Origin of the sequence: Bacillus sp. MRMR6, from assembly GCF_001940785.1 — a bacterium.
In the GTDB taxonomy this organism is placed as follows: Bacteria; Bacillota; Bacilli; order Bacillales; family Cytobacillaceae; genus Neobacillus.
The window spans coordinates 1-44,171 of record NZ_MSLS01000039.1; the positions used below are offsets into that span (position 1 = coordinate 1).

The window sequence follows — 44,171 nt, forward strand, 5'->3', positions numbered from 1 at the left end:
TTTTCTTATAAGTTGGCGGACTCATTACACTTTCTGGTATGGGTAACTTTCGCACATCCTCTAGTTTACTTTCCTCAAACTCACGAATGTACTTAGCTACTGTGTTCCTGGATTTTTTTGTAATTTTTGCAATACCCCGTTTACTTTTACCCTCCATGTACATTTTAATTATTTTCTGTTTCTGGTCCAACGTGATCACTCCTGATATCCCCCTAATATGTCATTAGGGTTAATTGTCTATCAAAAGTGGCTCAGTTTTCAATTAATATGGTGGCTCACTTTTACGTTACCAAATACACCCTGCCACATCATAAAAAGCCCCGTATGATGTTACGGGACTTTACGTAACTAAAAAGGTGCTTCTTCTTTACTCTTCAACACATACTCCATAATCTTCATTTGAAGTTCATTAAGGTTTCCTTTTAAGTGAAATCTTTCGGCCTCGTCCTGCATGAGGAACTCCATAAGTTTGTTGTCAATCATATGTGTTATCCCTGCATGCGCATATTTCTCAGCCAGCTGTGTGATTTCTTTATAGGTCCCTACTTCCCCATGATTATTAAAGTATATGGATTTTAGGGAAATCCAATCGTGCTCTGATAATGTAACCGCACGGCACAGTTCCTGCTTCTTTGAGATCTCATTTGCTTGATTAAGCCTGCTGCCTGCAAACACACAAAAGATAAAAAAATCACTGTTTTGAGAAAATAACGTCTTTCCCAGCTCTTGATAAACGGGAAAATGTTTTTCTGCAACATAGATTCGAAGTTGTCCGATTTCACCCATTCCATTTCCTCCTATGCAATTCCGACATATCTACTTCTTCAATTAAGGTTTCACCAGGCCCTTTTGAATTTAATCTATAATACTTTCCAATTCGATTTGTCTGTGCAAAAAGAGCCTTTTCTTCTGCGCCAAATTCACGGTCTGTCACAAGCAAGACCCACTGAGAACAGATCTGTGGTAAATACTCAATTAGTCCTTGCTGATGAATCGATGATAGCCTTCCAAACGGTGTATCCATCAACAGTGACATCTCAAGAGTGGTACTTCCTCCTGCTACTTGGGCCAATGCTGTGATAAAGCTGATTGAGAGGACTTGACGCTGCCCTTGAGAAATGTTTGCCAAGAATGGCTGGTTGAAAGCATTCAGAATTTCTAGTGAATAATCTTGATTAATTTTCACTTTTCTCATCATTGCCTGGCCAGCATCATCTAGTAAGTAATGCAGATTTTGCTGGGTTGCACGCTCCAACTCTTCCATGACTTCCTGTTCAAACGTTTCAATCAAAGCTGAGATTGATGAAATCGAGCTTTTTAGTACATCATGCTTTTGCAGTAGTTGCTCACGAATTCCGGATTTTCGTTTGAGCTCTTTTACATGTACCTCCAAACGCTCCAGCTCTTTTTTCAACTCTTCTTGTTCAATCATATGCTGCTTAGAATCATAATTTAGTTGAGCCAACGTCCGGGTTAGTTGGTTCCGCTCATCATTTAGCGAGTTGATTTCTTGTTCACCGACTGTCTGGAGGCGGAGGTTCAATTCATCCAGCCTCCATCTTACTTCTTCCTGCTGGACATGCAGCTGCTTCAACTCATCGGCAATATAAGAAGTCGTTTCCACCCTGCCTTCCAGGTAAGAAAGCAATTTTTGCAATGATTCATAAAGGTCATAGAGATCTTTATTTTTCTCGTAAGCTTCAACCGATATTTTCAATGCCATCAACTGCTGATGTCCTCGTGTAAGTTCATGTAGATCAGTTCCGCAAATACAGCGCATGTCCCCAAGCAACTGGCTAATTAATGAAGATTGGATCCCGATTTTATCTGTACTATCGATTTCACCACGGAGTCTGGCCAATGTTAGGTGGTAGGTATCTTCACCTAGCAATAGCGGAAGGTATTTGTTCATTTTCTTCAGCTGCTCCATCTTTGAAGCAATCGCGTTATTGATTTGCACTCCTTCTTTTTCAAGCTCTTCCCTCTCTAAAAATAATGCCTTGCTGCTTTCAAACTTCTTCAATTGTTCATCAATTTCAGACAGCCTGTTTTCAGAGTTGATTATTAGATTTTTTAGTTCAGATTGCCGTTCAACCAGCTGGGCTGCTTTCTGCTCTTTCTCTGAGAGCTCAAGAAAGGCCTTTTTATATTCACCCTTTGAGTGTTTTTCAAGATCCTTCTTAACAGAAGTTAATACTTTATTCAGGACCTCTTTTGATTTGATAACATGGTCAATTTTCAAAAGGTTCTTTATCCCGACTGCGATCTCTTCTCGTTGAGAGGCAGCCACGCGGGTGAGGCGTTCAATTCTTTCTCCATCAAAAAAGAAGTAATGTTTAACCCGTTCATCCACCATTTTTCGAATGACCTCCTGAATATCCCTTTCCGTCGACCACGATTCATTTGTAGTTTCATTTACCATTAAGACACTAAATAATTGCTCCTTAATGGCCCCATCCGGAAGTTTCCTGGCAAAACATGTCCGAGTCACTTTATAAGTATGTTTGTTGTGTTGAAAAGAAAGCGTTACTGAACTTTTCAGCCCTTCCGGATGCTCTTCAAGTGCTTTAAGATTGGTCAAAATGATTTCCGCTTCGCCCGAATCCTGCTCAAGCTTGTAATCGCCGAAAATCGCCAACATGATTGCCCGGTAAATACCTGTCTTTCCCCTCCCGTTTTCACCAAGAATGACTGTCACAATTTGTTCTTCATTTGAGGAGGCAAATTGTATCAACTGGCGGCCGTAATATTGGCGGAAATGTTCCATTTCTAGTGAATGTATAATCATTTATCTTCACTTCCCATCTGGATTAGTTTTCGGTCCAGTAGTCTTTCTATTTTTTTCGCATGAGCCTCGACAGATAGCTGATTTTCTTCCACTTGTTTAACGGTTTCGAGGATCAGTTCAAGGACAAGTGGATCTTCTTCTTCTAATAAAGAGGACAATCTCGCCATTAACACACTATCCATAATCACTTGACTCCTTTCATTAAACTTTTTAATATGATTTCATCCCCGTCAAGCACATATCGTGCCTCACCTTTTCGCATCGCATCTTCGGCTGTAAATAACAATTTTCCACTCGAATAGCGAATGTTTGTCAGGAATCGCAGAAATTCATTTAGTTTAGCAGCTCCTTTAAAGTGATGGGAAAGGACATAATCAAGGAAGGCAACTTCATCCGAGATCTTCGAGTCTCCGGATAAGATGATTTCTCCATATGAACCAATGATCGTCCATTTGCCTGACTTTTTAAGAACATCCTCTAATAAATCCGATGACCACTGTATTCCTCCTGCCAGTACTGGAAACAAGGTAGGCTCGAACAACTCACTGACCATTGCATATTCTCTTCCTTTAGCTTTAATTACTTGCTGCAAGCGGGCCTTTATCGTTCCATGTAATTGGTTTTCCTTCATTTCGTCTAAATCGATAACTTGACGATGGATATATTCTCCATATTGGCCTTTAGCGTAATAGAGAATCTCAGGAACTTGTGATAGAGCAATATCTAAAATCCTATCGCCTTCACCAAACAGATTCTCCACCCATTCCACTACCTCTTCCCGGGCCACAATGTCTTCCTGCTCCAAGATAAACTGTTCAATATAGCGGACACCTGATATCGAATCAAGTTTATGGTTCAATGCCACCACATACGGGAAATGAGGGAAAGTAGCTTCGATGCCATCCCTGTTCTTTAAAATCGAATAAAGGATATATTTTGTTTCAATTCCAAGGCTTTTTAAAATCACCTCATAATCAGCAAATACAGAGGCAATTGACATAAATGGAGACCCGTTCAGCTTTTCCTGTATGGCAGATACAACAAATGGAATATCCTTCAATTGAATGTGAGCATAATAAGACAGAAGCGTATAGTTTCCGTGTTTATATTGAAGGAATCGCTCATTGGTAGAAAGTGTGAATTCCAGCGTAAATCTCTTCCAGCCTCTCTTCTTCACAAAAAGCTCGACCAGATCCTTTAGTTCAACATTTCCGCATCTCTCACGAATGAATTGCTCAATATAATCTGCATTCATCTGCTTTTCAGCTCCTTCTGGTTGAACAAATGGGAACTTTGTCATTGCAATCTTGCCGGTAGCATTACGTCTAAGAAGTGTATAGAGAGCATATTCATTCGGCACTTTCCGCTTTTCTGCTTCCTTTTCTACCTCTTCATATAGCTTGCGAACATGGATAAAATCCTGTGTCTCTAACCACTTCTCCGCAATACTTTCTACATGATGAACCCACTCAGCATCTGTGGTTACAAACGATGCGTGGATATACACACCCCTGCCCCATAAAAAAATCCGGTCAGATAAATCATTTCGTGTCGCAATCGCCTGAAAATCGCGCACACCTGTAAATTCACCTGGTATGATGTCATTCGCTTTTTCATTCAGCTCATCTTCCTTTTTGTATACTTCAACTCCCTCAGGATATTGGAGCATAACCATTTCGACGGCATGGAATTTTCTCATTCCTTTTAAAACACCTTGCTCAGCCGACAGCCATTTAATATGACGGTACGCGATGATTTCGATAACCTTAGGATCGACTCCATCCTCTTCCCCTTTTTCCATGCAATAGACTTGAAAGTCCGTTGGGGTAATAACATGCAGATAAAAAGCTTTCTCGATATCGGCTTTAATATTTGCCTGATATTCCTCCATTTCGTCTTTATCAAAATCGGACAGTAAAATTTCATCCTCCATCGGTTCAAGTATAAAATCCGCATATTCCAGAGCTGTTTTTAAAATAAAATGGTTAAAAAGAGCTGGGTCCAACGTAAAAGGAAGTATCATAAAATGGTTATTTTCTTTTAGCTGCTGCTTTAGGAGCGTTATCAGTCCATTCATTCGATTGACAACCCTGGTATCTCCTTTTGCAAGTATCTGCCTAACGCGCTCCCGGGTTACCCCTTCTTGTTCACCTAGCACTTCTAACGTTAAATGCTTACCTTCCGCCAACATCGTTGAGTAGCGTCGGTGGGTAATTTTCAGGTAACGAGCCGATACCTTTTCTGCTTTAAGGAATTCTTTGTCTTGCAATAATTTTGTAAACCAGTTCTCAAATTCGGCAAGCTCATGATTCAGCCTTTCCGCAGGAGACATTTGCTCAAATTCATGTTGCTTCTTGGCGATTTCCAGTAACACCAGAAAACGATAAAAAATCGTTTCAACTTTCTTTTTGCCAACCCCTTCTACTTTACCGATTTCTTCAAATTCGAAAGGCAAATCACCCCATGTTTTAATCCCTGTTGCAATGATATTATTTATTGATTTTTCAGCAAAAGGAAAATCCTCCGCCAGTAACGGTTGGTTGAAAAAGGTGGTAGGAATCGTTACCATTTGATTTTGCAAAATAACCAGTTTATTGCCGAGTTCATCGTATTCTGGTTTGACCTGCGGCAACTCCCTGCCGTTTAGCTCACCCAGCTGCTTCCAAAACTTCTTGACCGTCCCTGCTCCAACACTTCTAAGAAGCATATGAAGTTCATCTAATACTGATGGGAAATCCTTTAGTATCGTTAGTTTTTTGTCCATTAACTGCCGAATCATGTTATCACAGCCATGTATTCCTAACTCGTCAATGGGAAGCTGAGCCAAATCATTGCGAATCTCCATCGATTCCCCTTGGAAAGACAATGGCAGAGGGAATTCCTGACAGGCGGCTACAATCGTTTCCACTTCGATTCGGTCGACAGGTGTGCGTTCCTGAATTGGCTGCTCGCTGTGTTTAGGCTCTGCTTCCTGAATAATCACACTTTTCCCGAGTGTATTAGCCAATTGTTCTACGACAATTTGTACGTCTACTTTCGTCAGCCATCTGATTGATTGACTAAGAGAACCATGCAAATCAATCAACTGATAAATCCCTTTATCCAAAAACCTCTTGGCAATCGGAGCAGGAAGCAAAAGCCTGATTTCTTCCTCACCTTTCCCTTTGACCACTAAACAATGTTCCTGGATCCCAATAGGTAAGGGTTGAAAGGCTGCTAAACGACCATCAAACCGACATCCAAGCCAAAACAAATCTTGTATTACATAATGAAAATCTTCTTGTGAAGACTTATAAATTGAGCGAAGATGTTCTTCGGTCAAGTCACTGWAAGTCTGTATCGATACATAATGGACTAATTTCTTGATTCCGGTTAACGAAGATTTCATTATTGCCTGATCTAATAGAGCGTGTGGAATCAGTAATTGTCCTTCTTTATGCCAAAAATCCGAAGTAACCTCTTTTAAATAAATCGAAGAAACGGTATTCTCTTGGACTAATTTTTCTTCCTCCTGTTTTTTTTCAACAGGTTGATTGGAAGAAATCAAGTCGTTTTCCTCTACTTCAGGATCTTTTAATTGTTTATTTAAAAGAAACCAGGCTGGCTGGTAATCCGTGGCCCGACTCCCTTTTTTCATAAAGCGGAAATAGATTCGTTGTCCCTTTAGTGGCAACAGTTTCTCATTTAATTCCCATCCTCCAAGAATCCATAATGCTCCATTTTTGTCACGCTTATCAATATATGTAATTTCATGTTCCTTCAGATATTTAAGCAAGGAAAATTGAACTGTTTCAGGTTTTTCGTCAGACGTTTCTACCCTTTCAAGAACAAGTTCCTTTGCTTTTTTGATTTTCTCAAGCTCACGCTGAAGCTCTTTACGTAATTCATCCATCTGCTTGAGAGATTGAACTATGAAAGGCTTAATAAGCGTATCTAATTCCTCTTTTGGGACATGGGTGCCTTCCTTTTTAGGGTTTGGCAGCTTATATATTGGCGCTTCAAAATCATAACTTACATAGACTTGCATATACCAAACACTTATTTCAAACAAGTATTTGTGTGCCTTGTATCCATCCTCAAAATCCACAGACGAAACATCATGAGCGGCCTTATTACCTTTTTTCCGAACCCATTCCAGCTTAATATAAATATTTTCTTCTATCGCATTTTGCCGGAACAGTTTATGAATACGCTCTGCATGCTTTAAAGGATAAACATTTTCTATTCCCTCTTCCTTACTGATGGTTTTAACAAGCTGTTCAGTGTATAGTCTCGCTTGCATAAGGACAGTTTGCGGTTGTGTAAATAGTGCCTCTTCTAACTGAATAATCAAATCCAATAATTCTCTTGAAAAATTACCAACAAAACTAAATAATCCATTGTAGTCACTCATCGAATAACCTCCTTTAACAGGAAACTTTTATCTCTAGCATTCTTTCTAATTTTACTACTATTTACTAATGATTAAAAGGGAGCTACCTTCTCTCTACCAAAAGTCTGTGCAGTAAAAAACACCTCTTAAAGTAGTGTTTTTCTACTTATTACTTTGTATCACATTCAAAATCTCGCATTTGATGGTTGACCATTCTTTTCCAGCCGCAATTTGTTTTTATTAGAGTAATATAGTTTATTAATTGGTTAGCAAAGGCTCTCCATCTAAAATGGTAGTCATTCATGTTCACCGGAAACTCGCTACCTGCTATTGTAGTAATCTTCTTCATCATCACTACTGGAAATCCAGCCCTGCATCTTTAAAAAATACTCGATTACTTCCTTATATGAGCATATTAATAGAAATAAAAAGTTGTTTTATGTAGGGAAGAAGAAATAAAACAAGCAGCACTTATCATGTTACTGCTTGTTTTCCGTAAATCAAACGTACTATTCGTTTCTCAACTTTAGTTTATCAAATTGAGAGACAAGCTCAACAACTCCGTCGCTTATCTTTACTTTTAATACATCAGATTTTCCATCATGCTGGTCCACTAGAAATAGATATTCAAACACACTTGCTTGTATCAAAGCTACACTTCCGGTTGTGACATAATTATTATAATAGTTTTGAACTGCTATTAATGCACCGGCATATTCACCTAGAAAATTGCTATCGTCATCTGATATAAATTCGCTGCTATAAGGGAAAATTGGTTTTTCTATCATAAAAATTCACCTCCTTTTGGTTCGTCTATCGCAAAATCGGCACACCCTATGAGTTCAAGTCCATCATTTTTCTTGCTTCTTCTTTCATCTGCTCCACCAGTGAGGCTGGGGAGAGAATTTTGGCTTTACTCCCCCACCCACGAAGCCAATTGAAGAAGCCTTCGCCATTGACTTTGGTTCTTAAGATAAAGGTGTTTTGTAACCTCTTGAATACCGGCTTCCAGGCCGAATTTATCGATAATCTGATTGATGAGGCCTTTGTCTTTAAATTCAATTTCCACCCAGGTATCACGGCCGGCGAACATATTGAACGTACGATGCAAATAATCATACAAATGATATTCTTTGCGTTTAAAGTGCTGTGGGTGTAATCTCTACCTCCCGTAATCGATCAACCCGGTTGCTGCTTAAACCTTCCTTATTTTCCTTTTGGCCAATCAGGTAATAAAACCCTTGTTCCCAGACAAGGGCATATGGATGGTATACATATTCTTGGCTTTTACGATTTAACTCAAACTGCCGGTCGATTGTAAACTTCCCGTATTTGAAGGTAATTACTTTTCTTTCTTCAATCGCATGATGAATTTTATCAATATAAACCTTTGTTAGCCCAAATATATGGTCCATTGATTTATTATATTTAATGGGACTGGAAAGAGCTTTCGCAAAATGATAACTCGTAAGTTTCTTAAGCTTGTTAATGAGTTTTGTTGCTTGTTCTTCGGTAACAAATCGTGCGGATAGAATGGCATCCACCAACATCCTCAATTTATAGGTTTCAAATAATCGGTCTTGATGGCTTACCATTCTTCCGGATTCAAAGGGTCAGTCCCGCAGCTCTGTAAAACTTTACAGTACCGGGGGACTGACCCGAATTGCTCTATAGTTATGATACATTCTTGCGGATAGTAAAAACCATTATCCAAATTAATGGATAATGGTTTGTTTGCCTTTCCTCTCAAAATGATAATGAAGGCGGTATTCACATATTTCTTTCGTCCAGTGATACATAATTTCTTCATCCGGACCAGCAACATGATCATCCTTCTTTACAAACACAAATCGGAATAATATATCTAACAAACTATCAGGGAGTAAAACTTCTTCCCATAAATAATGTGTACGGTAATTATTATAAACAGTCGGATTTCCTTTGCCGCCGTTATTCCCTTTATTGAAGGGTAAGAAGTATGTATTGGATTTCTTCAGCTCAGTCGCCAAAATACTTGATCTGGATCAACGGCAAAGTAAACAATGACACGCTCGTTAAACCTAAAAAGCTACTCTTTTGGATCACGGTCTTTTTTGAACTGATTCATAGCGTGCTCAACTGTTTGTCCTGTGAATTGATTTTTCAATTCCATCACAATAAGAGGTAATCCGTTAATAAAAACAACCATATCCAGGCTTTTCGTATGCTTGTCGCTATATATACCTGACGACTCACCGTGAAGATATTCTTTTGATACCGCTCGTTCATTAGCTGATTCATCGTTGTTGGTGACTTGTTGTAAACAAGACTTTCCTCATAACTTACTGATGCTAGTTGGCCGAGAAAACTACCTCATAGTAATACTTGATTTCTTTAATTCCCGTCCCAAATAAGAGGTTGTCAACATCACTAACCTTTATTAAAATGCATCGCAAGAACTGTCCCCCTGTTTCCTAACCAAATACCAAAGCCACCTGTATATATATTTGGGAAATGAGGTAGAGCAATGTGCAAAATACATAGTTGCTTTTTATGCTTAGAGTAAATTTTCCGACATGGCCGTTTGTGCTTAGCATAATGACGGAAACACCAATTGGTGACATCATTGTACTGATTGCGCTGCCTACTGTGAGTGAAAGAACGAGTAGTTCTGGGGTGAACGGAATAGGAAGGTTTAATAGCAAACCGCCGACTAGAATCATTGAGGTTAATGGCCCTAACCCTGCGAATCCTAATAGTAGCATTAAGAATGGTAGTAGCATGTATAAATTTATCCAGGGCAATGAAGTTATTAGATTCAGAAGGTCGACAATATACACACCTATATCTGACACCCGAACGGCAAAGATAAATATACTGACAGAAAAATATATGCTAAGTTCTTCACTTTTATTCAAAATGTCTTTAAAAAAGTATTGTTTGCTATGATTTTTCAATTTAGGTAGCGATTTTTTTAGAAGAAAGTATGCTAGGACACAAATAATTGTGACCTGAGGAACAACGACTAATAAATCCCAACCTACATACATATGTAGTGTGATTGAGATAACCAAAAAAGAGAGAAATAATATGAAAAACTCTTTTATACATTTATTCATGTAGCCCTTATCTACCTGATGATCAATACCCATGATTTTATCTTGGATTAATGCTGTTGCGTCTGCCCATCCTGATTTATCCCGATAATAGAAGAGAAGTAATGATAGGATGATTGCAATGGTTGATACGATGAATCCCTGTACCATAACACTGATTAATGATGCACCGGAAGCCTTTACTGAATACGAAAAACTTGGAATAGTTACCACCCATAGTGTTCCTAAAGCAAATCCCCTTAAAATACTCAGGTTTTTTAAATACTCAATACCATTGGAAGAACCTTTTATATTATCATTAACAAATTGATAAATGAGTGGGATTGATCCAATTAACAAAAAGTGTGACAGTACTTGGGTAAACACCATAACCCCAGTAAAGTACTGTACACTTGATTTTAAGAAAATCCTCGCCTTCAAAAAAATGGAGTCAATATAATTTTCGTGTTGGATGACCCAGCCTATTAATGGGACAATAAGGATTAGGACAATTATATCAGCTAATTCCAACGTACCTTTCCAAAATATATCCAACACAGTTACTTGATTTGTAAACATGCAGATAGTACTTGCCAAAATCAATAATAGAATTGGGAAGATTTTTGCCATATTTTTTAATAAAAATATAGAAAAGCAGAACAAAAACAAGCTTATAAATGATTCTAGGTTCTGAAATTGCATCCCTAGAATATGTCCAATTATATTCAAGGATAAAAACAGTATGATAAAGAGATAAAAAATAATTGGAAAGTAAGCAATCATAACGGAGCCTTTCATCGATTGTCTGTCCTTTACTAAAGGCGCTTTAATAATAATCACCAACTTTTCTTGAAAAAAGAATAATGGAAAGACTCACGTATTTTCTTAAAACTACCCACATCTAAATGTGGGTAGTTTAACTATAGTAAACTAGGATTGTTTTACATATAAAAAATGATAGTCTTTTCTTGCTTTTTCGATACTTGTTGCTCCAGAAAGGATATCGTTTGCTATGAACTGATTGCTTCGTTCTAATGGATCCATATACCCGCCACCACCCGCTGTTTGCAACAACAAGGTATCACCCTTTTTAACTTTAATGGTCGCCTTTGGTGGGAGTTCAATTGTTTCACCTGTTTCCCCATTAGTTAACAGACATTTTGAGGGTTTTCCATTTTTGCCACCAAACAATCCCCAAGGTGATAAACGCTTTCTTTCTGTCCGTAGGGAAAGTGTTGCTTCCTCACATTCTATAACAATTTCTCGGATAATTCCCATACCACCACGGTATTTACCACTTCCACCACTGTCTTCAGCTAATCCATACCTTTTTATAAAAATCGGATATGATTGCTCAATCACTTCGATAGGGGTGTTTCTTGTATTTGTCATATTTGTATGTGCACCATCCGCGCCATCCATACCAAGAAGACCCCCTTGCCCACCGCCAGTTGTTTCTACATAAGAGAAATATTGATTACTTTCATAATCAAATCCGCCAATCGTTAATCCATTCATCGAGCCTGTACATGCAGCCATTGATTTTTCAGGTAAGGCTTGAGCTAACGCGCCAAATATCGTGTCAACAATCCGTTGTGATGTATTTGCATTTCCATTTGATACAGGGGCAGGAAACTTTGGATTTACTAGTGTTCCTTCTGGTGCGATTACATGTATCGGTCTAAATGTACCTGCATTACTTGGAATGTCTGCATCAAATAATGCCTTAATGGTATAATATGCACAAGCTTTTGTTACCCCAATGGTTGAATTAATCGAACCTCTAGCTTGTTGGTCTGTACCAGTAAAATCTAGATAAACTTCTTCATCTTTAATTGATACTTTCACCATAATTTTGAAAAGCTCATCACTAAGTCCGTCCCCTTCAAGATAATCCTCAAACGAATATTCACCATTTGGTACTCGTTTAATTGCAGCTTTCATACGTCTTTCCGAATAATCCATAATCTCATTCATACAATCCTCAAGAAAATCAGCTTGATAACGGGCAAATAGTTCCTTTAAACGAGTTTCTGCGATATTATTTGCCGCTATTTGAGCGTATAAATCACCATACGTTTCTTGAGAACGAACATTTGCTTGAAACAATCTTAATATATCATCATTAATAACGCCTTCGTTTCTAATTTTCACCGACGGGATACGTAACCCTTCTTGGAAAATCTCAGTCGCAGTTGTGGATGCACTCCCAGGTGTCATCCCTCCAACATCAACGTGGTGTGCAATGTTCCCTGCAATCGCAACTATTTTTCCATCCACAAATACTGGTGAGATCAAAAAGATATCTGGAAGATGGGACCCACTTATATAGGGGTCATTAATTAAAATCGCATCTCCTTCTTTTAGCTTCTCTGGTGGATAAGTTTTCAAAACCTTTTCCACAACTGATGGCATTAATCCTAAATGTAACGGAATGTGTTCTGCTTGTGAGATTAATTTTCCTTCCTTCGTGTAAATGGCTGATGAACAGTCCATTCTATCCTTAATATTAGGGGATAATGCTGTTCTGATTAGGGTTACCCCCATCTCCTCAGCGATTGATTGTAATGCATTTCTCATAACCTCAATTGTAACTCCATCAATTGCCGTCTTCAAAATGGAGACCGCCTCCCTGCTATAATTGAATGACTAAATTTCCGTAAGTATCACAAACAGCTTCTTGTTTAGGATAAACCACTATTGTGGAATCTAATTGTTCAATAACCGCTGGACCGTGGATTCTTGAGCCTTCTGTAAATGAATTACGATTATAAATATTCGACTCTATGAATTCACCATGAAAGTACACCTTTCGTCTCTGAATAGGCTGTGGCATCACACCTTTTTGCTGTTGCACGTATGAAAAATCAATGTTTTCTACATGCCCAATGGCGATTAATCGAAGGTTCACGACTTCAAGCGGATTTTCTTCTTGACTATACCCATATAATTTTTGATATTGCTTATGGAATTCCTTAACAGTCTGGTTTATTTGTCCCTGATTAAGTTCATGGTTGCCTATCGATACTGTTAGTTCATAAGACTGTCCTTTGTAGCGTAGGTCCATGCTTTTTACTATCGTAACCTTGTCACCAACTAATCCTTCCTTTTCCATCTGTTCACTTGCTTTTTCTTCAAGTCTACGATAGATAGTTTTCATATCCTCGACATTTAATTTTCCTACATCAAATAAGAAAGTTTGCACATAATCTTGTTTGATATTCGAGCTTAGCATGCCGATAGCACATGTAATACCTGGATATTTTGGAACGATGATTTCAGGGCAGCCTAATTCCATCCCGAGATCAATAGCATTTACAGGTCCTGCTCCACCAAATGCGACCAAGGAGAAATCACGAGGATCGTGACCTTTTTCAACAGAAACTACATGAATCCCACGAACCATATTTGCATTCACAACTCGGATGATTCCTTCTGCTGCTTTTTCAACACTCATTCCTAATGGTTTTGCAATTTTTTCATAGACTACTTGCCTGGCCGCCTCAACATCCATTTTCATTTCCCCACCAAGAATGTAATCCGGGTTCAATCTACCAAGGATTACATTAGCATCCGTAACAGTCGGTTCAATTCCACCGCGGCCATAACAGACAGGTCCTGGGAAGGCACCCGCACTATGAGGTCCAACACACAAAGCACCACCTGCATCAATCCAAGCAATACTTCCGCCACCTGAACCAATGGTATGCATTTCTACCATTGGTAATTTAATTGGCATACTCCCAATCTCACTCATTGTCGTAAAATGTGGCTGACCCTTTTCAATTAAGCATGTATCTAAACTCGTACCGCCCATGTCAATTGTGATTAGGTTTTCTCTTCCTGTCATTTGGGAAATTGTAATTCCCGCCATAGCTCCTCCAGCTGGACCAGAAAGAACGGTGCGTGCAGGTACTTCTGTAGCGGTTTCTGTACTAATGATGCCCCCATTTGATTGCATAATATATAAATCAGATGAGACATCCCGCTTTTTTAGCTCTTGATGTAACTGATTCAAGTATTTTTTCATTTTCGGCATAACATAAGAATTAATCACGGTTGTACTTGTTCGTTCAAATTCACGATATTCAGATAACACTTCGCTAGACAATGATACGTATACATGTGGTAATTTTTCTTCTATAATTTTTTTAACTATACGTTCGTGTGTATCATTAATATAGGAATTCAGTAGACAAACCGAGATGGCTTCTACACCTTGCCGTTTTAACTCGTCTAACACTTGCTCCAACTGACTGACTTGAATAGGTGTAATAATCTCACCGTTTGATCGAATTCTTTCTGCTGCCTCAACACGTAAGTGCCTCGGGATTAACGGACTAGGCTTTCTTGCTCTAAAATCGTATAATTTTGGTCTAGTCTGTCTCCCAATTTCAAGGACATCTTTAAACCCTTCTGTGGTTATTAACGCAGTAATGGCTCCTTTTTGCTCAAGAAGAGCATTTGTAGCTACCGTGGTACCATGAATAAAAAAGCTGATTTCACTTTCCTTTACTCCCGTTTCACTTAAAATCTTCTCCATCCCTTGTATAATTGCTTCTGATGGATTATGAGGTGTAGAGGGTACTTTGGCTGCATAAAGTTGACCGTTATTCTCATTTATTAAAGCTACATCCGTAAATGTACCTCCAGTATCTATACCAATACGAAATCCCATCTTCTATTAAGCCCCTCTCTTCATACTAGTAAGTCGACCGAATTTTATAATATTCTTTAAATTCGGTGCGAGTAAAATTATTAAAATCAATAGACCTATTAAACTGATTATACCGTTAGGGATTATTAAACAAATACTTAAAGCAAACGCAATCAGCCTTTTAATGACAACAAACCTTCCTTTTAACGGATACCCTTGTAATGCAATTGCGATTGCAAACGTACCGATCAAAGAGGTAATAATATCAAATCCAAGCTCTAACAAACTACCATCTAATGTCAGCAGAGAAGGTTGCATGATGAAAATAAATGGAAAAATATAGGCAGCTGCTGCAAGTTTCACTGCTGTAAATCCTGTTTTCATCGGGTCAGCCTTCGCAATCCCTCCTGCAGCATACGCTGCTAATGCGATTGGAGGAGTAATCGAAGATAAAACCCCAAAATAGAAGATAAAGAAGTGTGCTGATATAACACTAACCCCGAGTTCAACTAAAGACGGTGCAACTAAGACAGATAGTACTAAATAAACTCCAACTGCTGGGAGACCCATTCCCAACACAATTGATGCTAATGCTGCAAGCACAAGTAACAGGAACAAATGTCCTCCAGAGATGGAAACTAAAATGGTGGAGAACTTTAAACCCAATCCTGTTAAATTTAATACTCCAATAATAATACCCGCTGTTGCACATGCACTAACAACCTCCATCAGATTTTCACCGCCAGAAATAAGGGCGTCTTTTATCATTTTCCAGTTCATTCTTGTTGCTCGTTGGAAGAACGAAAAAACAATAACAGAGACGATGGACCAAAAAGCTGCACTCATTGGAGTCATCTTTGCAACTACTAAAATGTAGATTAGAACAGCAATTGGAAGCAGTAAATTCCAACCACTCATCATTACGTTTTTAAATCTTGGTAGTTCTTCCTTCTTAAGTCCTTTGAGACCATGTTTTCCTGCTTCAAAATCAACCATAATAAAAATGGCGAAATAAAACACAAGCGCCGGTATGATAGATGCCTTCACAATTTCCAAGTACGGAATGGCAGTTACTTCTGCCATTAAGAAGGCTGCTGCTCCTAACACAGGCGGAACAAGTTGCCCTCCGGTTGACGAGGTTGCTTCAATCGCAGCTGCGACATGTGGTTTATATCCGTTTTTGATCATAAGTGGGATGGAAAGCGTGCCAGTACTTACTACATTCGCAACTGGGCTACCAGATACCATTCCAAAAAAACTACTTGAAACAACTGACATTTTCGCAGGACCCCCCCGGACTTTTCCAAACAAACTAAAGGCAATATCGACGAAAATATTACCTGCACCTGAATGTAATAGGAAGGAACCAAAAATAACGAATATCGCTACAAACGTTGCTGTTGCAGCAATTGGAGGACCATAGATTCCTTCGCCTCCCATATACAATGTACTGACAAGCCGCTCAACAGAGTATCCCCGATGAGCGAATAAGCTTGGTAAATGTGGTCCCAAAAATGCATAAGCAAGAGCAATGATAGCAAGTAAAGGAAGGACCCATCCCATTAAAAAACGGGTCGCTTCTAGAATCGCAATGATACTCAATATACCTAGAAAAATTTCTAACGCACTAGGGTTACTCGCATTATAGAAAAGCTGTTGGTCCGTTATCACGATATAACTGGAAAACCATGCAACTGCTATAACACCTAGCAAGCCAATGGATGCTCGAATCCAGTTTGTTTTTTCTGCTTGTAATGATTTGTGAATCATAGTGAGGTATACTAGCACAAGGACCAACCCTAAATGTGTACCCCTTAGCTGATATTGTGTTAGTAATCCATTACTAGCAACCCAAAGCTGGAATAATGAGAGGGCAATTGCTAGTATATAAATTATTTTTATTGCAAAACGCTCGGCACTCATTCAATCTCGATTCCTTTTTCTTTGTAATACTTAATCGCACCAGGATGAGCAGGGATATGGAATCCTTTTGCAGCCTCTGGTAGCGTCCAATATTTTGCAGCAGAGTGAATATTTGAGAATTCACCTGGATACTCTAATACAGATTTCGTAACCTTGTATACCAAGTCTTCTGAAACCTCTTCGTTTGTTAGTAGGAATGCTGATATTTTTAATGTTGGGATTTCAGTATCTTGCCCTTGATAGGTTCCAGCCTCAACAACACTAGTTTCGAAGTAGCTATATTTATCTGTTACCTTCTTTTGCTCCTCTTTCGAAACTGGGAGGATTTTAATATCATGTGTCGCCGAAATATCTGAAATAGATGCTACAGGTTTACCTGATAAAAATGTAATCGCATCAATATGACCATCCTTCATGGCTGAAATAGCATCATTAAAAGGAAGTATTTCTGACTTGTAATCTTTATCTCTTACTAAACCATCCGCTGTTTCTAATATTTCCGCTGTTAAATCAGGTAGACCATAAGCCAGTGACACTCGCTTACCACGTAAATCACTCATCGAGTTAATTCCTGAATCCTCCAACACAACGATTTGCAGGTCATTGGGATGTCCCTTCATTATAATTCGTAAATTGTCTTGTGCTTTCCCTTCATATTCACTAAGTCCATTTTGAGCTCGGTATGCAACATCAGCGAGGATTATTCCGAAATTTACTGAGTCACTCCCTAACAATCCAATATTTTCAGCAGTACCGTTTGTAACTTCTGAGTTTGCAGTAATATTTGATTCATACTTATTTAGCTGGCTTACAATACCTGAACCTATTAAGTAATACGTCCCCCCGGACGATCCTGCTGCAATTGTGACAAATTCTTTTTTACCTGTATTTTTACTTGTCCCTTCATCAGTAGAACCTGATCCCGTTTCACTACCACAAGCAGCTAAAAGTACTAACATTAGGACCAAAAATATAGGAAAGAGAATTCCCTTTTTCATATTTACACCCACCCGCCTCTTTTTAGTTTAATGAATTACCATTAAATCGAAAGCAATTGAAGTTCTACCAAAAGGTCTATACTGTATATTTGTCTATCATTGCTTCATTTACATCTAGGCCAAGACCTGGCTTGTTGATTGCGTGCACATATCCTTCTTTGTCAATCCAAACTTTATCCTCAATAATGCCGCCAAGCTGTTGATAGGTTTCAATTGTACGTGTTGGTGGCTCATACATCATTTCTAACCACATGTAACCAGGAGTTGAGCAACATAAATGGACAACTCCAGCTAATCCGAAACCGCTTAAACCATGATGGGGAACAAAGTGTAATTTGTTCATCTCTGTCATAGCAGCAATTTTTCTTAATTGAGAAATTCCTTCAGACATTGTGATGTCGGGCTGGATAATGTCATATACTCCTTTTTCAATTAACCAGCGGAATTCGTGTAATCCAAGATTCTTTTCACCTCCTGCGATATGTATCGAGGTATTTTCACGTAACCGGATTAAATTTGGAAAATCATAACGTGATAGTGGCTCTTCTAGCCAAACGACATTTCGATCCTCTAGTTCTTTAGCTGTGGCTAACGCTCGACGATAATCCCAGACGACTCCTTGGGAAGGAGATGGTAATGATGTTGCTTGATTGGCATCCACCATGAATTCTAAATCAGGCGCTGCATTCATCACACTGTCGATTAATGCTAAATCATCCTTCATTTCTTCATGATGAAGACGAATTTTCATTGCTTTAAAGCCCTCTTCTTTATACCTTGCCGCTAATTCTGCTCTATTTTCTGGAGTTCCTAATTCTGCTGTACTTGCATATGCCTTTACCTTATCCCTTGTATAACCCCAAAGCTTATACAGCGGTAAGTTTGCAGCTTTCCCAATAATGTCCCAAAAAGCTAAATCAATGAACCACATAACACCTGCGTTACGTAGTACTCTTGCATGCTGTTCTGTCGCAAAGACATCTTTTCCTATTAAATAAGGCTTTACCTTTGTCTCAATGGTGTGGGCGTGGTAACCGTCTGTTCCACTGTATCCAACTATTCCATCCTCTGTGTAAACTCTTACAAGAGTAAAATCACGTGATTTTCTGACTAACCCTGGTTGCCAGGCTGGACGGTACTCAACATCATAGGGTATTTCCAGATTTGTAGCTTTAATATCTACTATTTTCATTTTTGATCGGCCTCCTCAAAATTTTTAAAAAATCTTTTTTCATATCTTCACTAGTCTAGTAATGCAAGTTGTGTGCCAAGTCTGAATAATCTGTAAATTTAAGATGGAGATATACTTATATCAATCTTGAAATCTAATATACAATTTTTAAAAATAGTTAAAATCGAATCCATGTTGTCCTAATTTCGAAACAGTTGTCGCTAATTATATACGATATATATACATCTCAATTGTTAGTGAGGTGTTTACATAATTTACGCAAAGTATGGTTTTTCCCACAAATTCAGGATTTGCCCAATATTTTGCTTTCTAGCTTCTTTGTAAAGAGTATAAGCCCATGCAATATCTTCTACAGGCATTCCTCCAGCATAAAAAACAATTCTTTCTTTATCATCTACACGACCGACTGTATTTCCGTTTACAATGTCTCCTAAATTTAATATGGCATCCTCTTCAAGTTTCTTTTCCTTATACATTCGATATACTTGGCCAGCAATCCCATAATAGGTGTCTTCATTTAATGCTTTCAAACCACTTTGATTATATTCCCATTTGAACCAATCATCGCCAGTACATTTATGCATGTTCCAATTATCTAACACAATCTTATTTTGTGTAAGAAAGTGATCAGAGACCTTTCCCCCATTTGTAAATGCCAGTAAACACCCGGCTTTCATCCACTCATCCTCAATAACAGGCATGTCTTTACCGGAAGTAGCTACTGTTATGATATCTGATTCTCTCACACACTCTTCAATAGAATTCGTTTGAACAGCGACGATATTCCATTCCTTCTCAACCCTTTCACAAAACGATTGAGAAGCCTGACTGAAGATATCATATACCTTCACCGTTTTAATCGCTTTTTGTGTCTCTAAAATAGCACGAACACATGCCCAATTAATAACGCCAGCACCAATCACAGCAAGTGTATCTGCTTTTGAAGAAGCTAAGTACTTTACAGCAACTCCTGGTATAGCTCCAGTTCTTGTGGAACTAATCAAGTTTCCTGACATAAAGGAAATCGGTTGGCCTGTTTCTACATCATTTAAGGTGATTGTCAATATTGACCGAGGTATGCCCTTCTCTTTATTTTTTGTATTTGATCCATACCATTTATCACCGCAAATATTGAAATCTCCCCCCAAATACGAAATCATCGACATAAAACGCCGGTCAGGTCCTGCTACAGGCATTTTTTCTGTTCTTTGTCCTCTTGGAAACCAAATTTTTATACCATGCTCATTTTCCGCAGGTCCTCCCATGAGGTAATCCCCTTTTCCAACGAGCTCAAACATTTCATCCATACACTCGATACATTTCTTCATGTCTAATACTCCGACTTCCAATAAGTCTTTCTCAGACAAATATAAAAGGTCAATTCTACTATTAATTTCTTGAGAAGACATTCTATTCCACTCCATTCATTTTTATCTAGTACCCTAGATTTTTTTCTACAAGATTATCAAGCTTCTCTCCATTCAAAAACTTATTAAGATTACTTCTAAATATCTCATATTGTCTTTCTTGTATAGCAGGTGAGATACCTGATACATGTGGACTAACAAACACATTGTCCATCTGATATAGCTTTGATGTAGGAGGTAATGGCTCTACTTCAAATACATCTAACGCTGCAGAATTTGTTGGATGATTTGATAAAAAATCAATGAGCTCGTGTTCGGCGATGACACTCCCCCGGCCAATATTAATGAGAAGTGCATTTTCTTTCATTGCCTGTAGTACCCTCTTTCCAAATAAACTTATGGTTTCTGAGGTTGCGGGTAACGAAAGGATAATATAATCTGCCCCATTTATCGCATCCTCCAACTCGTTAAAGGAATACATCTTGTCTACATACTTATTTTCCTTTCTTGGATTCCTCCTAACACCCCATACCTTCATTCCGAATGCCTTAGCTCTCTTGGCAACTTCTTTGCCAATATTCCCAACACCGACTAACAGCATTGTTTTTTTATATAGTTCCGTAAATTCATGATATAGCTCATTCTTTATCCAGCTATTTTGTTTTTGCGCTTCTGTTAGCCCCTTTAGCCTTCTCGTATGAAATAAAAGCATCGCAAATACATGCTCAGCCATAGGTATAGAGTGTACCTGGCTAGCATTGGTTAATAGGACATCCGATGCTTTTAATTCTGGAAATAAATAGCTGTCCACACCATGGCCATGCAGTTGTAACCACTTAAGCTTTTTCGCTCGTATAAAATGCTCCCGCTGGAGTTTTCCTGCAAACATAATATCTGTATCCTCCACATATAAGAACATTTCAGTAGGGTCTACACAACGTACAAAATGAAGATTCAGGAATTCATCCTTTAATTTTTGCATGTATTCGTCTTTAATGGGCCACGAAATTAAAACAGAATAAGAGTTGTTAATTATCCTTTCCCCCAATCATTTTCTTTTTAATAAAACCCATCCATCTAACATGCAATAAGCATGCCAAACTATTAAAAGTGGATCATAATATAAAATGTAAAGCCCCATCTTGATAAATAGGGCTTGATTATTATGAAGAAAAAATCTATTTATTGTATTATTTTTTATACATGTGTATTAAAATTACTACATTCCATACCTATACTAATTCATTCGTCATAATAAATCTTCAAGGTTCAGTTCATTTAACTTTCTGTATAATGTCGACCTAGTTACACCCATCAGCTTAGCAAGCTTTGTCTTATTACCGTTCGACGCTTCATGATAAGCTCTCACCAAAGCACGTTCAGCTTCTTTCAATGCTTCTTTGTATGGTTCATTTGCTGGAAAAACCGGTATTAGGATACCTGCTATATCTTCCTCTCCTTGAGTAAAATCAATATGACGTAGTAACAAATCTTTTAAATAGCTTAAATCAGATACTTTTGTAATATCGCAAAGAAGGGTGAACCTTTCAAGGATGTTCAGTAATTCTCTAACATTCCCTGGAAACCCGTATTGGGAGAGCTCGTCCGCAATAATCGGTATGTACGACGAAATTTGTCTATAGAAATGCAAATCCTTACTAAAGTATTGAGCAATTAACATAGGTAAATCCTCAAGTCGAAACCTCAATGGTGGTATATTAATTTCCAGGACATTTAGCCTGTAATACAAATCAGACCTAAACTTTTCCGTTTTAACTAAATCTAGGAGATTTCCGTTTGCAGCTGCAATAATTCGAATATCCACCTTTACTACCTTATCACTTCCAATTGGAACAATCTCTTTCTCTTGGAGGACCCGTAAGAGTTTGACCTGAAAGCTAGTTGAAGTTGAATTAATCTCATCCAAGAAGATTGTACCCTTATGTGCAATTTCAAATAATCCCTTTCTTCCTTTCTGTGAGGCACCTGTGAATGCTCCAGTCTTATGTCCAAAGAGCTCACTCTCTAATAAGGAATCTGGTAGAGCTGCGCAGTTAATAGCCACAAATGGAAATAGTTTTCGAGAACTATGATTATGAATGCTTTGTGCGAACATTTCCTTTCCAGTTCCTGTTTCACCCTTGATTAGAATGGTTGAGTCTGTTTGTGAAAAACGTTTTGCTTCTTCTACTACCCGTTTCATTAAGGCACTATGATTAATAATATCGTCAAACGTTACCTTCGCTTTCCAAGTGCTTTCCCTATTTTGAATCCGGAATTTATTATCAATTTCCTGAACATCTGTAATGTCATTGAAGGTATACACATTTCCAACTTCATAGTCTTTTACGTAGATAGGCGTTCGTGATAAAGCAACTGTCGTATTCCCAATATTCACAAGTGAATGCTTGTCCAAATGATCCTTGATGAATTCATGATAAATACGAGGTGGTAAAAGTTCTTCAAGTTTTCTTCGCTGGGGGATATCGTTAGCCAGCTTTAATAAATTTGTAGCTGAGCTATTCATCAGAGTGACTTCACCTTGATTATTTGTCGTTAAAATACCATCATTCACAGAATTCATAATTGCTTTAAACTCTGTGTTAAATTTTTCTTCTTTTCGCTTAAAATACACAATCTCTGTGGCGCGTTGAATCGATTCTTCAATTGTACTTTCGAGGGAATACACTAAATGCCCTATTAGTCCATACTCACGTGCAATACTAACAGATAAGCTTGAGCCAATCACGACCCCTTCTTCTCGTGAAAACTCCTTAATAGATTCTCGGAGATCTAGTTCATTTTCAAAAGAAATCATTTTTAATTCAATATTTAAAAGTTCAGATAACAAAGTGTAGTCATAGAGGTCTTGAATGGACGGAATGGTTATTGCAATCCGCTTTGTAGAGTTGATTGTTTTTTTGATAGACGACAAAATATCATATGGAGTTATACGGAAGGCAATAACAGGAATATTACAAATACTCTCGAAAATCTCTTTATTTATATTCCCGGTTATTATAATATCTATTTTTTTTTCAATTAATTTTGGTAATAACGATATACATTCATCCTTATAACAGGAATGAATAAACATTTCGTAAGAATCATTATTCTCTTTCACAATGTTTGAAGCCAATTCAATAAATTCCTTATAACCTAGCATTGCTATTTTAGGTTTCAGCATTTTCTCTAATTCACCTTTCAATTCAGCAAAGCTTTGCACAAATCTTCACCTCTTCCCATCTGGCACCTTAATACATCTTATTTTTAAATTTTATACGATTATTGAAATGTTAACAATATTCTATATATTATTCCCTTTAACATATTAAGAGAGATTGAGGCTAAGAATAAGGGCTAACTTTGCAATATTAGGGTTTTGTAGAATAGTAAATTAAACTATAGTAGTTCTTTATAACCATTAGAGGAAATAATCAACAGCACACGATCTTCTTCTTTGATTTCTTTGCTTTTCACTAATTTTCGTAAAGCCTCATAAACTAAGGCAGATGAACGTTCAGCATATATTCCATGCATGCCTAATTCAAGCTGCGCGCTTTCAGCTTGCTCGCTGAGAATAGTTACTACCTTTCCACTCGAATTTTGAATCGCCTGGAGTGCCTGGTAGGTCACCGTATTCCCTGAAACGGATGGTGTCTGTGTAGATGTACCATTAAATACATTCGTATACAGCTCTCCTTGAAATACTCTTTCTAACCTAGGAAGTGGCTCAACCGCCACTAACCTTGGGATTGAATCAATAATACCCGCAGACATGCATTCTTCAAAGCCTTTCCATATCCCCCATAACATATCTCCTCTGGCAGTGGGAACAAAAATATAGTGTGGTAATTGGGGAAAGTCTTCGATAATTTCATACGCAATCGTTTTATAGCCCTGAATTCCAAATGGATTACTACCAACAGGAGGAAGAAGGTAATTGGTTGCCGGGTACCATTCCTTTTTTCTAACCATTTCCTTCATTTCACTCCATCTAGCTAGTGCATCTTGTTTATAGATTAATTTTGCTCCTGTTTTTTCAATCGCCTGCTTCCAAATCGCTGAAATTGTAGGAGTCGTTAAGACTACACATGCAAGGTCCTCTGAAGCAGCATACGTTGCTATCGAAACACCTGCATTCCCACTAGATGCAACAGCTACGGTTTTCATTCCGAGCGATTTTGCCCGAGCAATAATAAATGGACTCATCCGATCCTTATGCGAACCAGTTGGATTTTGCCCTTCATGTTTTATCCATAAATTCTTCAAACCCATTTTTCGGCTCAACTTTTCAAGCTTAATATGAGGAATATCTCCTTCACCAAGCGTAGGAAAGGTTTCAAACGGTAGCATATCACTATACCGAAATAGTCGTTTCCCGTTACCCTTTATGCACACATGTTTGTATGCAATAGAGACACTTGCAGGCTCTCCCTTTTCTAAACAAACCGGACATCCCTCAACATAATCTCTATCAAAGTCACGATAAATTCCCTTGCACTTAATACACTGAAAACACGCAAAGTTTCGATTAAGGGGATACATATAATTCAACTCCTTTTTTTAAATATGGTTTCACTTGTGACAATGCAAGAAATGTGCCAAGTATCTAAGTTTAAAAAATTCCACTACTGCATAAGCAATTTTTACTCCTAGTCATTCCACAACACTTGCTACTTGCGTTAAATTTGATTCAGTTGTTGCAAGTAAACCAAGGTTAACCCCAGCATTCGCAAGCAATGGCAGTCGCTTTTCCAATTCCTCTTCCAGCACCTGTAATAAAAGCTACCTTTCCTGTTAAAGATCTAACCAAAACAAACAGCTCCTTCCAGTATATATAAAAAAAGGCGCCTGACCCCCAGCGCTGTTTTTGGGGAAATGTGAAGGTTTTGTGGCGGAATGAATCTGGGGTACAGATTACTCCATTGGTAAGCTGCAAAAGGAAGTTTATCATTTAAACCTTTTACTACAGAAAAAAATCACCCACAAACATTTATTGGGAAAACGTTTGTGGGTGTTTTATAGTTTTTAGATATTTGAGTAGGAGCAAATGTACACTGTAAACCCGTATATATGAGTGCTAATATTAATGGAGCTATAGTAGGGACTGACCTTCCAAGTTATACCCATTTTCAAGCTGTTAGGATACCAGATTAAGTTAAGCCAGTTATCCTCATAAAAATACCCTATTTAATCTGAAGAAAAAAGCGCCTACTCGATTGTGAGATGTGCATGTCTTGAATTTTAGAATGAATAAAAAAAATGGCTTCCCCTTCGTTCAACCAGCTTAGGTCATTTTCATCCTCTCGATCCCACCAATCATTTTCTAATTCAAGCAGTTCAGGTTCTAATAGATTAGACATCCTGGTCATTGTTAGCTCTCCTCATTCCATTGAATCTGTCTGTTTTTCTCGAAAAACAGTAGGTAACCCCGATTCAAAAGAAGAATTTATTATTATAGATATTAAAATAAAAATACTACCTAACATCATAATATTACCCCCTTGACTATCTCTCTTGGGTTTAAGGGGATTACCATTGTTTATTAGCTAATACGTCTTCCCAGAACTCGAATTTGCGATAATCAGCACCGGGTCCATCTGTTGTCTGTATCTCAACTATTGATTGAAAAAATCTTTCCATCTATGTTCCAATCACTATTCTGATGTTGAGAATCTACTTTAATTTTTATAAATTGAAAGGCATCATCTTCCGGGTTCCATTTCACTCCATTTCTATATGGTTGAATGAGGTTTCTAGGTCCTAATATAGTTTTGCTGCTATCTAGTAATAAGTGTTCGATTTCTTTTGTAGGTAGATTGATATAATGATTCAATCTATTTACAACTTCGTCTATATCTGATGAGTCATGGTGATGAAAGGCACTTATGATTCCATCTAGAAGTGGTTTAATAACAGAAACTAAGTTTAATTGAGTATGTATAGGGGGTTTAATTGTTACTTCCAACCCATAATAATTACTATTTATTCTTTCTTGAATTTTTAAAGATCCAGTTTTCATTGCATACCAGATTGAATGTGGTTTTATCTCACTAGATAATTTAGGTATAGCGACGTTCTCCCATGTTGCTAATGTCTTTTCCTTCATCCAATTCGCTGACATGTGTTCATCTTGTTCTATAATTTTATATGACTGATAGTGTTTATAATGTTGCTCTTCATTTACGATAGAAGGTTGTTCAAAGGCCCTTTCAAATAGAAGGGTTTTTATGTTTAAGTGACTAAAGGCAGAAGGACCAACGTTGTAAAATAAAACGTTTTCAACATCAAAGAAACTCTGATCCATTGATTTATACAGAGCATGTAAAAATACACCTTCACATCTCAAGAATTTCAGATGACTTCTAATCTTACTTCGTAATTCCAATTGCCAGCCTTTTGGTTCGTATGGAAGCCTTTTTGATGTATATACTTCAAGGATATTATCATTCGATAAACTGAAGAAATAATTTGAATGATATACTGATTGTTGATTATCTTCGTTATAGATTTCTTGGATACATTCTTTTATGTCGCTGTTAACGATTCTCGAGTCTTCTCTATTACTATTGTTGTTTATAAGACAGTACTTACCTCTTGATACTTTTTTTAAGACACGATATTTTACATCAAGTTGTGATGAGCCACTCCCTCCGTGTGAAACAGATACCATATCTGCCATACATGTTCCTATGTCCTTCCATCTATCCCCGAATCTAGCTTCAATCCAATCTTTAATCTCTCTAATACTACGTTCTCCACCTAGTGCAGCAAATGCAGAAATAATTGCTTGTGGCAGTATAGGCATATATTACTTTCCACCTTTTATGTAGGAATCGATCTTAATGTAAATATGAATATATTTTATTTCTACCTTTAGGAACTATTACCCTTTAATTTCCAAATAAATAAGTATAAGGCACCAACAAAAAACAGAACCTCTGATAAAATAAAGCCTCACCTACTATGCTTAGGTTAGGCCKGATAAAATATGAACTTTGGCTTTTTCCCCAAAGTTTTTATTGAAAACAAACTTTACCCTATCTTTAAGTTTCCCTATCACAGAAATAAATATAGACCCCATTCCGTTCTTCAAACTGAACCGCATAAAGATAGGTCCAGTCCCGCAGTTTATTTAGAGGTGACTTCCCCTACTAACCAGTGACTACAGTGCCAAATTCAACTTCATTCATTTTTAATAGATATTTTTTAACCACAAAACTGGTTTATTTATACCGTCTGAACTTAAAAAGGGATACTATTTGCAGATATATGCTGCTTTGGTATCCTTTTTGTTATAAATCCTTAATTAACTTCAATAATAAAGGGTTCATCCCCTTTATTATCCTCTTCTATAAAGATTTTTCGTGCTACATCTCCTATTATATTGGTTGTAATCCCATCAACAGTACCGCCAATAATTCCCCCTACAAGAGGGACTGCTTTGCCAAGGTTAATGGCACCTTTTTCGCCAAATTTGGTTAGTAGTCGAAATCCAACTGCCTGGTTGATTTTTGTAATAACTGCAGAAGGGATTTTCTTGATTCCGCTCATAGCAAGCTTTTGACCAATAACAATGCCTGTATTTTTTGCTATTTCCTTGGCTCCATTACCTGCCAAACATAGATAAACATATGATTTTACTTCATCATCTTTTAGGTTATTTCCGCCCATATGAGCAATAGCGGCAACCATTCTAATCTGTACAAGTAAAACACTAGCAATATTAGCAGGAATGGCAACTGGTAATGTTATGATTCCACCTAATCCAGTTAAAAAACCACTAGTAACACTCTTAGTATTTTGCCAACGAATCAAACTATTAACCTGCTCTTCTAGACTCCCCTTCTTTTTTAGATAGTTGTCTGCAAGTTCGACTGCAGTATCCATCCCAGGTATACCACCATTTATGGCCGTATCATACGACCAATCTAGAGCATTCATTATTGCATCATGAGTTAAAGTCTTTACTTGTTTGATCATCTTAGGCACCATCCAAATATATTTATGGTAAAATTATACTTTAGTAGGAACATAATAGGAAGTTTTCATTTTAGTAGGACAATAATAGGAGATGATTATTTGGCGACCTATAAGGAAATACAAGATTACATAAAACAAAAACATGGCTATTCAGTTAAGACCTGCTGGATTGCCCACATGAAGGAAGTATTTGGGCTTAAGCCTAAAATATCGCCTAATAGGCATTCCACGGATTCCAGGGTACATCCTTGTCCTCTTGGAAAACAGGATGACCTTAGGCAAGCTTTTCAACATTTCGAAATGCGATGACAATTGGGCCAATAACCTCAAGAAGGTAAAGCCGGTTTTAGCTCTATTACGGATGTAATTCCACAAGAATACTTTGATTTCTAAGTGTGGTATTTTCTATATTCATATTATCAAATATCGATTCAATTAAGGGATCAGTATCCCACTTCTGTAAACCTTACAGTGCCGGGGACTGACCCTGCTAACAACGAAAAAAGGCCAGTCCCCCACCGGTTTAAAGCACTACCGGCTGGACGACTGACCCTTATCTAAGACTTATTATCTTTCCAAATTGAGTAACCAAGCCAATCTTGCATTAAAAAATCACCTCACTTCTAAGAACTCCTAGAGGGTGAGATGATTTAATCCATCAATACATAATTCCCTTCTTTGATTTGATTCTTTTCAAACCATCCAAGATTGACTTCAAGTGCATAATCATAAAATAGTTCCGGATCATAAGTAGGACAGTAATCCTCTTTACACGGCAGCATATCTAAAATTTTTAGAATTTTTCCATCTGAATCAAGGAATGCAACAGATAGAGGAATTAAGGTGTTTTTCATCCAAAAACCGCCATATGTTTTCCCTGAAAACACAAATAGCATCCCTTCATTTACAGACAATTTTTCAACAAACATTAAGCCTTTGTCTCTTTTTTCGGGAGTATCTGCAACTTGAACGGTTAAATTGAATGTCTTTTCTCCATTTGTTAATTTAATTGTTTTGGCTTGAAGAACTCTTTGTTTTTCCTTACGAGATAGAAAAGCGAATAATTTAATCATCTTTTTTAACATTTTTTCACTCACCTTATTTATTACCTTTTGAGTAAAAAGGAAGAAAGTTGGAGTAAGTTGAGAACAGAAGAAACGAAATGCCCATAACTCCAGATCACATTGAATTATTCCCGACCTACAGTTGGTATATTATATGAAGGACACAGTTTTATTTGACTAATCCTTTTTAATGAAGCAAGAAAAGGGCTGACAATGAGATAAAGGGTCAGTTCCCACCGGTTTAAAGTGCTACCGTTGTGAGGGACTGACCCAATAGCACGAATGAATCAATTATCATGGGAAAATTAATCAAAAAATAAGGGGAGCATCACCACTTCCCCTTACAAAAAATTCGCATATTTTTAGAATGCTGCTTATTACATTATTCCTAAAATAATGCCTGATACAATATAAGCTACAATATGATAACCTATTGTGATGAAATAAAGCCTCTTTGTCTTACTTTCAAATAAAAAGTTCATCCCTATTTTTGCTGAAATGCTTATAGCAACAATAATGGCAACAGTTAACCCAGACATAATTGTTCTTTCTTCAAACAACGTTAATAATAAAGCCAAAAAAAAGGATCCAACTAATGCAGTTAGAGCTGTTAAAACATATGTCATTGGTCCCCCGCTTGATATATCCTCTTTGTTTAGACCAATTTCCTTCATCCATAGATTTCCAAACAAAGCAGGTGAATACCATAAAAAACCGATCATCATAGTTGCTAACGTTGCTAAAAGAACAGCAAAATAATTAATTTCTAATAAATCTATCACTCTACCTACCCCTTTTAAAAAAAAATTAAAATAGCCTTCTGAAAACGAATTTTATAATTGCTTCGATTAAAAATAGCTATAGTAATTTTATATTACTCTAACTTCCTTACATTTTCCTTCATACTCTTGGACCCACCAATTCTTTCAATTAAATCCCCGCTTAGTTTGAGTCAAAAATAAAAAGTCGATCATGTTGAACGAAATCTTCTCTTTGATAGGTCATTTTCCAGTTGTATATTTGTACCTGAAGCAATTGATTTTCATCTTTCTTAACATAAGCCATCTTAAAGTTCAACATTTCAGTGAATCTTCCTGAATTTATTAATACCCGAAAAAAGAATCCTTTTTGATATTCCGTTTTGAAATATTATTATTTTGCAAGTAACTTGAAATGGAATTTACCATTGACTTTGGTCCTGCAATAAAGTATTTACCCTCATTCGTATTTAAAGAGGTAAACTTGTCAATTTCCTGATGTAAGTCATTTCTTGAATTAATGTACGTTATATTTATTGAAGTATTCACAGCAACTCCATCAAGTTCATCTTTATAAATGTATGACTTATTGCTATCGTAATAAAGAATTTGTATTGGCTTGTCGTTGCCATTTCCTTCTGCTTCTATTTGTTTTAGTATTGATCGATAGGGTGTTATTCCAATTCCACCTGCAATTAAGATTGTGGGGACTTCATCTTTTAAATAAAATGACCCTACAGGTCCGCTCATACTAACTTTCATACCCTGTTTTAATTCTAACATCGCTTTTTTAAACTCACTCGGATTATCATTGATTTTCATCGTTATTTTAACACTATTTTCTTTGGGAGCAGATGCCAAAGTGAATGGACGCGTATGATTTTTTATTTTCCTATGCGTAATACTAAATAAACCATGTTGCCCTGCTTTCCAAGTTAAATCCTTTTCTTTTTCAAATAGAAAGCTATAAACACCTTCTGATTCTTTATAACTTTCTATAAACAATAATTCTCTCTTTTTAAATATTGATAACATATCTTGGAAAATTCCCATGCTAACTCCTCCTGTAAGCCTCTTAGTAGCCCTCAATAGTTTTCAAGGGCTATCCTATTTTTCTATTTCCGCCAAAAAGTTGAACAGTTTGCCTTGTCCCAAATATTAAACTCAATCATTTTCTCAAGGAGTGAGTAATCAACCGGAGACTTCCAAGGGATACGGATCAGCTCTTTCGTGTAGTCATATCCAGCCTTCACAATATCATCCTCTACATGAGTGATCGTCACCCTTTCAGGGGCGACAGCTAAATGCTTTTTAGATACACTAAAGCCAATAATAAAAGTACCGTGATCGGTAAACATCGGTTGCTTCCATTTCATTTCTGTTTCCAAATTTGGATATTTATTTTTTATCCAAGTAAACACTTCTTCCGTTCTTTCTCGTTGGGACGGGTCATCAATCCCCGCTAAAAATTCAGAAAAAACTTCCAAGTTGTTCCCTCCTAAAATAAAATTTATGTCGTATAAAAAAGTTCCTTAAACCTATTCGTCGTATAACTCCTCACGATACCGCTCAGAATTACTTAACAAAAAGTTAAAACATATACTAAAAAACGTTTGCTCAGGCTTTATTCTGAGCAATTGAAATACCTTTACGATAACTTGATACAAAAAACTCACTTCAGTAATTTCCTCTTATATCTCGCCTAACACTTTTTTAAGCTCTTCAACCTTATACGCCCAACCATATTTTGCACCATTGTACGCTTGGTTTTCTTTTCCGAAACCTGTTTGTTCAAGATGTAAGTGCGTAATTTCACCCTCTTCTTTTAATGTCCAAGTGACTACAGTGTTTATTGGTCCACCTACCCATGTGTAAGATAACTTATAGGGCTTGTCCACTACCAATACTTCACTATCTACAATTAAACCTATTTCCTCGTTTCGAAACTGGCATTTGTAACCTACGATGGGTCTAAAATTATTCTCCATTACCCATTGAGCAAGAGTATCTGAGTGTGTTAATGAATCCCATACCTTATTGATTGGACTCTTAAATTGAAAATCCAGTGATAGATCTGCCATTAATTATTCCTCCAATATATTCTTTAGTAATATTGCTTTTTCATTCCAAAACTTCTCATAAAAGGATAACCAATCTTTAACTTCCTGTAAGGGTGCTACATTTAATCGATATCTTGTTTCTCTACCGAATTTTCGGTTAGTTACTAAATCAGCTTCTTTCAGGATAGCCAAATGTTTAGAAACAGCAGTTCGCCCCATTTGAAATTGAGCAGTTAATTGGTAAAGCGGTAACTCTTCTGCATCTGCTAACAAACGTATTATTTTACGTCTTGTTGGATCTGCAATGGCGACATAAACGTCATGTTTTTGGCAAGTATTATCCAAAATCCTCACCCCTTTTACGGATAAGACACCTATTAGTGTCGTAATTATACGACACTAATAGGTGTCTAGTCAACTTGTGAATTAGTGCAATTTTATAAAATAAGCAAGGTAGCTGGAAAAAACCTTTTTATATTACGTAACCCCCAAAAATGCATGTCAGCAATGATAGTATGACCATAGAAACATTATCAGTATTTAAGAACTCAAAGCAGGGAATTATTGCCCGCTACCCTAAAGACATGTAACCTGACAAAGAAGGAACGATCATGTTCTCTAATTATATATTGAGCAACCAAGCCAATCTCGCATTAAAAAAATCACCTCACTTCTAAGAACTCCTAGAGGTGAGATGATTTAATCCATCCATACATAATCCCCTTCTTTGATTTGATTCTGTTCAAACCATCCAAGATTGACTTCGAGTGCATAATCATAAAATAATTCCGGATCATAAGTAGGACAATACTTCTCTTTACACGGCAGCATATCTAATATTTTTAGGATTTTTCCATCTGAATCAAGGAATGCAATAGATAGAGGAATTAAAGTGTTTTTCATCCAAAAACCGCCATATGTTTTCCCTGAAAACACAAATAGCATCCCTTCATTTTCAGATAATTTTTTAACAAACATTAAGCCTTTGTCTCTTTTTTCGGGAGTATCTGCCACTTGAACGGTTAAATTGAATGTCTTTTCTCCATTTGTTAATTCTATCGTTTTGGTTTGAAGAACTGTTTGTTTATCTTTACGAGATAGAAAAGCGAATAATTTAATCATCTTTTTTAACATTTTTTCACTCACCTTATTTATTCCCTCTTGTGTAAAAAGGAAGAAAGTTGGAGTAAGTCGAGAACAGATGAAACAAAATGACCATAACTCCATATCACTTCCAATACTTTACCATTAAATTATTCCAGACCTGCAGTTGGTATATATTATATGAAGGGCGCAGTTTTATTTGACTAAATCCTTTTTATGAAGCTAGAAAAGGGCTGCCTATGAAATAAAGGGTCATTCCCCCGCCGGTTTAAAGCACTACCGGTGTGGGAGACTGACCCTAATTGCTTGACCCAAACGATTATTGATATACTTCTTTCACTGCTTTTTCCATCTCTCCTCCGCATACAAGACATGGTATTTGGTCTAATTGTATTTCCTCATACGACCCTATTCGTTTCCATGCTTTACATGAAGGAGTGAGACATTCCCAGCCTAGAGTTGATTCTAATATCCTTTTTTGAGATGGAGTATTTTCATCTCTTTCATTTCTACTAGTTCTCGTTTGACGCCTGTTTGTTTGTCGATCTGTTGTTTTTATTGCCTTAGGTTCAGAAAATGCTTCGATAATAAAGCGAGAAGTCTCTACCTTTTGTCCTTTGAACTCACTTGGAGAGGAGACGTATAACTCCTCTTCAGCTCTTGTAACCGCAACGTAGGCAAGCCTTCTTTCTCCTTCAATAGCTGAATTAACTTTATTTTCAACTCGTTTTGTTAGAATAAGGTCTTTTTTACCTTCCGCCTCTAAGGCTGATTTATGAGGTAAGATATTTTCAGATGATCCGATTAGATACACGACAGGGAACTCTAGTCCCTTTGATTTATGAATACTCATCAATTTTACAACATCTGCTTTAGGGTCTTTCCTCAGCTCTTCCATTTTTTTATTTTTCGTGATGATTTCTTTTATAAACGCTAGAAATTCCGGAATGTTTTCAAAACGTGCAGCTGAAGTCTCAATTTCAGCAAGCGTTTCGTTTACCATTTCTTTATGGACCGTAATGTTTTTTCGTTCCGAGGTATTAAGATATTTTTCATATTCCTTCCGTATGAGCTTAATTGCCTCTAAAGGTTCTTTATCCTTTATTTCTTGTAATAACCTAACTCGAGCAAAGATGTTATTTTTTTGAAATTCTTTCAGAAGTGGAATTTCTACTGCATGAAGCAGTAAGTTTTTTGTAGGATTTGTAAATTCCCTAAGTTGTATAAATTCAACTGTTTTCTCACGATTTAGGTAAAGAGTAGGAACTACCCCTTTCACTGCCTCTAGGTTATTTCCATCCAGTGCTAATCTCAAGTGATCAATGACGGGCTTGACGAGTGATTGCTCGTAAAAAGTATTTGAATTGCCAAACGTTACAAATGGAATTTCCTGAAGCACCAATTGTTCAAAAACTGCACGACTATAACTACTTGTCCTAAAAAGAATGGTAAAATCACGATAGTTACGGTGACCTTGACGTATGTCATTTACTATATTTTCAATGATTACCTCCGCTTCTTCATCCGATGTCCTTGGATGGATAAAGAATGGCTGATCGTTGCTTTCTTTGGTTGCTTGTAATGTTTTCGCATAACGGAATTTGTTAAAAGAAATGATTTTATTGGCTAGTCCAACTATACTAGTGGTTGACCGGTAATTAATATGTAAATGGTATGTTTTTGTACCTGGATAATCCTTATTGAAGTTTAAGATGATGGAAGAATCAGCTCCGTTAAATTCAAAGATTGTTTGATCATCATCACCGACTACAAATAGATTATTTTGTGGCAGAGCGATCATTTTAATTAATTCATATTGGATCGGGTTTGTGTCCTGCCACTCATCACATAAAACATAATGAAAACGGCTTCGGATGGTTGTCAATAATCTTGGATTCTTTTTTAAGTGCTTATAAGAATCTAGAAGTATATCATCAAAATCCATTAATCCAACTTCTTTTTTCTTCGCTTCATACTTTAGTAAAATTTCTTTTATCTCTTTTTCAATTGGTGACCGGTCCGGCATTTCCGATACAGATATCATGTTGTTTTTATAATGTGACAATATGGCAATCAATGATTCAGGTTCATATTCGTCACCTAGTCCCATCTCTTTCATAATGATTTGAAGATAGGTATGTTTCTGTTTCTCAATCGTTAGTAGATCTCGATTGTCACCTTGACTTTTAAGTATTTTTAAGAAGATCGAATGATAAGTTCCATTGGTAATTTCATTTACCATTCTTTTAGTCAGCCCAGGCAGCGTCGAAATTCGTTCTTTCATTTCTCCAGCAGCTTTGTTAGTGAATGTCAGCATTAATACATGTTTTGGCTCAACACGATGTACAGAAATCAAATATCCCGCTCTTGAAGCGAGTACCCTTGTCTTTCCACTTCCTGCTCCTGCTAAAACTATGGCTGAACCTTCAAAATGTCGAACAGCGTGCAGCTGTGGTTCATTTAATTTAACTCCCATCGCTTCGAGAGACCGAAAGTAAAAAGCATCCGCTTCATCATCCTTTACCAATTCTACAGTTGTTTTGGTATCAGCGATCTCTGCTTTTTCAATCGTCTTTTTGTTGGCATCCTTTGGATAATGATTAAACTTTGGTTTCGGCATTATTTCTATATCTTGAAACTCAACTACGTTTGCCTGACCTAATAGTTTTGTCCATTTTTCAATAATTTTTTGTGCAATAGATTTGTTGTATTCTTTTGGATCATTTGCTTCTATGTATTGAATTTTATTAAAGTCATTTTGGGTAATTTGACCTTTACCTAAGGATAATGTGCATATCGCATTTAATGTATACTGTCGAATTTGGGATGTATCTGAAGTTAAATTTTGTATCAGAATCGGAAGTGTTTCCCTGCACTCATCTGGAAAGCGTTTGGAAAGTTTGCTGATTGCAGAGGCTGCTAATCTTTTTTCACTACGATCCCCATTTTTTAAAAACGATATAAGAAAAGGTATAGCATCAGCACTATTTGTTTCACCAAGCTCATATGGTAATAATTTCGAAAAATCTACTACATCCATGGCATGTCCTCTACACTCAAGTGTTCAATTCATCATTAATATCATTATAATACTGATTTCTTAGTTTATGGAAACATTTATGCGCATTCAAAGGGTCAGTCCCCCAGTTCTGTAAAACTTTACAGTACTGGGGGACTGACCTGAATATTATGCAAGTACGTATTTTCGCATGATTTCCCGAGCTTGTTTTTATGTTCCACTTTCTTCTCACTCGACTTTTTAGTTTTCGTTAATTTTGTTTGGGTAATATAGCAGCAGCGCTTCTTATTGTGGGTGTGTGCAGAATGCTATTGAGGAACAAATTATATAGCATGATTTTACTCAGAAAGCAGTATTAACATAGACAAATACTGCAAAATAGCCAGAAGAAAAACAATTAAATTATTTAGAAACTAAAAGATTACGAGAAGCGATTTACAAATTTTTAGACCAAGGGTTAGGGTATTATTTAATTTTAGAGTTAATCAAAAATAGAGAAGAAAATTATATTCTCTTCTCTAAAATTATGCTCTTGCTCTTTTTTTATAAGGGTCGTCTTTGTATTCTGCTTTTCTCTTATAAACGACTACCCCTGGTTCTTCTCTTCCATTTTTGGTAGGAATAACAGCTCGAATACCAGTTACAGCTTCCCCAATTTTATAAGAATGTTTTCCTGTTAATTGACGAGATCTGTTCATGCAGAATCGCCTCCGAAAATATAATTTATTGTATTCATCAAGTTATAATTATGCCTAAAAATATCGTCAATTTCTTCTTCACTTAATTCCCTTGTTCCTGTTATAGCGACAAGAAGAACTAATTGGTTCCCTATAGGATAACACAGCCCATATCTTTTATCAAAATGAATATCACTTTTTGTAATACAGACTCCTCACTTTTTAAAAAGCAATCAACAACAATAATTCTTTCTGACTCTTGTCTTCCTTCGTTAACGCCAAATTCATAAAACAGGTCTCGACCTTCATTTCCAGCAATTTGCCTTAAACCATGTTCTTCTGCCATCCACACACCTATACCCTCAACTGAAAAAAATTCCGGAGGTTGATAAGCTGTTCTAACACCTTCAGTTAGGTATTCATATTTCCGAGTGGGGTTGAGTAATAGTTCCTTCGATAATTTACGGAGCAAGCGAATTATTGAATAATCCTTCTCAGTATTATTGTATGCTTCTTCTAAAAGTTTAGAGGGATCAGCATAAAATTGAAGTTCTTGTATCTTTGTTTTGATTGCTCTACATGCTCTATTTACAGCTGCTTCAAAGTTTTGATCTGTCCGGATTTCATATTTCAAAACGGTTAAACCATCCAGGTCTGACGGTAAACGATATCCTTCTACACCTTCTTGATTAGGAATTTGATCGGGAATTATATAAAACACTCTGCCTCTTCTTAGTCTTCCCCAAAATAATCCCATTTCAAATAATGTATTATCCCTAGTTTTGAATGTGATATTTCCTCGCGTATTTACAACATCATCTGGTGAGAATACAAATACAGCGAAATCATTAATATCCAATTGTCTTTCTAGACTTTCCATTGTATATTCTAGTGCAGCAAATGTACCAGCTGACCAGGGAGTTACTTCAGCTACATAGTGAAGTTGTTCATGAATTGCGTCTACATATTCAATAGATTCTCTAGCAGAGCCAATAAATAATTTTGGTTTTATCGTCGTCATAAATCCTCCGGAAAAAATTACAAGTTAATTATATAAAATTTATATTAATTATATCATAATCCTTCCACAATTTGGATTAATAATATAAGATTAAAAAGTTTGTTAAAAATGTTTGTATACAAGTATGCCTTTTAGAAAATATTTGTGTGAAATTTGTGTAAAACTAATTCAAATCGAACCTTTTTCAACCTTTTATCAAAAAACCAAAAAACACCCACAAACATTGAAGAATCAACATTTGTGAGTGTTTACCGGTTCTTTATTTAACTCGTTTTCACCTAAAGATACCGGTGGTCGGAGTCGAACCGGTAATCCAAAGGATGAAAGTCCTCCGGGATTTCCACATCAAAACCTTCCTGATGAATATACTTTTGGATTACTTCTTCCTTCTTCCACCGTGGTAACTGTTCATAGAACGTTTTTTGCGTATCACTAAACTGTTGATAAATCCTTTTCGTTTGAACCTTTTGATCGTATTCCTTTTTGATGTGGTAGACTGTTTCGATTTGCTTAGCCGTTAATGGCAGCCCGATTTTGGCCTGATTGACGATGTCCTCCGGTAAGTCTTCAATATATAGAAATTTTCCTATGGCAAAGAATTGTTTGTGTTTGAATTTGGTTAAGATTTCATCCCGCTCTAAATCAATCGTATGAAATCCTTTTTTAATATCTCTGACCAGTTCTGGTGATATCTTCGTATAGTTTTCAAGGCAGTGAACCCCTAAGCGGTAGGTTTTCTTTTCTTGTGTATGGTAGACAATGTATTGATAACGGAGTGGTGCCCCACACTCACAGCGAAACGGCTTGTTGCCAAACCCACCATCTAGCACTTCCTTCAATACCCACGACTCTATTTGCTCCTCTATCTCTTCCTCTGTCATCCCTTCGTTCAAAGGAATCCCCTTTTTCTGAGACAGGACCTCCAGCCACTTACTCTTCTTGCCCTGTTTAAGGTGAGCACATAAAAACTCCTGTTGCTCAGAAGATAACCTATTCAGAATATCATTCACTTCCCGTTCCGTTAAAGTCTCCATCGCTCTCCCCCTTCGATATCTTGCTCTTATATATGAAAAAGTTGATCGTCTCAGCCCAATTATTGGTTATTGCCTTGCATCATATAAGCAAAAGTAAAAAAAAAAAAAGACACTTTTTGGTTCTAACCCTCAAAGTGTCTCTTAGCTTTTAATGCTTTTTCTATATGAATGTTTCTTTAATTCTAATAATACTCACTAAATTGTATATTACATGATTCAATCATTGTTTTATTGATGAACTGCAATTTCACTAGAAATATATTTCATTACCGGTCAACCAAATCTTTAAAAGTCTTATCGTATAAACGCTTAATTACATCTAAGGCATCTTGGTCTAATTCTTTCTCAAAGAGATCTAATTCCTCTTCTTGATTTTTTGCAAGGTCTTTTTCATCTTTCATAAATAATCCCTCCACAATCAAGTTACTTTATCTTTATTGTGCCTGCTTTTAGTCTACAAAAACGCCCCAACCGTCGGAATAGCCACCATGTGGTTTACTTAATTGATCTAATTGTTTTTGTATTTTCATTAAATCACTATAATCTAATAGCATTCGTTTAGAGAAACAACACACCCACTCATCCGTTTCGTCGTCTTGCTCTAAGAAACCATTGAAACCAGCTCCTTTTAGTACTGGCAGTAATTTTTCACCGGTTGCTTGATTAGGCACGGCTACAAAAAATTCAACTGATTGTGGTTTTTTAAAATTTAGTCCGTCTTTAAAAAGACTTCGTAAAGCCTCTCCATCCGCATCATTTGGGAATTTCATTTATTTTTCCTCCATAATCTGGTACATTCAATGGTATCATTATAATTCACTTATACCTTTTTTACTAATCGTATATTTTCATGATGCTAACCTGATTTTTTCTGACTCAGGTGCCTGGCCCCAATGCAGCAAGCTTTACCGCAGTGGGCCCTTTTCTTTAGCAAATTCAGTTTGTAGGAAATGATTCAAATTTAGTGTGTACATATAGAAATGTTAGAGCTATTTATCTTTTTATGTTAAATTAACTAATATCCTATTTGTATACCAATATCTTTATTAAATATTAATCTATGTTACAAGGTAAACGATGTATTCGAGATAGGAAAGAGATGTTACAATACTATATACAAAAATAAGTAATAGATAGAAGGAATAGGATGATTAAAAAGCATTGGGTTATCTACGGAATGTTAACGATCGCTACGGCTACATGGGGAAGTGCGTTTATTGCAGGTAAAATAGCCGTTCAAAGCTTCGAACCAGCAACGATTGCTTTTTTACGTTTTTTCGGGGCGGCAATCCTCTTGTTTCCACTTATGTGGCTGATGGAAAAAAATCGACAGAAGCCAACACTTAAAGATTATGGGTTATTCGCAGTTCTAGGCTTAACCGGGATTGCGGTCTATAATATTTGTTTTTTTCTTGCCACCAAACATGCACCGGTTATTAAGAGTTCTTTATTCATTGCCTCAAACCCGGTATTGATTGTTCTCTTATCAGGAATATTTTTAAAAGAAACGATCACAAAAAACCATATTATTGGAATGGTGATTGCTCTAACTGGAGTTACCTTTATTATCACCGAGGGTCATCTACTCACGTTGTTCCAATTTGGCTTTGAACCAATTGATTTCGTGTTACTCGGAGCTGTGTTCAGTTGGGCGCTGTACAGTGTGGTAGGCAAAGTGGTATTAAGAAAATATAGTGCGGTAGAATCCACTACCTATGCAGTTGCTTTTGGTACGATCTTTTTATTGCCGTTTGCACTAGTTGAAACATCTTGGCAGGATATTCTAAGCGCTGACTTTTTAACCTGGGTGGCCATTTCCCATATGAGTATCTTTGTAACTGTTGTTTCATTTATTATGTATTATTACGGTATCAAAGAAGTTGGTGCTGCAAAGGCGTCCATTTTTATTAATGTGATGCCTGTATCGGCTGTTTTGATGGCTACCTTCTTTTTAGGCGAGACCTTTACCTGGGCTCATGGAATTGGAGCCGCCTTTGTTCTAACAGGGGTATATATTGGAACGAATCCGAAAATATTAAGAAGAAAATTAATCGCTGAAGAATCATCTTTTAAAAGGTTATCTTCTTAAACAAAGTTGCACAAGTACATTTAATAGGCGCTATCCTTTAGGATAAGCGCGTAGCATTTATCCAACATATATGTCCTTCTCTTGCACAGGCAAATGTACAACAACTAATTTTTTTGCTTGGTCTGATCCATTAATAAATCGATATAACATCGAGGGACTGACCTGCTGTTTATGGAAAGAGGGTCAGTCCCCCACAGGTTTTAAGCACTACTGTTGTGGGGAACTGGCCCATTAGTCTCGTGTATTTATATTTATTTTATCATTTAGGAACTACTTCCTCCCAAAATCCGCCTTCACTTCTCCCCAACGATCCGTTTCCCATTTTAAGATCTTGATATCATACTCATTTTGTTTCAGCCAATTCTTCGCTCTTTCAATCAGCTTCCAAACTCGTTCTGTATTCTTATTTCTAGGTAAAGTAGTATTGGCCTTCTTGATTCGTACCCACATGATACCAGTTAATTTGGATATTGCCTGGCACTTAGTTTGCCATTAGATGTAGGTGAAATGGTTCAAATTTTATTAAGAGGTTATTCCTGGCACACTTTTTGTACTGAAGAATTTGAAATTTATAATGTCAGAAGTTCACATGACCAATATTATTCTATTAAAATATGTATTTACATATGATACGAACGATATTTGGTAAGTATCCTTCTTAAATCTGATGGATTAACTTGACCACGATATCTTCCTATTGTTGTATTTTGTGGTGCAGGGAATTACCAATCACATTGAACATAAGAAGGTATGTTCTTTAGCCCTGGTCCATATAAAAGTTGAGTATTAATTGGTTCCCTTGTTATATGAGGATGTCTTGTCACCTTTAAAAAGAGCATAAACTTCTTACCATCAATTGTTTTATAACCCAAAAACAACCCCGGACGTTCATCGCCCGGAGTTCCATCTTCATATGGGAAATTTGGAACATAATATACTGCACCTGGCGTCATCCTACGACTACTCATCATTAATCCTCCAGCCATTTACGATGAATCTTATTACTTTCAGGTCTAAGAATCATGAGACCATCCTCACCTAAGTCAGGAACATCATTCATATTTATTTCAATTTTGTCAAAATCAATCATCCCATTAATTAGTTTAGCATTTCTAGTAGCTAAGAGTTGTGCCCTTAGCCCGGCTGATGATGACGCTTTAAGGGAAGCACGTTTACTATGACGTGAAAGAACAGCATTTTTCAATTTACGTCTCTCCTTCCTTCGCACTCCGATATCACCCCCTATAAAAAAATATAGATGATAATATCTTATGTTAATCTTTAATATTTGATGAATAAACTTGTACATTAATCATAACGAGGTCATATCACATTGTCAAATAAACACATGTTATGAAAAAAATGGGAAAGAGGTTCATTCCCTCCACCGGTTTAAAGTACTACCGTTGTGAGGGACTGACTCCAACACCTTCTTTTTAGGCGAGACCTTTACCTGGGCTCATGGAATTGGAGCCGCCTTTGTACTAACAGGGGTATATATTGGAACGAATCCGAAAATATTTAGAAGAAAATTAATCGCTGAAGAATCATCTTAAAAGGTTATCTTCTTAAACAAAGCTGCACAAGAACATTTAATAGGCGCTAGCCTTTAGGATAATGGGTTCCGTTTACGGGTGCATTCTCATTAAACGACATACGGTATGTTATGTGAAGTGGCATACATAATTTTCCTTATTTGTCAAGGTTATTAGCATTTTTTGAAGGTTATGTAGAAACAATTCACAGCATTTTTATGATTTACAATAATTCTTGTACAATGAATAAATATTACCAAATTACCTGTCAATATAAATGTTGATTTAGGGGTAATTGTTAATAGTTTTCTAATTGCTAAGCCATTCAGGTTGGTGAAACAAATGATGTTTGCTATGAAGACCTTTTTCTCTGATTTTTCAAAGGGAAATGGTCTTCATCACCTTTATGAAGACCTTTTTCTCTGATTTTTCAAAGGGAAATGGTCTTCATCGCTTTTATGAAGACCTTTTTCTCTGATTTTTCAAAGGGAAATGGTCTTCATCGCTTTTATGAAGACCTTCTTCTCTGATTTTTCAAGGGGAATGGTCTTCATCCTCATATTAAGAAAACCCGTCAATTTTGCGGCGAGTTTTTTCGTTTTAATATACCAATCGCTGTGTCAACAGTTACCTGTCAGATGGCAAACGATATAGGAATAGTATATTAATGGATTAAATAAAATTGAAAAAGGAAGAAGAAATGAGGTGAATGTATTTTAGAAAAACTAAGAAAAATTAATATGAARACTGCTGTATTTATGGGGATAATTTTTTACTCTTTGACTATCTTAATTCATTTTCTTATTATTAGCGGAATTATCCCATTCACTTGGGTTAATGGTGGAAGGTCTGAATCATTCGCTGAACAGCTACCAATATCTATTATAAATACCATTATTTCTGTTATTGGAGTGGTTTTTACGTTGATTGTTGGTAGAAATAAACTATATAAATACAAAAGAGGAATAACCGTTATATGTTGGTTTTTTGTTGTACTTTGGTCTTTTGGATTTATACAACAATTGTTTGGAACACCTTTTGAAAAAATGGTTTGTTCGTTAGTATTGCTCCTTGGAGTTATCTCGAACTTGCGTATGGCGATTGAAAAAAAATAGCTGTAACTATTTAATTAACAAGTTTGTGATCAATTACACTTAGGATAGCTTATCTTCAATAAAGTATATAAATAAAAATGCTTGGACCTATTTTAGGCTCCAAGCATTTTTGTGTTATTTTACTTACCAAAACACTTGCGGAATTGGTGCTAATTCGGTTGCTAATTACACAGTTAATTGTGTTTTTGTACCTCAAAACCGAACCCGTTACTCCGAGACCATCCCGCTTTTTTTGATCAAATCTTTCATTTTAAAGAAAAGGGTCAGTCCCCCACCGGTTTAAAGCACTACCGGTGTTACTAGGTTTCGTTAAAATATAAAAGACGATTACTTTATAT

41 protein-coding genes and 2 pseudogenes are annotated in these 44,171 nt (G+C 36.7%); 2 read left to right on the forward strand and 41 right to left on the reverse strand.

The window, feature by feature from the left end; all coding sequences use genetic code 11:
* The 38 genes and pseudogenes from BTR25_RS23600 to BTR25_RS23765 all read right to left on the reverse strand — a co-directional run.
* The coding region (locus BTR25_RS23600) for a helix-turn-helix domain-containing protein (RefSeq protein ID WP_483295250.1) at positions 1–199 on the reverse strand (199 nt) is incomplete at its 3' end.
* Positions 200–348: 149 nt separating this feature from the next.
* Entirely contained in the window at positions 349–786 is a 438-nt protein-coding gene (locus BTR25_RS23605) for a hypothetical protein (RefSeq protein ID WP_075690445.1), read from the reverse strand.
* Entirely contained in the window at positions 779–2,788 is a 2,010-nt protein-coding gene (locus tag BTR25_RS23610; protein ID WP_075690446.1) for an AAA family ATPase, read from the reverse strand. Before BTR25_RS23610 ends, BTR25_RS23605 begins: the two co-directional genes overlap by 8 nt.
* Entirely contained in the window at positions 2,785–2,970 is a 186-nt protein-coding gene (locus BTR25_RS23615) for a hypothetical protein (protein ID WP_075690447.1), read from the reverse strand. The genes BTR25_RS23610 and BTR25_RS23615 overlap by 4 nt, the downstream gene beginning before the upstream one ends.
* 2 nt (positions 2,971–2,972) lie before the next feature.
* Positions 2,973–7,181 (reverse strand): sigma-70 family RNA polymerase sigma factor, encoded by a 4,209-nt coding sequence (locus tag BTR25_RS23620; RefSeq protein ID WP_075690448.1) that lies wholly within the window; start codon positions 7,179–7,181, stop codon positions 2,973–2,975.
* Between the two features lie 148 nt (positions 7,182–7,329).
* A complete protein-coding gene (locus BTR25_RS27270) occupies positions 7,330–7,512 on the reverse strand; it encodes a hypothetical protein (protein WP_139311322.1) in 183 nt (60 codons plus the stop codon).
* 157 nt (positions 7,513–7,669) lie between these two features.
* Positions 7,670–7,948, reverse strand: a complete 279-nt coding sequence (locus tag BTR25_RS23625) for a DUF3992 domain-containing protein (protein ID WP_075690449.1) — start codon at positions 7,946–7,948, stop codon at positions 7,670–7,672.
* A gap of 46 nt (positions 7,949–7,994) precedes the next feature.
* Positions 7,995–8,279: a WYL domain-containing protein gene (locus BTR25_RS28695; RefSeq protein WP_083652532.1), complete on the reverse strand. Its 285-nt coding sequence runs from the start codon at positions 8,277–8,279 to the stop codon at positions 7,995–7,997.
* Positions 8,280–8,299: 20 nt separating this feature from the next.
* A complete protein-coding gene (locus BTR25_RS23635; protein WP_075690451.1) occupies positions 8,300–8,755 on the reverse strand; it encodes a WYL domain-containing protein in 456 nt (151 codons plus the stop codon).
* A 231-nt stretch (positions 8,756–8,986) separates the two neighbouring features.
* Positions 8,987–9,467 (reverse strand): annotated as a pseudogene (locus tag BTR25_RS23640) (type I restriction endonuclease); the annotation flags it as partial.
* Positions 9,468–9,613: 146 nt separating this feature from the next.
* On the reverse strand, positions 9,614–10,813 hold the full coding sequence (locus BTR25_RS23645; protein WP_139311323.1) for a hypothetical protein: 1,200 nt from the start codon (positions 10,811–10,813) through the stop codon (positions 9,614–9,616).
* 351 nt (positions 10,814–11,164) lie between these two features.
* The gene (locus tag BTR25_RS23650) at positions 11,165–12,850 is read right to left on the reverse strand and encodes a hydantoinase B/oxoprolinase family protein (protein WP_254842786.1); all 1,686 of its coding nucleotides are present in this window, start codon (positions 12,848–12,850) and stop codon (positions 11,165–11,167) included.
* A gap of 19 nt (positions 12,851–12,869) precedes the next feature.
* Positions 12,870–14,912 carry a hydantoinase/oxoprolinase family protein gene (locus tag BTR25_RS23655; protein ID WP_075690453.1) on the reverse strand — a complete coding sequence of 681 codons (2,043 nt, stop codon included), beginning with the start codon at positions 14,910–14,912 and terminating at the stop codon, positions 12,870–12,872.
* A gap of 6 nt (positions 14,913–14,918) precedes the next feature.
* Positions 14,919–16,814, reverse strand: a complete 1,896-nt coding sequence (locus tag BTR25_RS23660) for a TRAP transporter permease (protein ID WP_075690454.1) — start codon at positions 16,812–16,814, stop codon at positions 14,919–14,921.
* The gene (locus BTR25_RS23665) at positions 16,811–17,812 is read right to left on the reverse strand and encodes a TAXI family TRAP transporter solute-binding subunit (RefSeq protein WP_075690455.1); all 1,002 of its coding nucleotides are present in this window, start codon (positions 17,810–17,812) and stop codon (positions 16,811–16,813) included. Before BTR25_RS23665 ends, BTR25_RS23660 begins: the two co-directional genes overlap by 4 nt.
* Positions 17,813–17,888: 76 nt before the next feature.
* Positions 17,889–19,004, reverse strand: coding sequence for a mandelate racemase/muconate lactonizing enzyme family protein (locus BTR25_RS23670; protein WP_075690456.1), 1,116 nt, complete (start codon positions 19,002–19,004; stop codon positions 17,889–17,891).
* Between the two features lie 254 nt (positions 19,005–19,258).
* On the reverse strand, positions 19,259–20,413 hold the full coding sequence (locus BTR25_RS23675; protein ID WP_075690457.1) for a tyramine oxidase subunit B: 1,155 nt from the start codon (positions 20,411–20,413) through the stop codon (positions 19,259–19,261).
* A gap of 25 nt (positions 20,414–20,438) precedes the next feature.
* Positions 20,439–21,419, reverse strand: coding sequence for a D-2-hydroxyacid dehydrogenase (locus tag BTR25_RS23680; RefSeq protein WP_075690458.1), 981 nt, complete (start codon positions 21,417–21,419; stop codon positions 20,439–20,441).
* A gap of 201 nt (positions 21,420–21,620) precedes the next feature.
* On the reverse strand, positions 21,621–23,597 hold the full coding sequence (locus BTR25_RS23685; protein WP_075690459.1) for a sigma 54-interacting transcriptional regulator: 1,977 nt from the start codon (positions 23,595–23,597) through the stop codon (positions 21,621–21,623).
* Between the two features lie 176 nt (positions 23,598–23,773).
* A complete protein-coding gene (locus BTR25_RS23690) occupies positions 23,774–24,919 on the reverse strand; it encodes a pyridoxal-phosphate dependent enzyme (protein ID WP_075690460.1) in 1,146 nt (381 codons plus the stop codon).
* 123 nt (positions 24,920–25,042) lie between these two features.
* A pseudogene (locus BTR25_RS28790) lies at positions 25,043–25,187 on the reverse strand (SDR family NAD(P)-dependent oxidoreductase); the annotation flags it as partial.
* Between the two features lie 373 nt (positions 25,188–25,560).
* On the reverse strand, positions 25,561–25,746 hold the full coding sequence (locus BTR25_RS23700) for a hypothetical protein (protein ID WP_075690462.1): 186 nt from the start codon (positions 25,744–25,746) through the stop codon (positions 25,561–25,563).
* 242 nt (positions 25,747–25,988) lie between these two features.
* Positions 25,989–27,182: a hypothetical protein gene (locus BTR25_RS23705; protein WP_075690463.1), complete on the reverse strand. Its 1,194-nt coding sequence runs from the start codon at positions 27,180–27,182 to the stop codon at positions 25,989–25,991.
* Between the two features lie 497 nt (positions 27,183–27,679).
* Positions 27,680–28,357 (reverse strand): EcsC family protein, encoded by a 678-nt coding sequence (locus tag BTR25_RS23710; protein ID WP_075690464.1) that lies wholly within the window; start codon positions 28,355–28,357, stop codon positions 27,680–27,682.
* A 650-nt stretch (positions 28,358–29,007) separates the two neighbouring features.
* The gene (locus BTR25_RS23720; RefSeq protein ID WP_075690466.1) at positions 29,008–29,442 is read right to left on the reverse strand and encodes a DUF192 domain-containing protein; all 435 of its coding nucleotides are present in this window, start codon (positions 29,440–29,442) and stop codon (positions 29,008–29,010) included.
* A 356-nt stretch (positions 29,443–29,798) separates the two neighbouring features.
* Positions 29,799–30,203, reverse strand: a complete 405-nt coding sequence (locus tag BTR25_RS23725) for a DUF1761 domain-containing protein (protein ID WP_075690467.1) — start codon at positions 30,201–30,203, stop codon at positions 29,799–29,801.
* A 160-nt stretch (positions 30,204–30,363) separates the two neighbouring features.
* Positions 30,364–30,501 carry a hypothetical protein gene (locus BTR25_RS27885; protein ID WP_175596877.1) on the reverse strand — a complete coding sequence of 46 codons (138 nt, stop codon included), beginning with the start codon at positions 30,499–30,501 and terminating at the stop codon, positions 30,364–30,366.
* 23 nt (positions 30,502–30,524) lie between these two features.
* Positions 30,525–31,232 carry an FAD-dependent oxidoreductase gene (locus BTR25_RS23730; RefSeq protein WP_075690468.1) on the reverse strand — a complete coding sequence of 236 codons (708 nt, stop codon included), beginning with the start codon at positions 31,230–31,232 and terminating at the stop codon, positions 30,525–30,527.
* A 62-nt stretch (positions 31,233–31,294) separates the two neighbouring features.
* The gene (locus BTR25_RS23735; RefSeq protein WP_075690469.1) at positions 31,295–31,666 is read right to left on the reverse strand and encodes an iron chaperone; all 372 of its coding nucleotides are present in this window, start codon (positions 31,664–31,666) and stop codon (positions 31,295–31,297) included.
* A 204-nt stretch (positions 31,667–31,870) separates the two neighbouring features.
* A complete protein-coding gene (locus BTR25_RS26940) occupies positions 31,871–32,260 on the reverse strand; it encodes an SRPBCC family protein (RefSeq protein ID WP_083652536.1) in 390 nt (129 codons plus the stop codon).
* A 3-nt stretch (positions 32,261–32,263) separates the two neighbouring features.
* Complete coding sequence (locus BTR25_RS26945; protein ID WP_083652537.1) at positions 32,264–32,584, reverse strand: ArsR/SmtB family transcription factor; 321 nt, start codon at positions 32,582–32,584, stop codon at positions 32,264–32,266.
* A 354-nt stretch (positions 32,585–32,938) separates the two neighbouring features.
* A complete protein-coding gene (locus BTR25_RS23745; protein ID WP_139311324.1) occupies positions 32,939–33,373 on the reverse strand; it encodes a DUF192 domain-containing protein in 435 nt (144 codons plus the stop codon).
* A 289-nt stretch (positions 33,374–33,662) separates the two neighbouring features.
* A complete protein-coding gene (locus BTR25_RS23750; RefSeq protein WP_083652539.1) occupies positions 33,663–36,383 on the reverse strand; it encodes an ATP-dependent helicase in 2,721 nt (906 codons plus the stop codon).
* 503 nt (positions 36,384–36,886) lie between these two features.
* The gene (locus BTR25_RS27890; RefSeq protein ID WP_175596878.1) at positions 36,887–37,060 is read right to left on the reverse strand and encodes a hypothetical protein; all 174 of its coding nucleotides are present in this window, start codon (positions 37,058–37,060) and stop codon (positions 36,887–36,889) included.
* A 130-nt stretch (positions 37,061–37,190) separates the two neighbouring features.
* Complete coding sequence (locus BTR25_RS23755; RefSeq protein ID WP_254842787.1) at positions 37,191–38,060, reverse strand: TIR domain-containing protein; 870 nt, start codon at positions 38,058–38,060, stop codon at positions 37,191–37,193.
* A 278-nt stretch (positions 38,061–38,338) separates the two neighbouring features.
* Positions 38,339–39,094, reverse strand: coding sequence for a hypothetical protein (locus BTR25_RS23760; protein WP_075690471.1), 756 nt, complete (start codon positions 39,092–39,094; stop codon positions 38,339–38,341).
* A gap of 266 nt (positions 39,095–39,360) precedes the next feature.
* Positions 39,361–39,495, reverse strand: coding sequence for a hypothetical protein (locus BTR25_RS28570; RefSeq protein WP_303046870.1), 135 nt, complete (start codon positions 39,493–39,495; stop codon positions 39,361–39,363).
* Positions 39,496–39,543: 48 nt separating this feature from the next.
* The gene (locus BTR25_RS23765; protein ID WP_075690472.1) at positions 39,544–39,864 is read right to left on the reverse strand and encodes a ribonuclease E inhibitor RraB; all 321 of its coding nucleotides are present in this window, start codon (positions 39,862–39,864) and stop codon (positions 39,544–39,546) included.
* A gap of 377 nt (positions 39,865–40,241) precedes the next feature.
* Between BTR25_RS23765 and BTR25_RS23770 the strand changes: the two genes are divergently transcribed.
* A complete protein-coding gene (locus tag BTR25_RS23770; RefSeq protein ID WP_075690473.1) occupies positions 40,242–41,183 on the forward strand; it encodes a DMT family transporter in 942 nt (313 codons plus the stop codon).
* 270 nt (positions 41,184–41,453) lie between these two features.
* Here the strand turns inward: BTR25_RS23770 and BTR25_RS23775 are convergent, their stop codons facing one another.
* The 3 genes from BTR25_RS23775 to BTR25_RS23785 all read right to left on the reverse strand — a co-directional run bounded on the left by BTR25_RS23775 (position 41,454) and on the right by BTR25_RS23785 (position 42,411).
* A complete protein-coding gene (locus BTR25_RS23775) occupies positions 41,454–41,633 on the reverse strand; it encodes a ribonuclease H family protein (RefSeq protein ID WP_075690474.1) in 180 nt (59 codons plus the stop codon).
* Between the two features lie 272 nt (positions 41,634–41,905).
* Positions 41,906–42,154, reverse strand: a complete 249-nt coding sequence (locus BTR25_RS23780; RefSeq protein ID WP_139311325.1) for a hypothetical protein — start codon at positions 42,152–42,154, stop codon at positions 41,906–41,908.
* Positions 42,154–42,411: a hypothetical protein gene (locus tag BTR25_RS23785; protein ID WP_075690476.1), complete on the reverse strand. Its 258-nt coding sequence runs from the start codon at positions 42,409–42,411 to the stop codon at positions 42,154–42,156. Before BTR25_RS23785 ends, BTR25_RS23780 begins: the two co-directional genes overlap by 1 nt.
* Positions 42,412–43,458: 1,047 nt before the next feature.
* Here BTR25_RS23785 and BTR25_RS23790 point away from each other — a divergent pair.
* Positions 43,459–43,833 carry a hypothetical protein gene (locus BTR25_RS23790; protein ID WP_075690477.1) on the forward strand — a complete coding sequence of 125 codons (375 nt, stop codon included), beginning with the start codon at positions 43,459–43,461 and terminating at the stop codon, positions 43,831–43,833.
* Positions 43,834–44,171: the final 338 nt, after the last annotated feature.

Excerpts from the sequence above, each read along its gene's own strand:
- BTR25_RS23605 (WP_075690445.1), bottom strand. The coding sequence starts at position 786 with ATGGGTGAAATCGGACAACTTCGAATCTATGTTGCAGAAAAACATTTT.
- BTR25_RS23610 (WP_075690446.1), bottom strand. The coding sequence starts at position 2,788 with ATGATTATACATTCACTAGAAATGGAACATTTCCGCCAATATTACGGC.
- BTR25_RS23615 (WP_075690447.1), bottom strand. The coding sequence starts at position 2,970 with ATGGATAGTGTGTTAATGGCGAGATTGTCCTCTTTATTAGAAGAAGAA.
- BTR25_RS27270 (WP_139311322.1), bottom strand. The coding sequence starts at position 7,512 with ATGATGAAGAAGATTACTACAATAGCAGGTAGCGAGTTTCCGGTGAAC.
- BTR25_RS23625 (WP_075690449.1), bottom strand. The coding sequence starts at position 7,948 with ATGATAGAAAAACCAATTTTCCCTTATAGCAGCGAATTTATATCAGAT.
- BTR25_RS28695 (WP_083652532.1), bottom strand. The coding sequence starts at position 8,279 with ATGATTATTTGCATCGTACGTTCAATATGTTCGCCGGCCGTGATACCT.
- BTR25_RS23635 (WP_075690451.1), bottom strand. The coding sequence starts at position 8,755 with ATGGTAAGCCATCAAGACCGATTATTTGAAACCTATAAATTGAGGATG.
- BTR25_RS23645 (WP_139311323.1), bottom strand. The coding sequence starts at position 10,813 with ATGTTTACAAATCAAGTAACTGTGTTGGATATATTTTGGAAAGGTACG.
- BTR25_RS23655 (WP_075690453.1), bottom strand. The coding sequence starts at position 14,912 with ATGGGATTTCGTATTGGTATAGATACTGGAGGTACATTTACGGATGTA.
- BTR25_RS23660 (WP_075690454.1), bottom strand. The coding sequence starts at position 16,814 with ATGAGTGCCGAGCGTTTTGCAATAAAAATAATTTATATACTAGCAATT.
- BTR25_RS23665 (WP_075690455.1), bottom strand. The coding sequence starts at position 17,812 with ATGAAAAAGGGAATTCTCTTTCCTATATTTTTGGTCCTAATGTTAGTA.
- BTR25_RS23670 (WP_075690456.1), bottom strand. The coding sequence starts at position 19,004 with ATGAAAATAGTAGATATTAAAGCTACAAATCTGGAAATACCCTATGAT.
- BTR25_RS23675 (WP_075690457.1), bottom strand. The coding sequence starts at position 20,413 with ATGTCTTCTCAAGAAATTAATAGTAGAATTGACCTTTTATATTTGTCT.
- BTR25_RS23690 (WP_075690460.1), bottom strand. The coding sequence starts at position 24,919 with ATGTATCCCCTTAATCGAAACTTTGCGTGTTTTCAGTGTATTAAGTGC.
- BTR25_RS23700 (WP_075690462.1), bottom strand. The coding sequence starts at position 25,746 with ATGACCAGGATGTCTAATCTATTAGAACCTGAACTGCTTGAATTAGAA.
- BTR25_RS23705 (WP_075690463.1), bottom strand. The coding sequence starts at position 27,182 with ATGCCTATACTGCCACAAGCAATTATTTCTGCATTTGCTGCACTAGGT.
- BTR25_RS23710 (WP_075690464.1), bottom strand. The coding sequence starts at position 28,357 with ATGATCAAACAAGTAAAGACTTTAACTCATGATGCAATAATGAATGCT.
- BTR25_RS23720 (WP_075690466.1), bottom strand. The coding sequence starts at position 29,442 with ATGTTAAAAAAGATGATTAAATTATTCGCTTTTCTATCTCGTAAGGAA.
- BTR25_RS27885 (WP_175596877.1), bottom strand. The coding sequence starts at position 30,501 with ATGTTGAACTTTAAGATGGCTTATGTTAAGAAAGATGAAAATCAATTG.
- BTR25_RS23730 (WP_075690468.1), bottom strand. The coding sequence starts at position 31,232 with ATGGGAATTTTCCAAGATATGTTATCAATATTTAAAAAGAGAGAATTA.
- BTR25_RS26940 (WP_083652536.1), bottom strand. The coding sequence starts at position 32,260 with ATGGCAGATCTATCACTGGATTTTCAATTTAAGAGTCCAATCAATAAG.
- BTR25_RS23745 (WP_139311324.1), bottom strand. The coding sequence starts at position 33,373 with ATGTTAAAAAAGATGATTAAATTATTCGCTTTTCTATCTCGTAAAGAT.
- BTR25_RS23750 (WP_083652539.1), bottom strand. The coding sequence starts at position 36,383 with ATGGATGTAGTAGATTTTTCGAAATTATTACCATATGAGCTTGGTGAA.
- BTR25_RS27890 (WP_175596878.1), bottom strand. The coding sequence starts at position 37,060 with ATGAACAGATCTCGTCAATTAACAGGAAAACATTCTTATAAAATTGGG.
- BTR25_RS23755 (WP_254842787.1), bottom strand. The coding sequence starts at position 38,060 with ATGACGACGATAAAACCAAAATTATTTATTGGCTCTGCTAGAGAATCT.
- BTR25_RS23760 (WP_075690471.1), bottom strand. The coding sequence starts at position 39,094 with ATGGAGACTTTAACGGAACGGGAAGTGAATGATATTCTGAATAGGTTA.
- BTR25_RS28570 (WP_303046870.1), bottom strand. The coding sequence starts at position 39,495 with ATGAAAGATGAAAAAGACCTTGCAAAAAATCAAGAAGAGGAATTAGAT.
- BTR25_RS23765 (WP_075690472.1), bottom strand. The coding sequence starts at position 39,864 with ATGAAATTCCCAAATGATGCGGATGGAGAGGCTTTACGAAGTCTTTTT.
- BTR25_RS23770 (WP_075690473.1), top strand. The coding sequence starts at position 40,242 with ATGATTAAAAAGCATTGGGTTATCTACGGAATGTTAACGATCGCTACG.
- BTR25_RS23775 (WP_075690474.1), bottom strand. The coding sequence starts at position 41,633 with ATGTGGGTACGAATCAAGAAGGCCAATACTACTTTACCTAGAAATAAG.
- BTR25_RS23780 (WP_139311325.1), bottom strand. The coding sequence starts at position 42,154 with ATGATGAGTAGTCGTAGGATGACGCCAGGTGCAGTATATTATGTTCCA.